The sequence below is a fragment of the Brevibacterium sp. HMSC24B04 genome (genome assembly GCF_001806835.1).
In the GTDB taxonomy this organism is placed as follows: domain Bacteria; phylum Actinomycetota; class Actinomycetes; order Actinomycetales; family Brevibacteriaceae; genus Brevibacterium; species Brevibacterium ravenspurgense.
In genome coordinates, this window is the sequence record NZ_KV786083.1 from 47,152 (window position 1) to 100,471 (window position 53,320).

General features: G+C 63.6%; 45 protein-coding genes and 2 tRNA genes. 13 read left to right on the forward strand and 34 right to left on the reverse strand.

From position 1 onward, the window contains the following. Positions 1–148 precede the first annotated feature (148 nt). The 3 genes from HMPREF3092_RS03950 to HMPREF3092_RS03960 are packed head-to-tail and all read left to right on the forward strand — an operon-like array spanning position 149 to position 3,177. A complete protein-coding gene (locus tag HMPREF3092_RS03950; protein WP_070423902.1) occupies positions 149–724 on the forward strand; it encodes a YdhK family protein in 576 nt (191 codons plus the stop codon). A gap of 51 nt (positions 725–775) precedes the next feature. After that, entirely contained in the window at positions 776–2,848 is a 2,073-nt protein-coding gene (locus HMPREF3092_RS03955; RefSeq protein ID WP_070423903.1) for a heavy metal translocating P-type ATPase, read from the forward strand. A gap of 17 nt (positions 2,849–2,865) precedes the next feature. Further along, positions 2,866–3,177 carry a metal-sensitive transcriptional regulator gene (locus HMPREF3092_RS03960; RefSeq protein ID WP_070423904.1) on the forward strand — a complete coding sequence of 104 codons (312 nt, stop codon included), beginning with the start codon at positions 2,866–2,868 and terminating at the stop codon, positions 3,175–3,177. 49 nt (positions 3,178–3,226) lie between these two features. On the opposite strand, the gene mutM is transcribed toward HMPREF3092_RS03960, so the two are convergent. The 4 genes from mutM to HMPREF3092_RS03980 are packed head-to-tail and all read right to left on the reverse strand — an operon-like array spanning position 3,227 to position 5,595. Continuing rightward, positions 3,227–4,159 (reverse strand): bifunctional DNA-formamidopyrimidine glycosylase/DNA-(apurinic or apyrimidinic site) lyase, encoded by a 933-nt coding sequence (gene mutM / locus HMPREF3092_RS03965; RefSeq protein ID WP_070423905.1) that lies wholly within the window; start codon positions 4,157–4,159, stop codon positions 3,227–3,229. Further along, a complete protein-coding gene (gene rnc / locus HMPREF3092_RS03970; RefSeq protein WP_070423906.1) occupies positions 4,159–4,869 on the reverse strand; it encodes a ribonuclease III in 711 nt (236 codons plus the stop codon). The genes mutM and rnc overlap by 1 nt, the downstream gene beginning before the upstream one ends. 4 nt (positions 4,870–4,873) lie before the next feature. After that, the gene (gene rpmF, locus HMPREF3092_RS03975; RefSeq protein ID WP_019174811.1) at positions 4,874–5,077 is read right to left on the reverse strand and encodes a 50S ribosomal protein L32; all 204 of its coding nucleotides are present in this window, start codon (positions 5,075–5,077) and stop codon (positions 4,874–4,876) included. 2 nt (positions 5,078–5,079) lie between these two features. Continuing rightward, positions 5,080–5,595 (reverse strand): YceD family protein, encoded by a 516-nt coding sequence (locus HMPREF3092_RS03980; protein ID WP_061943741.1) that lies wholly within the window; start codon positions 5,593–5,595, stop codon positions 5,080–5,082. A gap of 178 nt (positions 5,596–5,773) precedes the next feature. On the opposite strand from HMPREF3092_RS03980, the gene HMPREF3092_RS03985 reads away from it, so the two are divergent. Beyond that, complete coding sequence (locus HMPREF3092_RS03985) at positions 5,774–6,763, forward strand: DUF808 domain-containing protein (RefSeq protein WP_070423907.1); 990 nt, start codon at positions 5,774–5,776, stop codon at positions 6,761–6,763. Next, positions 6,760–7,575, forward strand: a complete 816-nt coding sequence (locus tag HMPREF3092_RS03990) for an aspartate dehydrogenase domain-containing protein (protein ID WP_083274244.1) — start codon at positions 6,760–6,762, stop codon at positions 7,573–7,575. Before HMPREF3092_RS03985 ends, HMPREF3092_RS03990 begins: the two co-directional genes overlap by 4 nt. An 18-nt stretch (positions 7,576–7,593) precedes the next feature. Here the strand turns inward: HMPREF3092_RS03990 and HMPREF3092_RS03995 are convergent, their stop codons facing one another. The 6 genes from HMPREF3092_RS03995 to thiL are packed head-to-tail and all read right to left on the reverse strand — an operon-like array spanning position 7,594 to position 14,693. Continuing rightward, complete coding sequence (locus HMPREF3092_RS03995; RefSeq protein ID WP_070423908.1) at positions 7,594–8,787, reverse strand: MFS transporter; 1,194 nt, start codon at positions 8,785–8,787, stop codon at positions 7,594–7,596. Continuing rightward, a complete protein-coding gene (coaD, locus tag HMPREF3092_RS04000) occupies positions 8,787–9,272 on the reverse strand; it encodes a pantetheine-phosphate adenylyltransferase (protein WP_070423909.1) in 486 nt (161 codons plus the stop codon). The genes HMPREF3092_RS03995 and coaD overlap by 1 nt, the downstream gene beginning before the upstream one ends. Further along, a complete protein-coding gene (rsmD, locus tag HMPREF3092_RS04005; protein ID WP_070423910.1) occupies positions 9,269–9,838 on the reverse strand; it encodes a 16S rRNA (guanine(966)-N(2))-methyltransferase RsmD in 570 nt (189 codons plus the stop codon). Before rsmD ends, coaD begins: the two co-directional genes overlap by 4 nt. Continuing rightward, the gene (locus tag HMPREF3092_RS04010; RefSeq protein ID WP_070423911.1) at positions 9,835–11,928 is read right to left on the reverse strand and encodes an ATP-dependent DNA helicase RecG; all 2,094 of its coding nucleotides are present in this window, start codon (positions 11,926–11,928) and stop codon (positions 9,835–9,837) included. Before HMPREF3092_RS04010 ends, rsmD begins: the two co-directional genes overlap by 4 nt. Continuing rightward, a complete protein-coding gene (locus tag HMPREF3092_RS04015) occupies positions 11,925–13,580 on the reverse strand; it encodes a DAK2 domain-containing protein (protein ID WP_070423912.1) in 1,656 nt (551 codons plus the stop codon). Before HMPREF3092_RS04015 ends, HMPREF3092_RS04010 begins: the two co-directional genes overlap by 4 nt. 39 nt (positions 13,581–13,619) lie before the next feature. Beyond that, the gene (thiL, locus tag HMPREF3092_RS04020; protein WP_256174375.1) at positions 13,620–14,693 is read right to left on the reverse strand and encodes a thiamine-phosphate kinase; all 1,074 of its coding nucleotides are present in this window, start codon (positions 14,691–14,693) and stop codon (positions 13,620–13,622) included. A 44-nt stretch (positions 14,694–14,737) separates the two neighbouring features. Between thiL and HMPREF3092_RS04025 the strand changes: the two genes are divergently transcribed. Beyond that, positions 14,738–15,229 (forward strand): DUF3515 domain-containing protein, encoded by a 492-nt coding sequence (locus HMPREF3092_RS04025; RefSeq protein ID WP_070423914.1) that lies wholly within the window; start codon positions 14,738–14,740, stop codon positions 15,227–15,229. Positions 15,230–15,754: 525 nt separating this feature from the next. Here the strand turns inward: HMPREF3092_RS04025 and HMPREF3092_RS04030 are convergent. The 7 genes from HMPREF3092_RS04030 to leuC form a co-directional block, all read right to left on the reverse strand. Beyond that, on the reverse strand, positions 15,755–16,861 hold the full coding sequence (locus tag HMPREF3092_RS04030) for a D-alanine--D-alanine ligase family protein (RefSeq protein WP_070423915.1): 1,107 nt from the start codon (positions 16,859–16,861) through the stop codon (positions 15,755–15,757). A gap of 8 nt (positions 16,862–16,869) precedes the next feature. Next, on the reverse strand, positions 16,870–17,397 hold the full coding sequence (locus HMPREF3092_RS04035; protein WP_061943695.1) for a YbhB/YbcL family Raf kinase inhibitor-like protein: 528 nt from the start codon (positions 17,395–17,397) through the stop codon (positions 16,870–16,872). Between the two features lie 76 nt (positions 17,398–17,473). After that, on the reverse strand, positions 17,474–18,478 hold the full coding sequence (locus HMPREF3092_RS04040; RefSeq protein WP_083274245.1) for an NAD(P)H-dependent glycerol-3-phosphate dehydrogenase: 1,005 nt from the start codon (positions 18,476–18,478) through the stop codon (positions 17,474–17,476). Beyond that, entirely contained in the window at positions 18,475–19,326 is an 852-nt protein-coding gene (locus HMPREF3092_RS04045; protein ID WP_083274246.1) for a lysophospholipid acyltransferase family protein, read from the reverse strand. Before HMPREF3092_RS04045 ends, HMPREF3092_RS04040 begins: the two co-directional genes overlap by 4 nt. Next, positions 19,323–20,642, reverse strand: coding sequence for a UDP-N-acetylglucosamine 1-carboxyvinyltransferase (gene murA, locus HMPREF3092_RS04050; RefSeq protein ID WP_070423917.1), 1,320 nt, complete (start codon positions 20,640–20,642; stop codon positions 19,323–19,325). Before murA ends, HMPREF3092_RS04045 begins: the two co-directional genes overlap by 4 nt. Positions 20,643–20,809: 167 nt before the next feature. Further along, entirely contained in the window at positions 20,810–21,415 is a 606-nt protein-coding gene (leuD, locus tag HMPREF3092_RS04055; RefSeq protein WP_070423918.1) for a 3-isopropylmalate dehydratase small subunit, read from the reverse strand. Between the two features lie 12 nt (positions 21,416–21,427). After that, positions 21,428–22,831 (reverse strand): 3-isopropylmalate dehydratase large subunit, encoded by a 1,404-nt coding sequence (gene leuC / locus HMPREF3092_RS04060; protein ID WP_070423919.1) that lies wholly within the window; start codon positions 22,829–22,831, stop codon positions 21,428–21,430. A 107-nt stretch (positions 22,832–22,938) separates the two neighbouring features. Between leuC and HMPREF3092_RS04065 the strand changes: the two genes are divergently transcribed. Next, positions 22,939–23,658, forward strand: coding sequence for an IclR family transcriptional regulator (locus HMPREF3092_RS04065; RefSeq protein WP_019174793.1), 720 nt, complete (start codon positions 22,939–22,941; stop codon positions 23,656–23,658). A gap of 345 nt (positions 23,659–24,003) precedes the next feature. On the opposite strand, the gene HMPREF3092_RS04070 is transcribed toward HMPREF3092_RS04065, so the two are convergent. The 5 genes from HMPREF3092_RS04070 to HMPREF3092_RS04090 form a co-directional block, all read right to left on the reverse strand. Further along, positions 24,004–24,076 (reverse strand) — tRNA-Glu (locus HMPREF3092_RS04070). A 24-nt stretch (positions 24,077–24,100) separates the two neighbouring features. Continuing rightward, positions 24,101–24,175, reverse strand: a tRNA-Gln gene (locus HMPREF3092_RS04075). An 88-nt stretch (positions 24,176–24,263) separates the two neighbouring features. Further along, complete coding sequence (locus tag HMPREF3092_RS04080; protein ID WP_070423920.1) at positions 24,264–25,517, reverse strand: alpha/beta fold hydrolase; 1,254 nt, start codon at positions 25,515–25,517, stop codon at positions 24,264–24,266. A 6-nt stretch (positions 25,518–25,523) separates the two neighbouring features. Further along, complete coding sequence (gene gltX, locus HMPREF3092_RS04085) at positions 25,524–26,996, reverse strand: glutamate--tRNA ligase (RefSeq protein WP_070423921.1); 1,473 nt, start codon at positions 26,994–26,996, stop codon at positions 25,524–25,526. Between the two features lie 18 nt (positions 26,997–27,014). Continuing rightward, entirely contained in the window at positions 27,015–27,824 is an 810-nt protein-coding gene (locus tag HMPREF3092_RS04090) for a fumarylacetoacetate hydrolase family protein (RefSeq protein WP_070423922.1), read from the reverse strand. Positions 27,825–27,842: 18 nt separating this feature from the next. Between HMPREF3092_RS04090 and hrpB the strand changes: the two genes are divergently transcribed. From hrpB to glsA, 3 genes are read left to right on the forward strand one after another with little or no spacing between them, the layout of a single operon-like run. Beyond that, positions 27,843–30,284: an ATP-dependent helicase HrpB gene (gene hrpB / locus HMPREF3092_RS04095; RefSeq protein ID WP_070423923.1), complete on the forward strand. Its 2,442-nt coding sequence runs from the start codon at positions 27,843–27,845 to the stop codon at positions 30,282–30,284. Then, positions 30,281–31,165 carry a 3-methyladenine DNA glycosylase gene (locus HMPREF3092_RS04100; RefSeq protein WP_070423924.1) on the forward strand — a complete coding sequence of 295 codons (885 nt, stop codon included), beginning with the start codon at positions 30,281–30,283 and terminating at the stop codon, positions 31,163–31,165. The genes hrpB and HMPREF3092_RS04100 overlap by 4 nt, the downstream gene beginning before the upstream one ends. 31 nt (positions 31,166–31,196) lie before the next feature. Then, positions 31,197–32,471 carry a glutaminase A gene (glsA, locus tag HMPREF3092_RS04105; protein ID WP_070423925.1) on the forward strand — a complete coding sequence of 425 codons (1,275 nt, stop codon included), beginning with the start codon at positions 31,197–31,199 and terminating at the stop codon, positions 32,469–32,471. Between the two features lie 170 nt (positions 32,472–32,641). Here glsA and HMPREF3092_RS11300 read toward each other — a convergent pair whose 3' ends face one another. The 9 genes from HMPREF3092_RS11300 to HMPREF3092_RS04145 form a co-directional block, all read right to left on the reverse strand. Further along, positions 32,642–32,788, reverse strand: a complete 147-nt coding sequence (locus HMPREF3092_RS11300) for a GPGG-motif small membrane protein (protein WP_176745689.1) — start codon at positions 32,786–32,788, stop codon at positions 32,642–32,644. A gap of 199 nt (positions 32,789–32,987) precedes the next feature. Continuing rightward, positions 32,988–33,716: a glucosamine-6-phosphate deaminase gene (locus HMPREF3092_RS04110; protein ID WP_019174780.1), complete on the reverse strand. Its 729-nt coding sequence runs from the start codon at positions 33,714–33,716 to the stop codon at positions 32,988–32,990. Between the two features lie 51 nt (positions 33,717–33,767). Next, on the reverse strand, positions 33,768–34,451 hold the full coding sequence (locus HMPREF3092_RS04115) for a maltokinase N-terminal cap-like domain-containing protein (RefSeq protein WP_070423926.1): 684 nt from the start codon (positions 34,449–34,451) through the stop codon (positions 33,768–33,770). A gap of 31 nt (positions 34,452–34,482) precedes the next feature. After that, positions 34,483–35,268 (reverse strand): FAD-dependent thymidylate synthase, encoded by a 786-nt coding sequence (gene thyX, locus HMPREF3092_RS04120; protein ID WP_070423927.1) that lies wholly within the window; start codon positions 35,266–35,268, stop codon positions 34,483–34,485. A gap of 152 nt (positions 35,269–35,420) precedes the next feature. Beyond that, on the reverse strand, positions 35,421–35,900 hold the full coding sequence (locus HMPREF3092_RS04125) for a hypothetical protein (RefSeq protein WP_070423928.1): 480 nt from the start codon (positions 35,898–35,900) through the stop codon (positions 35,421–35,423). 56 nt (positions 35,901–35,956) lie between these two features. After that, a complete protein-coding gene (locus HMPREF3092_RS04130) occupies positions 35,957–37,087 on the reverse strand; it encodes a lipoate--protein ligase family protein (RefSeq protein ID WP_070423929.1) in 1,131 nt (376 codons plus the stop codon). After that, positions 37,080–39,227 carry a prolyl oligopeptidase family serine peptidase gene (locus HMPREF3092_RS04135; protein ID WP_070423930.1) on the reverse strand — a complete coding sequence of 716 codons (2,148 nt, stop codon included), beginning with the start codon at positions 39,225–39,227 and terminating at the stop codon, positions 37,080–37,082. The genes HMPREF3092_RS04130 and HMPREF3092_RS04135 overlap by 8 nt, the downstream gene beginning before the upstream one ends. A gap of 84 nt (positions 39,228–39,311) precedes the next feature. Next, positions 39,312–40,694, reverse strand: a complete 1,383-nt coding sequence (locus HMPREF3092_RS04140; protein ID WP_070423931.1) for an MFS transporter — start codon at positions 40,692–40,694, stop codon at positions 39,312–39,314. 78 nt (positions 40,695–40,772) lie between these two features. Then, positions 40,773–41,870, reverse strand: a complete 1,098-nt coding sequence (locus HMPREF3092_RS04145) for a branched-chain amino acid aminotransferase (RefSeq protein WP_026022730.1) — start codon at positions 41,868–41,870, stop codon at positions 40,773–40,775. Between the two features lie 387 nt (positions 41,871–42,257). Between HMPREF3092_RS04145 and HMPREF3092_RS04150 the strand changes: the two genes are divergently transcribed. Then, a complete protein-coding gene (locus HMPREF3092_RS04150; RefSeq protein ID WP_218079002.1) occupies positions 42,258–47,033 on the forward strand; it encodes a G5 domain-containing protein in 4,776 nt (1,591 codons plus the stop codon). A gap of 323 nt (positions 47,034–47,356) precedes the next feature. After that, on the forward strand, positions 47,357–47,920 hold the full coding sequence (locus HMPREF3092_RS04155; protein WP_070423933.1) for a hypothetical protein: 564 nt from the start codon (positions 47,357–47,359) through the stop codon (positions 47,918–47,920). Between the two features lie 153 nt (positions 47,921–48,073). On the opposite strand, the gene HMPREF3092_RS04160 is transcribed toward HMPREF3092_RS04155, so the two are convergent. Beyond that, entirely contained in the window at positions 48,074–49,111 is a 1,038-nt protein-coding gene (locus HMPREF3092_RS04160; RefSeq protein WP_070423934.1) for a 3-isopropylmalate dehydrogenase, read from the reverse strand. 107 nt (positions 49,112–49,218) lie between these two features. On the opposite strand from HMPREF3092_RS04160, the gene HMPREF3092_RS04165 reads away from it, so the two are divergent. Continuing rightward, on the forward strand, positions 49,219–50,070 hold the full coding sequence (locus tag HMPREF3092_RS04165) for an HpcH/HpaI aldolase/citrate lyase family protein (protein ID WP_070423935.1): 852 nt from the start codon (positions 49,219–49,221) through the stop codon (positions 50,068–50,070). 1 nt (position 50,071) lies between these two features. Here the strand turns inward: HMPREF3092_RS04165 and serA are convergent, their stop codons facing one another. Continuing rightward, positions 50,072–51,661 carry a phosphoglycerate dehydrogenase gene (gene serA, locus HMPREF3092_RS04170; protein WP_141737949.1) on the reverse strand — a complete coding sequence of 530 codons (1,590 nt, stop codon included), beginning with the start codon at positions 51,659–51,661 and terminating at the stop codon, positions 50,072–50,074. A gap of 156 nt (positions 51,662–51,817) precedes the next feature. Beyond that, the gene (locus HMPREF3092_RS04175) at positions 51,818–53,116 is read right to left on the reverse strand and encodes a GNAT family N-acetyltransferase (protein WP_070423937.1); all 1,299 of its coding nucleotides are present in this window, start codon (positions 53,114–53,116) and stop codon (positions 51,818–51,820) included. Positions 53,117–53,320: the final 204 nt, after the last annotated feature.

Below are 53,320 nucleotides of genomic sequence, written 5' to 3' on the forward strand. Positions count from 1 at the left end.
GGCGACGTCGGTGCCGGCGCCGATCGCGATGCCGCTGAGGCGGCCGGCCGCGGCGTCCGCAGCCTGCCCGGGAAGAGCCACCCCACCCCTTGACAGATACCCCCTAGGGGTATAGCGTCGAAGACGCAGACTGAAGGAAAGGAGACCCATGAAGCAGCGCCTCACAACAGCAGTCACCGCGGGAATCCTCGGAGGAGCCCTCGCCCTGTCCGGCTGTGGCGCCGGAGCAGACGATTCCGCAGAGAACAGCAGCCCGACGAACACCGCCGCGGGCAGCCACAGCGCAGGCGACCACTCGGACCACCCGGCCGACGGCGGTCCCGCACCGAAGGGCATCGACAAGGCCGAGTCCCCGAAGTATCCGGTCGGGACCGACGTGACGCTCACCGCTGACCACATGGAGGGCATGGACGGCGCGAAGGCCACCATCGTCGGCGCATTCGACACCTACATCTACGCGGTGGACTACACCCCGACGACCGGCGGCGATCCGGTCAAGAACCACAAGTGGGTCGTCCAACAGGAGATCGAGGACGCCGGCGACAAACGCCTCGAGGACGGAGCCGACGTCACCCTCGAAGCCGAGCACATGGAGGGCATGAAGGGCGCGACGGCCACGATCGCATCCTCGACTGACGAAACCGTCTACATGGTCGACTACGAAGCCGACGGCATGAAGATGAAGAACCACAAGTGGGTTGTCGAAAGCGAAATCAAGCCGTAGTCCTGAGACCGCTGAGGGCAGAGCAGACAGATTGAGGGGAAGCAGAGAGCGATGACGGATCACAGCGCACACCACCATGGCGGCTCCGCACACGAAGCCGAGCACAGCCACCACACCGGGCACGGCGACCACGGAGGACACGGCGGGCACGGCGACCACGTCGCCCAGTTCCGCCGGCTGTTCTGGACCAACCTGGTCATCGCGATCCCGGTGGTAGCGCTGTCACCGATGTTCGCCGCGCTCATCGGCTACTCGGTGCCCGACTGGGCCGTCTGGGCCGCCGCGGTGCTCGGCACCGTCATGTACTTCTGGGGCGGCATCCCGTTCCTCACCGGCGCCTGGGACGAGCTCAAGAGCCGCAGCCCGGGGATGATGATGCTCATCGCCCTCGGCATCACGGTGGCGTTCCTCGCCTCGTGGGCCTCCACCCTCGGCCTCGTCGACCGAGAGCTGGAGTTCTGGTGGGAGCTGGCGATGCTCATCGTCATCATGTTGCTCGGACACTGGATCGAGATGCGCTCGCTGGCGCAGACGACGTCCGCCCTGGACTCCCTGGCCGCTCTCCTGCCCGATGAAGCCGAGCGCGTCGAAGGCGACGATGTCGTGACCGTCGACCCGGCCGAGCTCAGGGTCGGCGACGTCGTCATCGTCCGACCGGGCGGCAGCGTTCCCGCCGACGGCACCGTCGTCGACGGCCGCGCCGACATGGACGAATCGATGATCACGGGCGAATCGCGTCCCGTCTCCCGCGGCGAGGGCGATGCGGTCACCGCCGGCACCGTCGCCTCGGACTCGGGCCTGCGCGTGGAGATCACCGCCACCGGCGACGATACGGCCCTGGCCGGCATCAACCGGCTCGTCGCCGAAGCCCAGGGGTCCTCGTCGCGAGCCCAGCGGATCGCCGACCGCGCCGCGGCCCTCCTGTTCTGGTTCGCCCTCGGGGCCGCTCTCATCACGGCAGTGGTCTGGGCAATCGCCGGCGGTCCGGACGACGCCGTCACCCGCACGATCACAGTGCTCGTCATCGCCTGCCCGCACGCTCTGGGCCTGGCCATCCCGCTGGTCGTCTCGATCGCCACCGAGCGCGCGGCTCGGGGCGGAGTGCTCGTCAAGGACCGCCTGGCCATGGAGTCCATGCGCCGGGTCGATGCGGTCCTCTTCGACAAGACCGGCACGCTCACCAAGGGCGAACCGGTCGTCACCGGCGTCGAGCCTGTCGGCGATCTCGACGCCGACGAGGTGCTCTCCCTTGCAGCCTCCGCTGAAGCCGACAGCGAGCATCCCCTTGCCCGGGCCATCGTCGCAGCCGCCGAGGAGCGCGGACTGTCCTTTGAGACCGGCACCGGCTTCAGCTCATCGCCCGCTGTCGGCGTCACCGCCGATGTCGCCGGCCGCGAGGTCCGCGTGGGCGGACCGCGGCTGCTCGAGGAGACCGGCCAGGATGAGGTCGAGACCGCTGAGGACTGGCGGGACGAAGGCGCCATCATCCTCCACGTCCTCCGGGACGGGCAGGTGGCCGGCGGGCTCAAGCTCGCCGACGAGGTTCGACCGGAGTCCCGCGATGCCGTCGACGCGCTGCACAGGCTGGGCATCGAGGTCGTCATGATCACCGGCGACGCCGAGGCGGTCGCCGTCGAGGTCGGCAGCGAGCTCGGCATCGACCGGGTCTTCGCCGGAGTGCGTCCCGAAGACAAGTCGGCTCGGGTCGCCCGCCTGCAGGAGGAGGGCAAGAATGTCGCCATGGTCGGAGACGGCGTCAACGATGCTCCGGCGCTGGCGCAGGCCGATGTCGGCATCGCGATCGGCGCCGGCACCGACGTCGCCATCGCCTCCGCCGGGATCATCCTCGCCAGCTCCGATCCGCGCAGCGTTCTGTCGGTCGTCGAGCTGTCGAACGCCGCCTACCGCAAGATGAAGCAGAACCTGTGGTGGGCGGCCGGCTACAACCTCATCTCCGTGCCCCTGGCAGCGGGCGTCCTCGCACCGATCGGCTTCGTCATGCCGATGTGGGTCGGCGCGGTTCTCATGTCGCTGTCGACCGTCGTCGTAGCGCTCAATGCCCAGCTGCTGCGGCGCATCGACCTCTCCCCCGAATCAAGCACCCGCTCCGTCCTGGAGCGCTAGAGGCATAGGACACGGCTATGACGACGGACACGGCATCTGAGAACCACCAGCACGGCTACATCAGCGACAAGGGCCGCTACCTCGCCCGCATGAGGCGCATCGAGGGCCAGGCTCGCGGAATCGCGAAGATGATCGACGAGGAAAAGTACTGCATCGATATCCTCACGCAGGTCAGCGCACTCACCCGGGCTCTGCAGGGCGTTGCCACCGGACTGCTCGACGACCACCTCGCGCACTGCGTGCTCGATGCCGCCAAACAGGGTGAGGACGAAGCGCTGGAGAAGCTGCAGGAGGCAAGCGAGGCCATCAGGCGGTTGGTCCGCTCCTGACTGCCGCGGTGCTCGGCGGCCGGCCGTGCACGCAGCCGGGATCGGCCGCTCAGTACCGCCTCTGGGGTTTCTGGCAGGAGGGGCACCAGTGGGATGTGCGTCCGGCGATCGTGCTGCTGCGCACGGTTTCACCGCACCGGGTACACGCGCTGCCGGCTTTCCCATAGACGCCCAGGCTGCGGTCGAAGTATCCGGATTCGCCGTTGACGTTGACGTACAGTTCGTCAAAGCTCGTTCCGCCGGCCTCAATGGCCCGTGCCATGACTGCCCGGGCAGCGTGCAGGATTTTTTTGATCCGGCTGATGCGCAGGCGGTCGGTCCGGGCGGCAGGGTGGACGCCCGCGGCGAAAAGCGCCTCATCGGCGTAGATATTGCCGATTCCGGACACCACGCCCTGATCCAGCAGAGCGGCCTTGATTGCTGTGCGGCGGCCCTTGAGAGTCCGCGCTAAGCCTTCCGCATCGAATCCGTCCTCGAAGGGGTCCGGTGCAATCCGGGCGGCGGATGCCGCAACCAGACGCGGCGAGCCAAGCCCCGTCACGAGAGGCTCCAGGCCGATGTGGCCGAAGATCCGCTGATCGACAAACCGCATCTGCCACGGGGTCCCGTCGGCTGAGCGCATGTTGAACACGGCTCTGGTGTGCCTGTGCATGGCATCTGCGGCGGTGTGGATCCTCACCTGCCCTGACATGCCGAGGTGGAGGGCCACTGCCCAGCCGGCCGGCACCTCGGGAGCGGAGTCGGGAAAGACGGAGCCTGTGGCCAGGGGCAGCCACATGAACTTGCCGCGGCGGCACGCCCCTTCAACGAGGCTGCCGGGAACTGAGGCGGTCAGACGGTCAACAGCGGTCGGATCGACCGTCCGCTTAGAGGTGGTGCCCAGAATGCGCGGGTCGAGCACCCGCAGGGATTCGATTCGCGAGCCGACCGCCCACGGTTCAAGCCCGCGGCGAACGTGCTCAACTTCCGGCAGTTCCGGCATCAGGCGCGGGACCAGTCGGGGTGTTTCTCCCGGATGGCCTTGACGGCTGCTTCGGCGGCGACGAGTTCGGCGTTCTTCTTCGACGTTCCCTCACCGCTGCCCCACGTGGTGTCGCCCAGCTGGGCCTGTGCCGTGAAGACGCGCGCGTGGTCGGGTCCTTCCGAGGTGATGTCGTAGGTGACGACTCCCAGGCTGAGGTCCGCGGCGGCTTCCTGCAGGGTGGTTTTGTAGTCCATGCCGGCACCGAGGTTGACGGCGTCATCGAGCATGGGGTCAACGAACCTGTGCACGAGGTCTTCCGCCACCTGCCGGCCCTGGCTGATGTAGCAGGCGCCGATGATCGCTTCGACCGTGTCGGCCAGGATCGAGTCTTTGTTGCGCCCGCCGGTGAGCTCTTCGCCCTTGCCCAGCAGAAGGTAGTCGCCGATGCCGTACTGGCGGGCCACAGCGGCCAGGGCACGGGTGTTGACGACGGCGGAGCGCATTTTCGCCAAACGCCCTTCGGCCATTGCCGGGTTGTTGTGGAACAGCCATTCGGTGGCAACCAGCTGCAGCACGGAGTCGCCTAAGAACTCCAGGCGCTCATTGGTGGGGATGCCGCCGTTTTCAAAGGCGTAGGAACGGTGTGTGAGTGAAAGACGAAGCGTCTCGGGATCAATGTCGATCCCGAGACGCTCGTTGAGTTCACGCAGATTCTGCGCTTCAGTCATAGTGTCAGGCGTCAGCGACCTTACGTCCCTTGTATTCAAGGAACAGGGGGTTGCCGTTGGAGTCTTCCACCAGCTTTGCGTGGTGGGGGCGCGAGTACACAACGCGACCGTTCTCCACAGTCTTGACCAGGCCGGGGACCTGAGCCTTCCACTGCGAACGACGGTGGCGGGTGTTGCTGCGCGACATCTTACGCTTCGGAACAGCCACGTCTAGCTCTCTTTCTTCTCTAACTGATGTTTCAGTGCCGCGAGGCGATCGTTGATCGATCCCGCTTCTTCGTCTTCGGGGAATTCGCCGACGGTGTACGAAAATTCGCCATCGTCGTCCGATTCCACCGGGTTGAGCGGAAGCGCCATCACGACTGCATCGCGGATGAGCGGTTCGAGGTTGATCTTATCGCGTTCAACGGCATAGGAGTCTTCGTCTTCTCCGCGTTCGTAGACGAAGAGCTCCTGGACGTCGACTGACAGGGGCAGTTCGAGGTCCTCGAGCGTCCGCGCATCCTGACCTTTGGCCAGGGCTTCGAAGGTTCCCGAGGCGTAGATGCCGTCGACAACGCTTTCCAGCCGCAGACGAACCGTGAGCGGATCCCCTTCCGGGACGCCGATCATTTCGTTCCGCAAGTCCTCAGGGGCGGCAACGGTCACGTCGACATCGGTCCACGCGCCGGGCTTGTCGGCTACGCCGAGCTTGCGCAGGTCGAGCTGCAGATCTTTGCGTTCCACGGCTCTCCCCTTTCGCGTTTCCCAGTGTTCGATGGCCGTCGAAATATGTGTGCCCCTGATGACACACAGCGCTCCATTCTAGTCCAGGCCGCCGTGGCCGGGCAAATTGCTGTGCTCCCCGTGCAGATAGTGCCCGTAGAATCTGTCTGACCCGCATTCCAACAGTGAGGATCCTCCTATGGCCGGTGGTCTTGCCGCCCTTCTTGACGACGTTGTCGCACTGTCGCGCGCTGCTGCAGCATCCGTCGACGATATCAGCGCGGCCGCAGGACGGGCCTCGGCCAAAGCCGCCGGTGTTGTTGTTGACGATGCCGCAGTCACCCCGCGCTATGTCGACGGCTTTTCGCCGGCTCGCGAACTCCCCGTTGTGTGGAAGATCGCCCGCGGGTCGATCATCAACAAACTGGTGTTCATCCTGCCGGCGATCATGCTGCTCAGCCAATTCCTCCCGTGGGCACTTACTCCCCTGCTCATGATCGGCGGGCTGTATTTGAGCTACGAAGGTGCCGAAAAGCTGTGGGAGCTGGCTCTCGGTCGTTCCCAGGCGAAAGAGGCTCCGGCGGTCGAACGCGGTCCCGAACAGGAAAAGCAGATCGTCCGCGGGGCTGTGCGCACCGACTTCATCCTGTCGGCCGAAATCATGGTCATCGCCCTGTCCACGGTCGACCACTTGGGCTTTTGGACCAGGCTCATTTCACTCATCGTGGTTGCCTTGTTCATCACAGCCCTGGTCTACGGGGTCGTGGCAGTCATTGTGAAGATGGACGATGTCGGACTGCACCTGGCGAAGAAGCCCTCAACCGAAAAGCTGGGGCTCGGCATTGTGAAGGCCATGCCGATTGTCATGAAGACACTTTCAATTGTCGGCGTCATCGCGATGTTGTGGGTCGGCGGTCACATTCTGCTGGTCGGCATGCACGATCTGGGCTTCAGCCCGATCTACGACTTCGTCCACGCCTGTGAAACCGCGGTTGCCGCAGCCACGGGAGCGTTCGGTGCGGCTTTGGGGTGGCTGGTCAACACGTTCTTTTCGGCAGTTTTGGGACTCGTGGCCGGAACGATCGCGTTCTGGGTGCTCTACCCCTTGCTGCACAGGAAGAGCGCTGAGAACCTTGACGAAAGCACCGCTTCGGCGGCCGCAAACGGTTCGTCAGGGAGGACACAGTGAAAGCACTGCTTATCGGCATGGGCACGATTGCCAACGACATTCAGAGTCTGCTGGAGGGCCGCCCCGTCGAAGTGTGCGGGGCTGTTGTCCACCGCGACACTGATCGTGAGTCCGACATCCCGATCTTTGGGCAGGACCGTCTGGAAGAGGCGGCTGAGGGCGCCGACGTCATTGTTGAGTGTGCAGGTGGTGCCGCAGTGCGCGCCTACGCCCCGCGAATTGCCGCGATCGGCAAGCCGTTCGTGCTGACCAGTGTGGGAGCGCTGGCTGATCAGGCCACGGCCGAGGTGCTGCTGGGCATGCCGAATCTGGTCGTCACCAACGGTGCGATCGGCGGTTTCGACGTGCTGCGCTCAGCCGCCCTCCTTGGCTTTGACCGCGTGTCCATCACGACGACGAAGAAGGCGTCCACCCTCGTCCAGGACTGGATGGACGATGACGAGCGCACCCGCCTGGAACAGCTGCCCGCCGGGCAGACCGCGCAGGTGTTCGACGGTGATCCGGCGGAGGCAATTGAGAAGTTCCCCTCGAACCTCAACGTGGCAACAGCTCTGGCCTGGGCAACCGCCGAGCGGGAACTTCCCGACGGTCGGGTTTCGCCCGAGTCCCTGCGGGCCTCACTGGCCCGAGTGCGCGTTGAGCTGATTGGGAACGGATCGGATGACCCCACGTTCCACGACATCGAAGCCTCCGGCGCGGCGGGCGACTTCACGTTCCGCATCTCCAGTGCGCCCTCACCGCACAATCCGTCGACGAGTGCGCTCACGGCAATTTCAATCGTCGGCGACCTGCTGGAACTGGCCGGCAGCTGAAACCAGCCGACCGGCACCTCACCGGTCCGGCGCCTCGGCGGTTTTTGGGCGAGGTGCCCGCAGAGTGAGGCCTGCCGCCAACATCAGCACGGCACCGGACAGGAAGAAGATCGAGCCGACCCCGGCGACGGACGCTACGGCCGAGGCCGCAATCGGCATGACCACCTGTGACAGGCGGTTGCCAGCCAGGCGGATCGACATGACTGCGGCCCGGTTGCCCGGTGTTGCCAGCATCGACACCCACGTCATCGTCAACGGCTGAGTCAGCCCGAAGCCAAAACCGGACACCACCATGATGACCGCGAGGAACGGCACCCACACCCACAGGGGAATCGCGAAAACCGTGAGGCCGGCGGCCAGGGAGGACAACCACAGCAGAAGCATCGGATCAAACCGGGCCGTGAGCGCACCCATGAACGCACGCGACACGATCGTCGCAACTGTTCGCACCGTGATGAGCGCGGTGACGACGACAACCGACAGGCCGTGCTTTTCGCCGATGACCGGCAGATAGGCGCTCATCAGATCAATTGCCGCCAAGGTGGCCATCGAAGCGAAGATCGCCGGCTTCATGCCCGGCGTGCCGAGCAGCGCCCGCGGCGAAACAGCGGCAGCCTTCGCCTGCGCCCGCCCGACCCGCTTGGCGGCGGGGCGGCGCATGATGACAAGAACACAGGGGAAAGCGAGAGCCGCGAGCGCGCACATGGCCCACAGCCCCGCCTCGGCATTGGGACCGGTTCCGTCACTCGCCCATGCGGCAACAGCACCCGCCAGGGGCATGCCGAGCGTCTGCCCAATCGACACGCCCAGGGTCAGAGTGCCGAAGCGCGCGTTGAGTTCGTGCAGTGCGAAGGACGCCGGAATGAAGGCCTGCGATGACACCGTCATAAGCAGCTGACCCAGCCCCAAAAGCATGGAGAACAGCACGAGCGTTGGAATCCCCGAACTGAGCGCGGCACCCGCCAAAGCGGCGGTGCAGGCGGCAGTTCCCACCCACAGGATCGGCACGTACAGGCCGCGGTCCACGAGCCTGCCCACGGTAAGTGCAGCAAACAGCGGAACGAGCGAATAGGCCGTCACCATCATGCCGACGGCAAAAGCGTCACCGCCCTCAGCCAGCGTCTTATACGACACCATGACCTTCGCAGCATTAAACGTGCCGTGCAGAAGGACGGTGTGGAGGACGAGCCCGAAAAACCAGCCGGGGCGCACTACGTGTTCTTCAGAGAGTCAAGCGCTGTGAGAACGGGGCCGGGAACCATGGACGAAACATCGCCGCCCAGGGCGTGCACTTCGCGGATGAGCGATGACGACACGTGTTCCAAGTGGGGCGAACCGGGCAGGAAGATGGTTTCGATGTCGCCGATCTCGCTGTTCATCCGCGCCATCGGAAGTTCATAGGCGTAGTCGGTTCCGCCTCGGATGCCCTTGACCACACCGACCGCTCCCACGTCCCGGCAGTAGTCGACCAGCAGACCGCCCGGCACATCGTCGATCGTGAGATTGTCGGGGGCACCGGATTCGGCGAGGGATTCGCGGATCAGCCGAACCCGTTCGTCGACCGGAAAACTGCCGGATTTATTGGGGTTGTGCACAACGGCGAGCACAACCTCGTCGAAAAGCTTGGCCGCGCGCAGCGCCACGTCGATGTGGCCCAGGGTGATCGGGTCGTAGGAGCCCGGGCAGACGACCTTCATTCTCCGCTCCTCTCAACAAGCCACAGCGCTGTTTCGCCGTGAAGCGACTTCGCGTACACGCTAAGACTATGCGGCAGCTGCGGCTGGGGCGAGCGTGAGCTTCGCTCTATGACAAGAAGCGACGCGTCGTCTTTCAGAAGCCCCGCGGCTGTTTCGAGCAGCTGAGCAAGTTCTGCTTCCCCCAGCGGGTAGGGCGGGTCGGCGAAGATGACATCAAAGCGCTCAGCTGAACCCGCGAGGGCTTCGACGGCCGGTTGTGCGGCGCGCACCTGCACCGAGCAGCTGTCTGCGAGATCGAGGGTGCGGATGTTCTTCTTCACGACCTGAGCCGCTTTGCCGGCGCGCTCGACGAACACGGCCCGGGTGGCACCCCGGGAGATCGCTTCCAGGCCCAGGGCGCCGGAACCGGCGAACAGGTCGAGGACGCTGGAGTCGGCGAGCATGCCCAGGGAATCCAGGCGGGCGAAAAGGGATTCGCGCACTCTGTCCGAGGTGGGGCGAGTGTCAGAGCCGGACGGGGTTTCGATCCTGCGACCGCCAAGGCTGCCGGCGATGATGCGGGTCATGAAACCTCCATGAGGTCATCGCCTGCGAGGTCATCAACATAGGCCCGCAGTTCCGGTGTGCCGTCCGGGTGGGTGTCCATATAGGCATGTGCGGCAGTGCGGGCGGCGGCGACAATGCCTTCGTCGCGCAGCACCCGCAGGTAGCGCAGCGAACTGCGCGAACCCCACTGGCCGCGGCCCAGAACATCGCCTTCGCGGCGGTTGTCGACATCGTGTTCGGCAATCCGGAAGCCGTCCAAAGTCCCGGCGACCGTGGTCAGCCGTCCCACCGCCTCGTCCTCCGTGGTGCGGGAGGTGACGAGGAAGCAGATCGCCTGCTCGCCGTCGCGGCCGATCCTTCCGCGCAGCTGGTGGAGGGTGGCCAAGCCGAAGCAGTCGGCGTCGAGGATGACCATGGCGCGGGCCCGGTGGACGTCGACGCCGACTTCGATCACGGTTGTGGAGACGAGAACGTCGATGTCGCCTGCCGTGAACTCCGCCATGACGGCTTCCTTGTCTTCCTGCGACATCTGTCCGTGCAGTGCGTCAACCCGGCGGCCGGCCAGCCGGGGAACGGAGCTGATTGCGGCGAGCGCGGAGTCGATGCCGAACAGCTCTGGGTCGTCCTCAATCCGGCTGACTACAACATAGGCCTGCAGCCCCGCCTCGACGTGTTCGGCTACGACCTCCCACACGCGGTCCATCCAGTGCGGGTGGGTGCCAAGAGCGACAACGTGGGTGGCGATCTTCTTCGGCCCGCCCGGCATATCGGTCAGGGTGGACACGTCGAGATCGCCGAAGACGGTCATGGCGACTGTCCGCGGGATGGGGGTTGCCGTCATGACGAGGGCGTGTGGGATGACTCCCCCGGCTTTTGTGCGCAGAGCTTCGCGCTGGTTGACGCCGAAGCGGTGCTGTTCGTCGATGACGACCAAGCCGAGGGCTGCGAAGATCGTGGTGTCCGACAGCAGCGCGTGGGTGCCGACGATGATGTCGATCTGCCCGCTGGCCAGATCCAGCAGAATCTTGCGCCTCTGGGCCTGTGGGGTTGAGCCGGTCAGCAGCGCGATCCGCACACCTTCGGCCTTGGAGAACAGGGTGTCGTCGGTGCGCAGCTGACCGAGCATGCGGGAGAAGCTCTCATAGTGCTGGGCGGCGAGGACTTCCGTGGGCGCCATGATGGCCGCCTGGCGGCCGGAGTCGACAGCCTGAAGCATGGCTCGCATGGCCACGAGAGTCTTACCTGAGCCGACGTCACCGTGCAGCAGCCGGTTCATGGGCGAATCCGAGTCGAGGTCCTGCGAGATTTCGGTGCCCGCCCGCCTCTGCGATTTGGTCAGCGGCCACGGCAGGGCCTCATCGAAGGCTGTGAGCAGGCCGTCGACTTTGCCGGGCAGGCGGACGGACTGTTCTGCTTTGGCTCGCTGCCGGCGGCCGTAGAGTTCAGCCTGCAGGGCGAAGGCCTCTTCGAAGCGGAAGCGCTCCATAGCCTCTTTGATATCGGTCTCGTCTTTCGGCCGGTGGATCATGGTCAGGGCTTTTCGCAGGTCAGGCAGGCCGTGGTCGGCGAGCACCTCTGCGGGAATGGGATCGGTGAAGTCTTCTGGGCCGAGGACGTCGAGGACGGTGCGGATCGTCTTAGCCAGCCGGTCAGATGCGAACTGTTTGCTGGACCGGTAGATGGGGATGGGGTTTTCGATATCCCCGCGGTCGATGTAGTCCTCGTGTCCCAGCCAGCGGGGGTTCTGGATCTGCAGGGAGTTGCGATAGACCTTGATGTCACCGGTCAGCACCATGCGGGTGCCGGCTTTGAGCTGTTCTGCGAGGTACTTCTGGTTGAAGAACGTCGCAGTGATTTCGGCGTGTTCGTCGGCCAGTGTCACTTCGGTGATGGTGCCCCGGCGATTGCGCATGGGCCTGGTGTTCACTGATTCGATGGTGGCGTAGACGATTGCGGTCTGCCCGGCCTCCAGGCGGCTGATTTCGGTGACGGTGCCCGGGTGGATGTAGGTGCGCGGGAAGTACCGCAGCAGTTCGCCGACTGAGCTGACGCCCAGCTTGGCGAGTGCTTTTTCATCGCGGCTGCTGACGAAGTCTGTCAGCGGTTTCATTCGACACCCACATCGGCGCAGACCCCGCTGAGGTCTGCATCGAAGATCTCGGCTTCGGCTTCCGGATAAGCGCGGCGCACAGCGGCTTCCATTGCATCGCGCATTTTCGGCGTTGCCTGTTGGCCGTAGCTGATGGTGATGAGTTCGGGGTCACCGTCGGCGGCCAGACGCGAGATGGCCTCGACGATGGCAGCTTCCGGCGTGTGTTCGATGAAGAGGATGCGGCCCTCAGATAGAACCAGCACGTCAGTTTTGGTGTACACCAGCGGGCCGGCCGCGGACTGTCCGGCGAAGCACAGCCGGCGGATGTCGAGAGAAGCAGCATCGCCCATGTCCTCTGCGACGTCGTCGGCGTCTGCGTGGGGGTCGAAGACCGCCAGTGCGCTGACCATTGAAATGGGGCTGCCGGTGGGGATCGCGTACACACCGTCGGCGGCTGCGGCGTTGATGGCGGCTTGCCCTTCGGGGCTGTCGGCAACGAGCACCGTTGTGGTGCCGTCAGACAGGACGTCGTGCAGGCTTCCGGCTTGTTCGCCGCGGTCCAGTCGGATGGCTATCGCACCTGTCAGCGCGGCCCGCAGCATGAGCGGCGCTGTGGAAGCCGCGGCCGCTGCGCGCAGCGGCCCGTGGTTCGCGCCGTTGACGAGGTCCTCTGTCCGCAGCTTCGCCAGCCCGTACTGTTCGACGTCGCGCAGCACGCGAAGCGCGTGGTCTTCGCTCGTGACGTGCACGTGCACCATGGGCCACGAAATGACGACCGACCGGGCGTCGGCTTTCGCGAGGATGCGCTTGAGCGGCCGCGTTCGGTCTTTGCTGTCGCTGAGCGTGAACACGAGCTCCAGCGTGTCGGCACCTTCCTCGGCACCAGCACCCGCCGCGGCACCAGCGCCAGCCGCACCGACACCTCCTGCCCCGGCACCTCCTGCGCCACCGCACGTAACCCCATCACCCGTCAGCTTCGGCCGGACAGCCGTCAGCCCCGCAATGGGGCTGGGGGTTTCGCCAACCGCTCCCCCGGTGACGGTGAGGTACAGCAAGTCGAAGATCTCGACGATGCCGCTGGCGCCGGCGTCGACGACCTGTGCCTGGCCGAGCACATCCAGTTGGCCGGTGGTGTCGCGCAGCGCTTCAATCGAGCAGGCGCGCACGGCTTCAATCTGCTGCACGAGTCCCGCGCCTTCATCAGCCTGAGTGCGCGCAGTTTCGGCCATAGCGTGGAGCACCGTGAGCATGGTGCCGTGGGTGGGTTCGGCAATTGCGGTCTGTGCCCGGTAGGTAGCCAGTTCAATAGCCGAGGCGAAACGGTCGGGAGTCAGGTCGCCTTCGGCGAGTGCCGCCTCGCCGAGTTCGTCTGCAACTCCCCGCAGGGCAACGGCCAAGATGAGACCCGAATTGCCGCGAGCGCCCCGCAGCGCACCGGCTGCCATCGCCTCGACGACCCGCGGCAGAGTTGCCGGCCCGTCAATAGCCTCTACAGCTCGGTAGGCGGATTTCACGGTGGCGTACATGTTTGAACCCGTGTCGCCGTCGGCTACGGGGAACACGTTGATGGAGTCGATGCTGCCGCGCTGGCGGCGCAGTCGCTCCACTGCCTGCTGCGCCCAGCGGGCAGCCAGCCGCCCGCCCAAGCGCATGCTGTTGTCGTTCACCATGTCCGTTTCCGCTAAGCCGTCCGTTTCCGCTAAGCCGTGTCAGAAGTGTTTATAGGCGCTGTCAGCTGCCGAGTGGTCGCCCACCAGAACATCCGGCTGGCCCTCTTCGCACGCGCCTATCCGCGTCCACCCTACCGGAGCGCTGCCCGCGGGAGCGCACGCGAGGAAGCCGTGGTCTTCCCCACCGCCGAGCACCCATTCGCGGGCAGCTTCCGGTGTTCCCAGGTGTTCGGCCGCTGGCAGCAGCGGTTCTGCCAGGCGGTCGATTGCGGTTTCGTCCAGGCGGATGCGCACGCCGGAGGCCCGTGCCACGCGCCCGAGGTCGCCGGCCAAACCATCCGAGGCGTCAATCCCAGCTGCCGCCCAGGTCGCCAGGTTCTGTACTGACTCATAATCAGGACGAGGTGCCAGCTGCACCTCGATAAACGGGGCGAGGTGAGGGTCGTCTCCCAAGCGCACGCCGGCGAACAGCAGGGCCAGTCCCGCTGCCGCCCAGCCGACAGTTCCTGCGAGGAAAACATCGTGGCCCGGCTTGGCAGCGGACCGGGTGATCGGGGTCCGGCCCCGGTCGATGAAGCCCAGTGCCGTCACGGTCGAGGTGAGGCACTGAGAAGACGACAGGTCTCCCCCGATGACTGTGGCTCCACCTCGTGCGGCTTCGTCAGAAAGCCCCTGTGCCAGCAGTCGAACCGTGCTGACCGGGGTGTCGTCCGGAGCGGCCAAGGCGAACAGCAGGCCGTGAGGTGTCGCACCCATGGAGCAGATGTCGGCGAGGTTCTGCGCGGCAGCCTTTACGCCCAGGCGGTAGGGGTCGAACCATTCGGGTAGGAAGTCAGCGCCCTCTGTGAGGATGTCGACGCTGGAGACCAGATTGCCGGGTGTGTGTGAGACTGCGGCGTCATCACCCGGGCCAACGATGAGGTCACTCGGGCCGGCAACCGGGCTCGAGGCGGGGGCTGGTTGTGCCGTTTGCGCCTGCAGGACCGAGAAGATCTGTTCGAGCACGCCGTCTTCGCCGACGTCTTTGAGTGTCAGCTCCGTGTTGTCGCTGGGCGCAACGTCGTTGTTGGGCTGCGGCGCGGTGGGTTCCGGCTGGTTCGGCGTGCTGGGCATGGGCATCAGCCTAGTGCGAATGGGCGGACGATACCCTTAGGGACATGGTCTTGAGGAAGCTCTCCGCTGCAGCTGTCGGCTTTTCTGCGCTTGTAGGGCTGTCGGCGTGTGCGCCGGTTGTTGTCGTTGAACCGCAGCCTCACGCAACTGATCCCGCTTGTGCGGATGTCATGTTGCGTCTGCCGGAGGTCATCGGCGATCACGAGAAGCGCAAAGCATCTTCCCAGGCCACAGCCGCATGGGGTGATCCGAGCGCTGTTGTTCTGCGCTGTGGCGGCGAAATGCCCGGACCGTCGACCGACCACTGTGTACGTGCCGACGACGTCGACTGGGTTTCCCGCGAAGGTGAAGGCGACACGTGGATTTTTGAAACCTACGGGCGCAGCCCCTCGGTGGAGCTCACCCTCGACACCACAAAGATCGCCGGTGCTGAGGCGCTGTCGGCTCTGTCTGCTGCTGTTCAGCAGATCGAAGCGCAGCGTGAATGCGTCGGCGCCGAAGACGTAAACGGCGAGGCGCCTGAAGGTGAAGGCTGAGCCGCACACCGGGCAGCAACGAAAACTCCCGTTAGCCGCAAAAGCACCCCTAAGCCGGAATCCACCCTTTAGCCACACAAAAACTCCCGTTAGCCGGATTTTGTTGGCTTAGCAGTTACTGCTAAGCCGCAGATTCCGTCTAACGGGAGTCCGCAGGTTTATGAACGAGTTGCCGAAAGGGCACACCGAGGTGCTCTCCGGAACGTACCGGAGCCCAGCCCCGTCGCGGGGCACGTGTGATGACAGGACGTGCGAGGTGGAACTCCACTCCCAGCCCAGGTGCGGTTCCGGTGCCGGCGAAAGCGGCACCTCGTACCTTGCCTGCAGAACCAGTACAGCCGCACACCGGACAGCAGCAAAAGCACCCCTAAGCCGGAATCCACCCTTTAGCCGCACAAAAACTCCCCTTAGCCGGATTTTGTTGGCCTAGCAGTTACTGCTAAGGCGCAGATTCCGGCTAAAGGGAGTCCGCAGGTTTCGGACCGGGTGCCCCGGCGAGCGCGGGTCCCGTCCCCCGCCGCAGCTTCACCTGCGGTTGACGTCGACCAGTGCGATGTCGATGAGGCGTGAAATGAGTTCGGGGTAGTCGATGCCGCTCTTCCCCATCATGTACGGGTATCCCGATGTTGGGGTGAATCCCGGCGAGGTGTTGATTTCGTTGACAAGTACCGTGCCATCAGCCTGAACGAAGGTGTCGACTCTGGTCAGCCCGGAGCATTCGAAGGCGCGGAAAGTGTCAGCGGCGATGGCCTGTACTGTGCGGGCTACGTCGTCTGGGATGTCCGCGGGGGCCTCCAGGTGGACGTCGTCCGCGGAAAGGTATTTGGCCTCGAAGTCGTAGAATTCGTGGTCGCCGGAGATGACGATCTCACCCGGCACGGATGCAGTGAGTTCGTCGTCCCAGTGGGAGCCCAGGACCGCGCATTCGATTTCGCGTCCGTCAATGCCGGGTTCGACTATGACCTTGTGGTCATGTTCGAAGCCTTCGTTCAGCGCGGCGTCGAGGTCTTCAACCGCTGCAACCTTGCTGATGCCCACGGATGATCCAGCCCGTGCGGGTTTCACGAATACCGGCAGCCCCAGCGCGGCAAGGCGCTCACGCACACCGGCTGGATCGTCAGCCCATTGCTTCGCGGTGACGGTCTGCCAGTCGGCGGTGGGAATCCCGGCTGCGCGCAGAACCGTCTTCATGAAGTGCTTGTCCATGCCGACGGCAGAGGTCAGCACACCGGGCCCAACAAACGGAACACCCTTGAGTTCCAGCAGGCCCTGCAGTGTGCCGTCTTCCCCGAACTGACCGTGCAGAACGGGGAAGAACACGTCGATGTCGCCAAGGTCGCGCACCGATCCGTCGGCGGCACGTTCAAGCAGCGAAACACCCTGCGTCGACGGCGACACGAAAACCGCCGAACCGCTCTCTTCGACTTCCGGCATTGCGCCGTCGGCAAAGCTGAACGAGGTCGGGTCTTCTACCGTGACCCACGTGCCGTTCTTCGTAATGCCGATCGGCAGGGGACGGTACCTGGCCAGGTCAAGAGCGTCGACGACGCCGGCTGCGCTGACGCAGCTGACCGAATGTTCACTGGAACGGCCGCCGAAGAGAACGGCGACGGTGGTGCGCTGAGTGCTCATAGGGTTTCTCAGAGTTCGTAGTTCGTTTCGATCCAGGCGCGCCCGATCGACTTGAAGAAGATGTTGAAGCCGACGAATGCCGGCGTTGCGTTTTCGTCAACGCCCAGCGGCTCCGACAGAGCGTGCACGATGAAGAAGTAGCGGTGAGGTCCGTGGCCCTCCGGCGGTGCGGCACCGACGAACCGGCGGTCACCGGCGTCGTTGCGAACCGTGACGGCGCCTTCGGGCAGGAGCCCCGCCTCGGGATTTCCGGCATCAGCCGGCAGCGAGGTGACGGTGCCGGGAATGTCGGTGACAGTCCAGTGCCAGAAGCCGGAGCCGGTGGGTGCGTCCGGGTCGTAGCAGGTCACGGCAAAGGCCTTGGTTTCTTCCGGGAAGCCGCTCCAGGAAAGCTGCGGCGAAATGTCTTCGCCGCCGTCAACGCCCATGAGACCGGAGGCCTGAGCCTGCGGAAGGCGCTGACCTTCAGCAACATCTGTGCTGGTCAGTTCGAAGCGCGGTACGTCGTTGAGCCTGGCAAAAGGTGAGTTCGACACTGTTCCTCCTCTGTTGGGCTTGCGTGATCCAGCCTACCCGCCTGGATGACTGCTCGCCTGGCAACCCGCCAGCCCCTCAGCTGCTCTGCGATTCGTCCTTGCGCTTGCGGGCCAAGAGCAGCCCGGCAACGTCGTCAACGTGCAGGCGTCCGTCGATGACGGCGGATACGGCCTGAGTGATGGGCAGGTCGACATCGTGTGCTGCGCCGAGACCCAGTACGGCCGGTGCCGATTTCACGCCCTCGGCGGTCTGCTTGGTCTTTGCGGCGGCTTCGTCAACGTTTAGGCCTTCGCCCATCAGGCGGCCGAAGGAGCGGTTGCGCGACAGGGGTGAGGCGCAGGTGGCCACGAGGTCGCCCATGCCGGCAAGGCCGGCCATCGTATGCGCCTGGGCGCCCATGACGAGTGCCAGGCGGGTGATCTCGGCCAGACCGCGGGTGATGATCGAAGCCTTTGAATTGTCACCGAGCCCCTGACCGTCGGCGATGCCGACGGCAAGCGCGATGACGTTCTTCACAGCACCGCCGAGTTCAACGCCCACAACATCGGAGTTCGTGTACGGGCGGAAGTAGGAATTGGCGCTGCGGCGGGCGATCTCTTCGGCGTTTTCCGGGCACGTGCACGCAACAACCGTTGCGGTCGGCTGGTGTTCAGCGATTTCACGTGCCAGGTTGGGACCGGACACAACGGCGATCTGCTTGTCGTCGAAGCCGGTGACTTCGGCAATGACTTCACTCATGCGCAGGCCCGTGTCCAGTTCGATGCCCTTCATGAGGCTGACGATGATCGCGTCGGGACGAATGCAGTCCTTCCACTGCTGGAGGTTTTCCCGCAGCGACTGCGCGGGCACGGCGAGCACAACGACTTCTGCGTCACCCAGAGCTTCAATGGGGTCGCTGGTTGCCGTGACCCGATCGTTGAAGCGGATGCCGGGCAGGTACTTGGAGTTCGTGTGTTCTTCCCGCAGTTCGCGCGCGGCTTCTTCCGAACGCGCCCAGACGGTCACGGGGAATCCTGCATCGGCGATCACGCCGGCATAGGTTGTTCCCCACGATCCAGCGCCCATGACGGCTGTCGTCACGCTTTCCTCCATTCAAGTGCTTTGTGGAACCGATCGGGCAACGGTACACCGCGCAGGTCTGCAAGCTGGGAGGCGATTCGAGCAGTGATGTGCTCCGTCAGCGAGGCGACGTTTTCCTTGGTTTCGGGCACGCCTTCGGTGACGATCGGCTCGGAGAAGTCTACGGTCATCACTCGCCTGGGGCCAAGACGCGGGCGCAGTGATTTGCCCGGCAGCGCGTCCTGCACACCCCAGTGGGCCACAGTGATGATCGGCGCTCCCGTTTGCAGCGCAAGCCTGGCAGTGCCGGACTTTGCCTTTCCCGGCCACATGTCGGGGTCCTTCGTGTGGGTGCCTTCGGGGTAGATCGTGACTGTCTGCCCTGCGGCGAGAGCAGCTTTCGCGTATACCAGGGAGTCCCCAGCCTCGCGCGAACCGCGAACCACCGGGATCTGACCCAGCGGGCGGGTCACCAGCCCAACCGGGAACGTGAACAGGGTGTGCTTGGCCATAAACCGCGGCAGCCGCCCCTGGTTGTAGATCGATATTCCCACGATCAGCGGGTCGAGGTTCGACTGGTGGTAGGAGGCCACGATCAGCGGGCCGTCCTGCGGGATGTTCTCGGCACCTCGGACCGCGATCTTCCCCAGCGGCCGCAGGCCGCCGCGCACAAACGGGGCGAGGAATGACGCACGGCGGTGCTGCTGGCGGGGCGACTTCGGGGCGTAGGCAACCTCGAAGCCGAGGTGCCTGCTCTTCCCGGCTGCGCCGTTCGCCTTCGTCTCGCGGCTCGCCTGGCTGCCGCTCATTTCACGGCGCTCCACGCCGTTCACCTCTTGGCCGGCTCCCCTGTTCTTGTCTGTGCTCATGTCAGGCTCACCTGTGCGCCGAGGCCGTCGAGTTTGGCGATGAAGTCTTCATAGCCGCGGTTGATGATTTCGATGCCGGACACCTCGGAACGGCCTTCGGCGGCCAGGGCTGCGATGACGTGCGAGAACCCGCCGCGCAGGTCGGGCACAACGATGTTGGCGCTTTTCAGCGGTGTCGGCCCGGAGATCACAGCGGAGTGGCGGAAGTTGCGCTGCCCGAACCGGCAGGGCGTGCCGCCCAGGCATTCGCGGTACAGCTGGATCTGCGCACCCATTTTGACGAGTGCGTTCGTAAAGCCCAGGCGGTTTTCGTACACGGTTTCGTGCAGGATCGACAGTCCGGTTGCCTGCGTCAGCGCCACGACGAACGGCTGCTGCCAGTCGGTCATGAAACCGGGGTGGACGGCGGTTTCCAGGGCCAACGACTGCAGGCGGCCGCCGGGGTGGGTGAACCGGATGCCGTTTTCCTTCACGGTGAACTGGCCGCCGGCTTTGCGGAACGTGTTGAGGAAGGTGAGCATGCTGGGCTGGTCGGCACCTTCGACGAAGATGTCGCCGCCGGTTGCAAGTGCCGCCGATGCCCACGAGGCCGCTTCGATCCTGTCCGGCAGCGCCCGGTGGGTGTAACCATTCAGCGAGTCGACTCCCTCAATCCGGATGACCCGATCGGTGTCAACCGAGATGATGGCGCCCATTTTCTGCAGGATCGCCACGAGGTCGAGGATTTCGGGTTCGACAGCGGCGTTCTTGAGCTCGGTCAGGCCCTGGGCGCGCACAGCGGTGAGCAACACCTGCTCGGTTGCACCGACCGACGGGAAGGGCAGTTCTACTTTGGTTCCCGTCAGCCGCGTGGGGGCGGTGAGGCTGATGCCGCCGGCCGTTTTTTCAATCTGCGCACCAAAGGAGCGCAGGACGTCGAGGTGGAAGTCGATGGGCCGGTCCCCAATTCGGCACCCGCCGAGGTCGGGAATGAAGGCTCTACCCAAGCGGTGCAGCAGTGGACCGCAGAAGAGGATCGGGATGCGCGATGAGCCGGCGTGGGCGTCGATGTCTGCGATTGCGCCCTGTTCCACGCGAGAGGGGTCCATGTGCAGTTCACCGTCGGGGCGGTCCCCGTCGGGGTGTTGGGTGACGCTGACCCCGTGGAGTTCGAGGAGTCCGGTGACAATGTCAACGTCGCTGATGCGAGGAACCCCGCGCAGCTTCGATGGCGTTTCTGCCAGAAGGCTGGCGACCATCGCCTTGGGCACCAGGTTCTTTGCGCCTCGGACGCGAACGGTGCCTGTGAGCGGATTGCCTCCGTTGACCTCGAGCATGTTCCTCCTGTGCCTGAAGCGTATAAGCCGGCTTCTATGCTAGCCCGAACGGCTGAGGCCCAGGACTTGCGTGTGTGCTGGTCCCGGGCCTCGCGCTCTGCTGCGACCATTACCCGGCTGAGTGCCACCGGGCTGCCGCTCAGCCTTCTTTCCGGCCTCCGCCTCGTTCAGTCCTCCGTTCGGGCCGGCAGGGTGAGCGGTTTGTAGCTGGGCCGCTTCGCTTCGAAAGCGTCGATTGCGTCGGCGTCGCGCAGGGTGAGGCTGATGTCGTCGAGGCCTTCCATCAGCCGCCAGCGAGTGAAGTCGTCAATCTGGAACGGCACCGTGACGGTGTCGGCAGACACGGTCCGCGTTTCGAGGTCGACTGTGACTTCCGTGTTGGGGTTGTTGTCGATGACCTTCCACAGCAGTTCGATATCGGACTGTTCGAGCTGCGCGGCAACGAGGCCGTTCTTACCCGCGTTGGACCGGAAGATGTCGGCAAAGCGGCTGGAGAGAACGGCTTTGAAGCCGTAGTCCTTGAGCGCCCACGCTGCGTGTTCGCGGCTCGACCCCGTACCGAAGTCCGGGCCGGCAATGAGCACGGAGCCTGCCGAGAAAGGCTCGCGGTTGAGGATGAAGTCGGGGTCTTTGCGCCAGTGGGCGAAAAGCGCGTCGTCGAAGCCGGTCTTGGTCACCCTCTTGAGGTAGACCGCCGGAATGATCTGGTCGGTGTCGACGTTCGAGCGGCGCAGCGGTACGCCGATCCCGGTGTGCTTGGTGATCTTCTCCACAGCTTTCCTCCCTCAGTCCAGATCCGCCGGGCTTGACAGTGTTCCGCGCACGGCCGTTGCGGCAGCCACGAGCGGGCTCACCAGGTGGGTGCGGCCGCCCTTGCCCTGACGTCCTTCGAAGTTGCGGTTCGAGGTCGATGCGCAGCGTTCGCCCTCGGCCAGCTGGTCGGGGTTCATGCCCAGGCACATGGAGCAGCCGGCAAAGCGCCATTCAGCACCGAAGTCGGTGAACACCTTGTCCAGTCCCTCCTGTTCTGCCTGCAGGCGGACCCGAGCGGAACCGGGCACCACGAGCATTCTGACGTTCGGGTCTTTGGTGCGGCCCCGGATGATGTCGGCGGCACCTCGTAGGTCTTCGATCCGGGAGTTCGTGCACGAACCGAGGAACACCGTGTCCACCCGGATGTCGCGCAGCGGCGTGCCGGGAGTCAGGCCCATGTATTCGATGGCGCTTTCAGCGGCGAAGCGTTCGGTTTCGTCGGCGATGTCGGCCGGGTTCGGGACGTTTGCCGACAGCGGCAGGCCCTGGCCGGGGTTCGTGCCCCACGTGACGAACGGTTCGATGTCTTCGGCTTCGAGGACGACTTCGGCGTCAAAAACGGCGTCATCGTCGGTGCGCAGGGTCTTCCAGTATTCGACGGCGTCGTCCCAGTCTTTGCCCTGCGGGGCATGCGGGCGGCCCTTGATGTAATCGAAAGTCGTCTGGTCTGGCGCGACCATACCGGCGCGCGCACCAGCTTCAATCGACATGTTGCAGATGGTCATACGGGCTTCCATCGACAGCTTTTCGATGGCTTCGCCGCGATACTCGAGGATGTAGCCCTGTCCCCCGCCGGTGCCGATCTTCGCGATGATCGCCAGGATGATGTCCTTCGCGCTGGAGCCTTCCGGCAGTTCGCCGTTGACGGTGATCGACATTGTCTTGAACGGCTTGAGCGGGAGCGTCTGGGTGGCCAGGACGTGCTCCACTTCCGAGGTGCCGATCCCCATTGCGATCGACCCGAAGGCTCCGTGGGTCGAGGTGTGCGAGTCACCACAGACAACCGTCATGCCCGGCTGGGTCAGCCCCAGCTGCGGGCCGACAACGTGGACGATGCCCTGTTCTGCATCGCCGAGCGAGTGCAGGCGGATGCCGAACTCCTCAGCGTTCTTGCGCAGCGTTTCGATCTGCGTGCGGCTGGTGGGGTCGGCGATCGGCTTGAAGATGTCGAGCGTTGGAGTGTTGTGGTCCTCCGTCGCGATTGTGAGGTCAGGACGGCGCACGGGGCGGCCAGCAAGACGAAGACCCTCAAAAGCCTGCGGCGACGTCACCTCGTGAACAAGGTGGAGGTCGATATAGATCAGATCGGGGTCCCCACCTTCTCCGGCCTTGACCGTATGGTCATCCCATACCTTTTCTGCAAGCGTCCTGCCCACAGTGCACGTCCTTTCGCATCGGCTTCACCTGATGTGAGTTTCACTGTACGAACTATTGTCCAAAGGTCGGACTTGCATCTTGAATCTTGAGACGGTTCAATAGTGGCATGAGCAGTCAAACCGGAAGCGGCGTCGGTGTCATCGACAAGGCATCGGCTGTTCTTGCCGCACTCGAAGCCGGGCCCGCCTCACTTGCAGAACTTGTTGCACTGACTGGCCTGGCCCGCCCCACCGCGCACCGTCTGGCGGTCGCCCTCGAATACCACCGTTTTGTGGGCCGCGACCTGCAGGGACGCTTCATTTTGGGCCCTCGCCTGTCTGAGCTTTCTTCCGCTGCCGGCGAAGACCGCCTGCTGGCCGCAGCCGGACCGATCCTCGCCCAACTGCGCGACCGCACGGGTGAATCGGCTCAGCTTTTCCGCCGCCAGGGTGATCTGCGACTGTGCGTTGCAGCTGTTGAACGCCCTGTTGGTCTGCGCGACTCGGTTCCGGTTGGCGCAACCCTGTCGATGCGTGCCGGCTCTGCCGCTCAGGTGCTGCTTGCGTGGGAAGAGCCGGACCGCCTGCACACGGGTCTGCGCGGGGCCCGCTTTTCGGCCACGATGCTTTCCGGTGTCCGCCGCCGCGGCTGGGCACAGTCGATTGCCGAACGCGAACGAGGTGTCGCCTCCGTTTCCGCGCCCGTCCGCGGGCCGTCGAACCGGGTCGTTGCCGCGGTGTCGATTTCCGGTCCAGTTGACCGTCTGACCCGCCAGCCCGGCCGCCTGCACGCGCAGTCGGTTGTTGAGGCTGGACGCGCTCTGACAGAAGCCCTCACCCGGGCCTGAGCTTCGCGGGCGCGAGGTGGCGCTGCCGCCCATCCCTGCCCCCCTCACCTCGACAGGGTGCTGGCTTCCACCTCGCCCGTCCCAGCAGCAGAACCATCCCACAACCTGCACACTCCCGTTAGCCGGAATCTGCGCCTTAGCAACAACTGCTAAGCCAACAAAACCCGGCCAACGGGAGTTTTTGTGCGGCTAAGGGGTGGATTCCGGCTAAGGGGGCGGAACCCGGCAAACGGGTGTTTTAGCGGCTAAAGCGTGAATCCCGGCTAACGGGAGTTTTTGTGCGGCTAAGGCCCGCACACAGAAACGCGAAAGCCCCAGCCGATTGGCTGAGGCTTTCGCGTTTTGCACCCCCGAGCAGGTTCGAACTGCCGTTTCCGCCTTGAGAGGGCGGTGTCCTGGACCACTAGACGACGGGGGCAAGACTATTGAGTTCGTAAGAATTTGGCTGGGGTACCAGGACTCGAACCTAGACTAAGTGAACCAGAATCACTCGTGCTGCCAATTACACCATACCCCAATGAGCTGGCGGGATTTCCCGCTCGGCAACAGAAGTAGACTCTACATCATCACCGAGCGGGAATGCAAAACTGCGCTCAAACAGCCACTCAGCCCGCCGCGTTCATGCCTTCAAGAAGCCCGTTCAGCCGGCGCAGAACCTCGCCGTCAGAGGCTGCAAGACCGTTGTGTTGGTAGGCGTCGGTCTCCCACACTTCGCACTTGGGAAGCAGCCCGGCTGTTTCACGAGACATTTCGCGGGGAACAAACGCATCGTGCGTGTAGACGGCAGCCGCCGTGGGAACATCAGCCCTGCGCAGCTTCTCGACATCCCACATGACAGGCCAGTCCCGCTCAGCGAGCACCTGTGCGACGTCGTCCCACACGGCCAGCGGGCCCGTGCGGAAAAGCTCGGGGTCAACGTGTTCACCCGAAAGCCACAGCGGATCATCGGCAGCTTCAGCCGGGCGTGCGCGCAGCGCCGCCCAATCGGTCTTAGCACTCGAGGCCCAGCAGGTTTCGTGGAATGCCGCGTACAGCGGATTGCGCGCGCTGAACGGCAGCGAGGCCTGCAGGTCATGCCGCAGGGCGGCTGAATCGACGTCGTGTTCCAGCAGGAAGCTCAGCTTCTGGTCGCCTCCGCTGGCTCCCAGCAGGAGGCCGAGTGAACGCACGTGTGCCTCTGCGGCAACCGTGCCATCGGGCAGGGCGATGCCATCGGTGACTGCACGAGCGTGCAGTTTCTTCATGGCCTCGGCCGCGCCGGGGTACTGCGAAAAGAATTTCTGTGATTTCTCTCGCATGATCTGCCACGTGCGAGCGTACGCAATTGCCGGATCAGGATCAGCACCGGGCTGCGGCACACGTGCCAGTCCCCCGGTGATCCGCGCACTCAGCAGAGATTCGGGATGCTCAGCCAGGTAGCGCAGCGACGTGAAGCCGCCGAACGACTGCCCAAGGATCGCCCACCTCTCAACCCCGAGCGCCCGGCGGACAGCCTCAGCGTCCTCAACGATCGCATCAGCCCGGTAGAAGCTCATGCGCTCAGCAACCGCCTCGGGGTCCTGTGCTCCCCCGGTGCCGACAAAACGCCCGTCCACCCAGCCGATCGGCGAAGACAGACCGGTGCCGCGCTGGTCGAGCATGACAACACGGTGGGTTTTCAGCGCCTCCGGCAGCCACGTGGGGCTGTTCTCTGTCGGACGGAAGGCCTCAACACCGGGACCGCCCTGCAGGTAAAGCAGGTACGGCTTGTTGCCGCTGTCAGCATTGCCCACAATCCGCGCGTAGACCTCGATCGTCCCGGGAGTGTCCCCGAAGTGGTCGAGGGGAACCTCAACGCGCAGGTCTTCGCATGTCAGCACCGTGAATCAGCCTTCCAGGTGGTCGAGCAGACCGCGCAGGCGGCCCAGCGTGACGTCCTTGCCGAGGATTTCCATGGATTCAAACAGCGGCGGGGAAATGCGACGGCCTGACAGTGCGGTGCGCAGCGGGCCGAACGCAAAGCGCGGTTTGATTTCCATTTCCTCAACGAGCTTGGTCTTCAGCACGTCCTGCAGCGTGTCCGTGGTGAAGTCCTCCAGCGGTTCCAGCACTTCGATCGAGGCGCGCAGAACCTCCGGCGCGGTTTCGCGCAGCGTCTTCAGCCCGTCTTCGTGAAGTTCGAACTTATCTTCATCAACAAAGAGGAAGCTCATGAGGTCCGGAGCTTCACTGAGCAGGTTCATGCGGGTCTGCACGAGCGGCACGGCCTGACGCAGCACCTCGAGCTGACGTTCAGTCGGCTCTGCGTCGATCAATCCGGCGTTCTGCAGGAACGGCAGGAGCCTGCGGCCGAACTCGTCTTCGTCAAGCATGCGGATGTGGTCGGCGTTGATGGCCGTGGCCTTCTTGACGTCGAAGCGCGCCGGGTTGGGCAGAACGTCGTGGATGTCGAAGGCTTCGAGCATTTCCTCGACCGTGAAGACGTCGCGGTCTGCGGCAATCGACCAGCCCAGCAGCGCCAGGTAGTTGATGAACCCTTCGGGGATGAACCCGTTGTCGCGGTGGTGGAACAGGTTCGATTCGGGGTCGCGCTTCGACAGCTTCTTGTTGCCGTCGCCCATGACGTAGGGAAGGTGGCCGAACTCGGGGGTGAATTCAGCCACACCGATGTCCTTGAGTGCTTCGTACAGCACAATCTGGCGGGGAGTCGAGGACAGCAGGTCTTCTCCGCGCAGCACGTGGGTGATGCCCATGAGCGCGTCATCAACGGGGTTGACGAGCGTGTACAGCGGCTGGCCGTTGGCGCGCACCACCACGAAATCCGGAACGGAGCCGGCTTTGAAGGTGATTTCTCCGCGCACCACGTCGGTGAACGTGATGTCCTCATCCGGCATGCGCACACGCAGAACGGGTTCGCGGCCCTCAGCGCGGTAGGCCGCCTTCTGCTCTTCTGTCAGGTCGCGGTCATAGCCGTCGTAGCCCAATTTGGGGTCGCGGCCGGCTGCGCGGTGGCGAGCTTCGGTTTCCTCCGGTGTGGAGAACGATTCGTACAGGTGGCCGGCTTCTTTGAGCTTCTGGATGACGTCCTGGTAGATCTCGCCGCGCTGGGACTGGCGGTAGGGGCCGTGGGGGCCGCCCACGTCGATGCCCTCATCCCAGTCCAGGCCCAGCCAGTTCATGGCTTCGATGATCTGCTGGTAGGACTCTTCTGAGTCGCGGGCGGCGTCGGTATCTTCGATGCGGAAGACGAATGTGCCGCCGGTGTGGCGTGCGTAGGCCCAGTTGAACAGGGCTGTGCGCACCATCCCGACGTGCGGGGTTCCGGTAGGCGAAGGGCAGAAGCGAACTCGTACGCTCACGTTTTTCCTTTTCTTGTTTTAGGCGTCCATGGCTGGGTTGGACAGCAGTCCCAGCCCTTCGACTGCAATGTTCATGCGCTGGCCGGCTTCGACTTTGCCGACACCGGCGGGGGTGCCGGTGAGGATGATGTCGCCGGGCAGCAGGGTGATGGTCTCTGAGATGGCTTCGATAAGTGCGGGGATGTCGAACACCATGTCTGCCGTGGTGCCGTCTTGGCGCAACTCGCCATCGACCCACGAGCGCACTCGCAGGTCTTCCGTGTCGAGTTCGGTTTCGATCCACGGGCCGACCGGGGTCGAGGTGTCGAACCCTTTCGCTCGGGCCCACTGCAGATCAGTTTTCTGCAGGTCGCGCAGGGTGACGTCGTTGGCGACGGTGTAGCCGAGCACGTGCTTCAGGGCGTCTTCACGTGAAACCTGTTTGGCCACGCGCGAAATGATGACGGCCAGTTCGGCTTCGTAGGACACTTCTTCGGAAACCGCGGGCAGGCGGACGGGCTCATTCGGTCCGACGATCGCGGTGTTGGGGATGAAGAAGAACTGCGGGCTGGCGGGAACTTCGTTGCCGAGTTCCCGTGCGTGGTCGGCGTAGTTGCGGCCGACGGCGATGATTTTGGAGCGCGGGATGATGGGTGCGATCAGGCGCACGTCCGCGTAGGGCAGGCGTTCGCCGGTGGATCCGGCTGGGCTGAAGAAGGGGTCTCCTGACAGGACCGCGATTTCCAGGCCCGATGTGTCGAAGGTGCCGTCGTCGGCGGGTTCGGGAACCTCGCCTTCGAGCACCCCGTAGGTGGGTTCGTCGTTGTGGACAAATCTGACAATGCGCATGCCCCTTAGTCTACTGGGGTGAGTGTTTTCGACCTCGAGGCCATTGGCCGTGGACTTCCGGCGGCTTCTCTTGTCCCCCGCTTGGCTGAAAGCTGTGCTTCTGGGCCGCTGCGCGCGGTTGTCGAGGCGCCTCCCGGCACGGGCAAGACGACGGTTGTGCCGCCGGCGGTGGCGAACCTGGTGTCCGGCAGGGTTGTGGTGACGCAGCCCAGGCGCGTGGCGGCTCGCGCTGCGGCAGACCGCTTGGCAGACCTTTCGGGTGAGCGCGTGGGTCTTGCGGTGCGCGGTGAGCACCGCCGGGGTGATCGGGTTGAGTTCGCAACGACGGGTGTTCTTCTGCGCCGTCTGCTCAGTGACCCCGAACTGTCTGGCATTGACGCCGTTGTCATGGACGAGGTTCATGAACGCGCTCTCGAATCTGACCTTGTCTTCGCCATGCTGCGCCAGTTGGCTGATCTGCGCGATGACCTGAGCCTCGTGGTCATGTCGGCGACGGTGGACGCGCAGATGTGGGCTGGTCTTCTGGGTGAACCGGACGCTCCCGCACCTGTTCTGAGCGCCTCGGCTCAGCTGTTTGACCTTAAGCAGCGCTGGGCTCCCGGGCCGCAGGCCCTGGGGGTGCGCGGGGTCGAGTGGGACTTCCTTGATCACGTTGCCCGTGTTGCTGCTGATGAGGCTCACGAGGTGGAGCACGACATCCTCGTTTTCCTCCCCGGTAGGCGCGAGATCACCCGAGTGGCATCGGCTTTGGCTTCGCTGACGGACGCGGAGATCCTCACCCTGACGGGCAGCACCCCGGCACGTGAACAGCGCAGGATCACCTCCGGCGGCGGTGACCGGCAGCGGATTGTTGTTGCCACGAATGTCGCGGAGTCTTCTCTGACGGTGCCCGGTGTGCGCACTGTGATCGACGCGGGGCTCGACCGGCAGGTCCGCCTGGATTCTGTGCGCGGAATGTCCGGCCTGGTGACGGTCGGCGCGGCCAAGGACTCGATGGTGCAGCGTGCTGGCCGTGCCGCCCGCCAGGGCCCGGGAACCGTTGTCCGCTGTATGACAGAAGCGGATTTCGCAGCGAGGCCCGCACACGCTCCAGCCGAAATCACCACGGCGGACCTCACGCAGGCGGCCCTCGATCTGGCCTGCTGGGGTGCTCCCCGAGGTGAGGGTCTCGCGCTGCCGACTCCGCCTCCTGAGCCGGCTCTCGACCAGGCCGAGGCGGTGCTGACCAGACTGGGTGCTCTCGAGGCTGGCCAGCCCACGGAGTTGGGCCGACGGTTGGCCGCGGTCCCGGCTGATCCGCGGTTGGCGCGAGCTCTGTTTGACGGTGCGGATTTCATCGGTGGGACGGCTGCCGCGCAGGCGGTTGCGGTTCTGGCCTCGGATGTCCGCTCCCCCGGCGGCGCCTTGTGGAAGGGGTACCAATCGGTTCGTGGGGATGCCGCTTTCCGCCGGGAGGTTGACCGTTTCGCGAGCCTTGCCGAGGCGCAGGCCGGGCCGAATCTTGATGAGGCGGGTTTGGCTTTTGTCACCGCGCTGGCTTTCCCGGAAAGGATTGCTCGTGCGGTAGACGAAACGACGTACAAACTGGCCAGCGGAACCGCGGGCGAACTTCGGCGTGACAGCGCTCTGCGCGGCCACGAATGGCTGGCGATTGCGGACATCAGCCGTGCCGGCAGCCGCGCTGTCATCGGTGCCGCGGTGCCGATTGACTTTGAACAGGCCCAGTTGGCCGCAGATTCTCTTCTGAGTGAAGACGACATTGCCCTGTTTGACGGCACAACCGTGCGGGCGCGCAGGGTGCGTCGCTTCGGGGCGATTGAGCTGTCCTCCACCCCTGTCCAGGCGAGTGCCGAGGCCACGCGCCGCGCGCTTGAGGAAGCTGTCGAGGTTCGAGGTCTCGCCGAGGTGTTCCCGCTGTCTGAACAGGCGGAGTCGCTTCGCAGGCGCATGGCTCTTCTGCACCGCGAACTGGGCGAGCCCTGGCCGGATGTCAGCTTCGAAGCGCTGGCGGAGGACCTTGACTGGCTTGCCGCTGAGATCCCCGCGGTGGCGGCCGGACGGAAACCGGATATGGAACGGGCACTCACCGGCCTGCTGCCGTGGCCAGAAGCGGCTCGTCTGGATGAGCTGGCTCCCGAAAGGATCCAGGTGCCCAGCGGTTCGCGTCACCGCGTGCAGTACCCCGACGGAGACGAACCTCCCGTGCTGGCGGTGAAGCTTCAAGAGTGCTTTGGGTGGAAGACAAGTCCGCGAATCGTCGATGGCCGCGTACCCGTTCTGCTGCACCTGCTGTCACCTGCCGCACGGCCGCTGGCGATCACTGCCGACCTCGAATCATTTTGGAACGGCGCCTATTCTGATGTGCGTGCCGAAAACCGCGGCAAGTACAGAAAACACCCGTGGCCGGAAGACCCGTGGAACCACGTGGCAACCGCGAAGACCACAAGGAGACTGGAGTGAACCGGGAAACGGTCCTGGCGCCTCGTGAGTGGAGGGCGCTCAGAGACGCCCACGCGCAGGAGGTCAGCAGCCGAACCGCTGACCACCTGGCCCGGCGTTCCCGGGGTGAGAAGCACCCCGTGCAGGATTTCCTGTTCACCTACTACCCGTTCAAACCGGCCAAAATCGCGCAGTGGAACCCGGCCCCGGGAACCGCGCTGGCCCTTGAGACCGAGAACGACCGGCAGTACTTTTCGCGCCGCTGGTACACCGTGACCGATCACGCCCGGGTGGATGCCGCGCAGTGGTGGGAGGACCGGGGCCGCGGGGCAGTTTTCATCCGTGATCTGCTGCGCAGCACCTTAGGCCGCGAGGCGGCTCTGGGCTGTTTCGGTCTGCACGAATGGGCCATGGTGTACAAACTCAAGCCCGGTCAGCAGCGCCACGAAGACGTGCCCCTGCGGCTGAGCCAAGAGGAAACGGATAGGGTTGTCGAGAACCACCGGATTCGGTGCACCCACTTCGATGCGTTTCGGTTCTTCACGCCCGATGCGCGCGGTCTCAACACCCTTCAGCCCACGCGGGAAGGGATGAGGGCCAACGAACAGCCCGGCTGCCTACACGCCGGAATGGACCTGTACAAGTGGGCGATGAAGCTGCAGCCGATGGTTGAAAGCAGCATTGTGCTTGAGGCTTTTGACCTGGCGACCCAGCTGCGCACACTCGACATGGAGGCCTCCCCCTACGACGTTAGGCCGTGGGGCTATGGTGTTGTGGCCATTGAAACTGCGGCGGGCAAAGCCGAATACATGAAGCGCCAGCAGAACCTGTCTGAGAAGGCCAATAAACTCAGACACGCGATCATCGAATCCATCGACCGGGCAGAAGAGCTCGCCCAGTAACTCACCCTCAACCAGCTGAACTGAGACCACTATGAAAAGTCCTGTCAATTCCTTCCTCGAACGCATCTACGCAAGCTGTAAGAACGAAGACTCGGGGAACCTGGCGGACTATATTCCGGAACTCGCCTCGGTTGACCCGCACCGCTTCGCCATTTCGCTGTGCACTCCCGACGGCACCGTGTACTCCGCCGGTGACAGTGATGAGCTGTTCTCCATCCAGTCGATCTCAAAGCCCTTCGCCTACGCGTTGGCGCTTCGCGAGTGCGGCTACGACGCGGTCATGGCGGCTGTTGGCGTTGAACCGTCCGGTGACCCCTACAACGAAGCGTCCCTGCAGGAGGGCACGGGCAGGCCGGACAACCCCATGATCAACATCGGCGCAATTGCCACCCACGGGGTGCTGCGCGAAACCGTCGGCTGGGACGGCATCTATTCAGGACTGTGCGAATTCGCCGGACGCGAACTTGACATCGACGAAGCTGTCTATGAATCCGAAGTCAGTACGGGATGGCGAAATCTGGCTCTGGCGTCCCTGGTGCGGGCAAACGGCATTTTCGATATCGACCCCCACCAGGTTTTTGCCGGCTACATCCGCCAATGCGCTGCGAAGGTCACGGTGAATGACCTGTCCGTCATGGCGATGACACTGGCTTCCGGCGGCATCAACCCTGTGACGGAGGAGCGCGTCATTCCCGAATGGGTGTCGCGTCAGGTGCTGTCGGTCATGACGACGTGCGGTATGTACGACGCTGCCGGTGACTGGCTGACCGGCATCGGCATTCCTGCGAAGTCCGGTGTGGGCGGTGGGCTTGTCGGTGCGCTTCCCGGCCAGGTGGGCATCAGCGCTTTTTCGCCCAGGCTCGACTCCTACGGACATTCGGTGCGCGGGGTGAAGGCGTTCCAGCAGATGAGCGAGCAGCTGGACCTGCACATCATGGCCACGCCGGCTTCGACGGTCGAAGCTGTTTCGCAGCGCTCCACCACGGTTGAAGGCGATACCCTGATTGAGATTCAGGGCGTCTTGGACTTCTCGACCACAGAAATGGTGCTTCGTCACTTGGAGCAGATCGAACAGGACGACAGCGACATTGTGTTCGATGTCAGCTTTGTGTCCGCCATCCCCACGGTCGGCGGGGAGCTCATGGCCGAAGCGCTGCGCAGGCTCGCCGCCGAAGGACACGACATCACGATCGTCGACCCGCACGGTCGTCTGCCCCACAAGATCACTGCACGCTTCGACCTGCTCGAAGAACGCCCCGAGGGCTACGTCGACGGCTTGGAAATCCAGGAGTGGGAAGAAGCGTAGGTCTCTCCCCTCCCCGTCAGCCCCCGCTCGCCAGGTGACGAAAACCGGTCCTCCGCCTCGTTTTTCTCCCAGACCAGCAGAATTGCGCAGGCAATAGAAAAGGCGCACAGCTTGAAACTGTGCGCCTTTCGCGGTCTCGGCTAGCCCTCGGCTATACCGACCGCCGTAAGTCAATTGAAAATGCTGACACCACCGGGGCCGACCAGCAGGCCGACAACGATCAGCACAATGCCCCACAGCATCTGGCCGCGAAAGAGCGAGAACACGCCAGATACGACGAGGATCGCTGCGAGGATCCAAAGAATGATTGCGAGCATTGTTTCTCCTTATCGATGCTTGCGTATTTGTTTCAGCCTAGCCGGGTTCTCACTTAGAAGCCACATTCGCAGCGGCTTGCGTGAAATTACTCACTGGTTTCACTCACAGAATGAGGACACTCTGAGGCACGCTTTCGACACCAGCGACGACCGTGCATGGAACGCCGCACGGACCCAGCGCGGTCGCTCTCGGCTTCCCTCACAGAAGGCTTGCGGCGGCCTCGTCAAGGGCGAACACGACGTTCGGGTGGTTCTGCAGAACCGATGCGGGAACGTCCTCGGTGACAGGACCGCGAACCGAGTCGCGAACCGCTTCGGCTTTGTTTTCACCAAACGCCAGAAGGATGATCCGGCGGGCATTCATGATGGTTCCAATGCCCTGGGTGACAGACAGGATGGGAACTTCGGCGGTGTAGTCGAAGAAGCGCCTGTTGTCTGCTCGCGTCGACTGGGTGAGAGGCTCGACGTGGGTCACGGAGTCAAAAGGTGTTCCTGGCTCGTTGAAGGCGATGTGCCCGTTGGACCCGATGCCGAGAATCTGCAGGTCAATGCCGCCGGCGTCAGCGATTTCGGCGTCGTAGTCGTCAATGACGTCGCCCGTCGAGTGGCCCTCTGCAAACGGCACTCGCACGTTCTGGGGAGCGAGCCCAATCTGCTTGGTGACGTGTTCGTCGATGAAGTAGTGGTAGCTCTGCGGGTGCGTGGTGTCCAGGCCCAGGTATTCGTCAAGCGCGAAAGCACGCAGACGAGTGACGTCAATGCTGTCTGCCTGAACCCGCCGGGCGATTTCGGCGTAGACATCAGCGGGGCTCGATCCTGTTGCAACTCCCAGATTGGCCGTCGGGTTGTCGCGAATCATGTCGCAGATCTGGCTGGCTGCCCACACACTGGCTGCGCCTTTGTTTGCGAACACTTTGCAGTCGATCACGCTGAAATCCTTTCCTGCCGGTGTCGTGATTCTAACGGCAGGGCGAACAGCTTACTTCAGCAGGCGCGCAGAGACGTATTCATCTGCGCCGACTTTGACTTGCAGCTGCCCCGTGGGAGCCCCGAGAGCATCGACTGCGACAGGCGACAGAACCCGGAGGAAGCCGAGCTTCACCTCGCCGAAAACTGCCAACGTGAGATCGCCGACGGTGTCGATCTTGACCTGCACCCGGTCCGCTTCCTCGCCTTCTGGGAGGTCGGCGATTGTCAGGTTGGGTTCCGAGGTGCCCCACGCCTCTGCCACGTCCGTGTTCTGCTCAAGACCGCTGTCGGTCTGGAAGAACTCGTCGACAGAGCGCCCGCCGGTGACGATCGCACGCAAGGTTTCGAGAACACATACTGGGTCGGCTGCACCGTCATAGACCCAGCGGTGGCCAAGCACGGGGTGGTCCATTTCGGTGATGAGGTCGTCTTCTGCCCCTGCCAGCGGCGCACCGCGGTAGGTCACCGGCACCTGATAAATGGTGCCGGCGCCTTCGGTGGCCCCGTCATCATCGGCGACTTTGACCAGGTGGAACTCGACCCCCACTTCGCCCGCGGGGTCGTCAAAACGGAAGGAAGACACACGGCTCAGCTTGGTGCCGGGCTCAACGTTCGCCCACGGCTGCTTCGGCAACCACTCTTCGACCAGTTCGATCTTGCCGGGTGACAGTTCAACGTTGTAGAGAATCGCCATGGGAGCCTCCTTGCTCAGGCTTTTTACTGACTCAGGCTTTGCGTGTGCCGGGAATCCATTCGCCGTCTTCGACGGTGTAGTCAGCGAAAATCGCGGGTGCTTCTTCGCGCATGATCTGTCCGACCTTGTCGAAGATCAAGCGGATTTCTTCTTCCGCGCCCTTCGCGGTGCGCATTTCGATGACGTGGCGCAGTGTGCGCAGATTGGCGGTGAACACGATCCCGGTGGCCAGACCTTCGGGAGCGAAGCGGCGCATGAAGCTGGTCATGTGCTTCTTGTGGGTGAAGTTCTGGCCTTCTTCGTCGAGTTCAAAGTGTTCGGCCATCCACCGCTGGTGCTCTTCCAGCTGGTCGAGCAGTGCGAGGCTGCGCTCCATGAGTTCAGCGTCTTCGCGTGCCCAGTCGGGGAACCAGAAGGGAATGTCTTCCAGGCGCACGTACCGCAGGGATTCCTGCGAGTATGCAGCACCGGCACGGTGGCGGATGAGTTCGTGAGTGAAGACGCGCGACACGTTGTGGAAGATGAACGTGTAGTTGGCGTGCTCGAGAACCGAGCCGTGCTGGGATCCGATGACGTTGCCCAGGTACTGTGCGGAATCGGTGCGTACACGCGAAACGTTCGGGTTGAGGCCCGGCTCCCAGGATCGATAGCACATGCGGCCGGCGAACTCGAGCAGGTCTTCGCCGTCAGGTGATTCCTGCGTGTGGACGCGGTCCGACCATGCGGTTCCGCCGACCTCTTCGAGGTAGCCGGTCATGGCTTCCCAGTCGATGTTCGGGCGCGCAATGAGCTCTACGCGGGGTTCGACCTGGCGCACGGGCACTCCTCTGTCTGCGTCTGCTGTCTGACGTCGATTGTCTGTTCAGATCCTAGGCGAGGCCACTATCTGCGACAACAGGAGGTAAGTGCACTCGCTGCGCACAGCTCTCGCGGCGCACTGCCGAGTGTGCCTCTGCCCAGCTGAGCAGTTCAGTGCGACTGGATGTTGACGAGCGTCAGTTTGGGGTTGATGACCCACACCATCGCCGGAGCTCCCTGCACGGGACGCTGACCGTCGGCTGCAACGGAGCACACGCGCATGAGCGTGCCGCCGCAGTCGAGGATCACTTCGAGCTGCCCGCGCACCACCTGGCTGCTGGCCACGCGTGCCGGCTGGCCGGCTTCAGCTGCTGCGAAGTCTGCAAATGCGCGCTTCTGGCGTTCAATCAAACGGGCGCGTACAGGCAGTTTGCTGAAGGCGCGGGCACCAATGCTGCGGTCGGACCGGCCTGCAATGCGGTAGTCCTCGGCGCTCTCCAGGAGCACGCCAGCGTCATCGACGACAGCGGCGAAGGCGAACGGGTTGGTCCATGCGGCATCGGTCAGAAGTTCTGGCGGGTACATGGCACCCGCGCCGCGCTGGCGAGCGCTGGGGTTGTGAAGATCGCAGTCGAGGGTGTGTGCAGACATGCCTGCACCATGGCCCACGCGTGTAAAGCGTGAGTCACCCCAATGTGACGGCAAGGTTACGGAACCCTGTGAGTCCATTCTTCAGTCCCGAATTTCTCGGCGACCAAAGTGCGGGCGCGCTCCACCTCGTCAGGGGTGACTTCGCCCAGTTCCGCACCGGTGGTCTTTCGGAACGTGTCGACCATCGTGTCAATGACCTCTTCGCGCGGCATACCGGTCTGGCTGCGCAGCGGGTCGACCCGCTTCTTGGCAGAGCGGATGCCCTTGTCGGAGATTTTGGCTTTCCCCACGCGCAGCACTTCGAGCATTTTGTCTGCGTCGATGTCGTAGCTCATGGTGTCGTGGTGGAGGATGACTCCCCCGCCGGCGGCCAGGCGCTTCTGGGCGGCTCCGCCGATTTTGCCCTTGTCGGACGTGATGTCGTTGATGGGTTCGTAGAACGCGTTGACGCCCATGGTGGACAGTGCCTTGAGAACCCACTGGTCGAGGAACCTATACGACTCTTCGTAGTCGAGCCCTGCGACCAGCGACAGGGGTGCGTACAGCGAGAACGTGACACAGTTCCCGCCTTCCATGAACATGGCGCCGCCGCCGGATATCCTGCGCACCACCTCGACCCCGTGACGTTTGGCGCCCGTGGCGTCGATTTCGTTTTGGTACGACTGGAACGATCCGATGACGGCGGCTTTGTCTTCCCATTCCCAGAAGCGCACGGTTGGTCCGCGGCGGCCGGCGGCGACTTCGCGCAGCAGAACCTCGTCAAGTGCCACGTTTTCGCGGGTGGGGCGGACCTTGTCGTGGATGACTTCCCATTCGTGGTCGTAGAACTCGGTGGCTCCGGCCATGCCGCGTTTGAGTGCCCACGCGATGTCGTAGGTGGTCACTCCCTGCAGGTCGGGTCGCAGGGGGTCTTCGCCGGCTTCAACCAATTCGCGGTACACGGTGTCGAAGGCTGCGTCGAGTCGGGCGGCGATGTCGGCTTTGGAGTCGCGCAGGCCGACGCCTTCTAGCGCTGGCCCCAGGGCGGCGAAGGCTTCTTCGGGTTCGAGAAAGAAGTCACCTGAGATGACAACATCGCGGGCCAGGCCGTCGTCAACCGTACCGTCGACGATGACGAGTTTGCCGCCGGGAACTTTGCGCTGCGCCTGGAATGTGCGTGCCTTTGTTGTCGAATCTGCCTCAGTCATTGCGGTCCTCTCCTGTCAGTGCCCGCCACATGAAACGGTAGGTCAGTGCGCGAACAGCTGCGATCTGTTTGTTGTCTGATGCTGCCGAGTGTCCGCCCTGCGTGTCTTCGAAGAACCACACGTCGGGAATTTCTTTGGCCTGCATTTTTGCGGCCATTTTGCGAGCCTGCACTGGCCCGACGCGGTCGTCCGAGGTGGCTGTCCAGAACAGCACCGGCGGGTATTCGTCCCGCGGTGCCGCATCCAGCAGGTGGTAGGGGCTGAAGTGCTGGATGAAGTCCCAGTCGTCAGTTGCGGGGTCACCGTATTCAGCTGCCCAGGAAGCCCCGGCGGACAGTTCGGTGTAGCGCAGCATGTCCAAAAGCGGCACTCCGCAGCTGATCGCGCCGAAGAGCTCCGCGTACTGGGTGAGCATGTTGCCCACCAGCAGGCCCCCGTTGGAACCTCCCGAGGCGCCGATTGTGTCAGCACTGCCCACTCCCCTTTCGCTGAGGTCGCGGGCGACTGCTGCGAAGTCTTCGTAGGAGCGCTGTTTGTTTTCGCGCCGAGCGGCTTCGTGCCAGGCCGGCCCGTATTCGCCGCCGCCGCGGATGTTGGCAAGAACGTACACACCGCTGCGGCCAGCCGGAAGCCCGCCGGTGCCGTCGGTTGTCTGGTTGAGCCACGCGATGCCGCTGATAACGGCGTAAGCGGGAGTGCGGGAGACCTCGAACCCGCCGTAGCCGTCGAGGAAGACGGGGTTCTGCCCGTCGAGCACGAGGTCGCGCGGAGCCACTTGGAAGTACGGGATGCGGGTGCCGTCGTCGGATGTTGCGAAGTGCTGGGTGACTTCGAGGTTCTCAGCGTTGAACCGTGCCGGTGAGGTGCGCACAACCTGAGGTTCGGCAGTTGAGCCGAGTTCACCTCGTGCCAGTGTTGTGGGTGTTGTGAAGCCGCTGATGGTCAGCCACACGTCGTTGCCGATGGCCGGGTCGTCAGCGTCGACCGCGCCGATGCCGATGACGTGGTTGGCCGGCGCTGCAGGTGCGGGGACCTCGCTGAAGTCGTCCAGACGGAGCACGCGCAGCGTGGACTGCACGTGCTCCATGAGTGATAGCACCAGGTAGTCCTGTGTGACAGCCCACCCCTGAAGGGAGGTTGACGCGCTCGGTTCGAAGATCACCCGCGGGGCAGCTCCGACCAGGAAGTCGTCAAGTTTGGCTGCGGCGAGCGCTCCGGCTGGCACGTGGAATTCGGTGCCGTCTGCGGTGGTGCCCGCCCAGTCGGTGCGGGGGCGCAGCAGAAGGAGGTCTCGGTCGATGTCGACGACAACGTCATCGGGCACGTCGATCAGCTGCCATCCGGTGGTGTAGTCGCTGCCGGCATCGAGCGGGCGCACCCACAGGCGGGAACGGTAGAAGTCAATCGCGTCGACGAACACCATGCGCTCCCAGCCGGGTGTGTGGTCAACACCAACGCCGGCGAGGATGTGACTGCGGTCGACTTCGCCGATCTGCTGGGCCTCGCTCAGATTTTCGCCGCGCTTGAGGATGCGGGCGGTGGCCGGATAGGACGATTCGGTCATGGAGCCTTCACCGAAGTCCGTGGTGAGCGCCAGTGTGTCGTCGTCAACCCAGCTTGCGGAGCCCTTTGCTGCCGGGATGATGAAGCCGTCCACAACAAAGGACTTGCTGGGCAGATCGAATTCGCGGTGGGCAACAGCGTCGCCGCCGTCGGGACTCAGGGCAATGAGTGCGCGGTCATAGTCGCTGCGGCGCAGGCGCGAGCCGCGGAAAACCCATTCGATGCCCTCTTCTGCTGCGAGCGCATCGATGTCCAGCAGGATGTCCCATTCGGTTGCCGAGGCGTCGTCCCGGCCTGCCTGATAAGACTCCCACGTGGTACGCCGCCACAGACCGCGGGGGTGGTCAGCGTCCTGCCAGAAGTTGTACAGCCAGTCGCCGGCTTTGCTCACAAAGGGAATGCGGTCATCGTCATCAAGCGCTTCGCGCAGCTGTTCGGCGAGTGCCCGCGTGTGTGCGTCTGTGAATTCGGCTTGTGTGAGTTCGTTCTGCTTTTCCACCCAGTCGAGCGCTTTTTCGCCGTGGATGTCTTCAAGCCAGAGCCAGTCGTCGTGTGGGTTGTCCGGTGTGAGGCGCATGGTTCCACACTAGTCCTTGCGGGTGGGCTCTGTCTGGGGCCAGTCGGTGCTTGTTCAGTCGACGCTGGCCTAGCCGGTGCCTGCTCAGTCAGTGCGGACGAGCCCGCGGTCTTCCCGCCCCCACACCAGCATGAGAACCAGCCCGATGACGGTCAGGGCGCCGGTTGCTGCGAAGGTGCCGGTCAACCCGATGCTCGGCAGCAGCCACGCCCCGTAGACCAAGGGCGCGACGCCGGTGGCGATCCTGGACACGCTCGAGGCCCACCCGAAGCCGGAGGCACGCAGGTGGGTGGGATACGCCTCGGACCCGTAGGTGTAGAGGGCCGGCACTGCGGTTTGGATGGTGAAGCCGAAGCTCACGATGATCAGCTTGGCTGCTGTTGTCAGCTCGCCTGGGTGGGATGTCAGCTCTATTGCGAAAAGTGTGAGCAGCGCTGCGGAGCTCAGACCTGACAGTGTCAGCAGCAGTCGGCGGCCCACATAGTCGATCACGAGTGCGGCTGTGATGACACCCAGCAGCCCGGCGCCGGTCATCGCGCCGGTGACGAGGAACGCGGCCTGGTCGGTCTGGCCCTGTTCGCGCAGGACTTTCGGCAGCCAGGTCAGTGCCGCGTAGTACAGCAGGAGGATGCCGACGAACACTGCCCACGTTGATGCTGTGAGTGTGGCTGAGTGTTTCCACAGCAGGCTCAGCTGGCCGAAGGCCGAACTGATGCGGCTGCGCAGTGTGCGCCGCGCGGCGGCTTCGTGTGGATTGGGTTCCGGATGCTGCCAGGTGTCTATCTGTGCTCCGGTGCGCTTGATGAGTCTGCGCAGGACCGCATCAGCCTGTGCGTGTTTGCCGGAGGCCGCCAGGTGGAGAGGTGATTCGGGCACGAACAGGCGCACGAAGAACAGCAGGATGACGGGTGCTGCCATGAGAAGCATCATGGTGCGCCAGCTGCCGAACGACAGGATCCAGGCGCTTGTGACAGCCGCTCCGGTGGCGCCGATGGGCCACCAGCCGTCCATGGCCGTAAGGACTCTTCCACGATGCCTGGCGGGTGTGAACTCCGTGACGAGTGCGTAGTCGACGGGGATTGCTCCGCCCAACCCAATACCGGCGATGAACCGCAGAACAAAGAAGGTTTCAATGTTGGGGCTGAAGGCTCCGGCAGCGGTGAAGATCGAGAAGATCAGCAGGGTGATGGAAAACGCGGTGCGGCGGCCCAGGCGGTCAGCGACACCGCCCCACAGGACCGCGCCGACTGCCATGCCGATGAGGTTGGCTGTCGCTGCGAATGCTGCTGTGCCCAATGGGACGTCCCATTCGGCGGCCAGCAGCGGGATGAGCAGACCGCCGAGTGCTACATCCCAGGCGTCGAACATGAAGCCCAGGCCGCCGATGATGAACACGGCCCCCTGGGTGTTCCATTTCCACGGCAGGGAGTCGATGACGTGGGCGGGGGTGGGCTGCTGATTCGTCACGTTTGTGTCCGTTCACGTTTTCGGGCCGCCTCCGCTGTCACGGAGACGGCCCGAAGATTGTTGTGTTTTGAGCCTTGGTCAGCTGTCGGCGAGCTTGACCATCCAGCCTTCGGGGCCTTCTGTGCGGCCGTACTGGATGTCCAGCAGGGTGCTGCGCAGCTGCATGGTGGCCTCACCGGGTTCCTCGCCCATGTCGATGGTGAAGTCGTTGGACTTCAGCTTGCCGATCGGCGTGATGACCGCAGCGGTGCCGCAGGCAAAGGCTTCGACGATTTCGCCGGCTGCTGCGCGGTCGCGCCATTCGGCAACCTCGATGGGTCGTTCAACCGGGGTCAGGCCGATCTGCGGGGCCAGTTCGAGCAGCGAGCGGCGAGTGACACCGTCGAGGATGGCTTCGGAGACCGGCGGGGTGAGCAGTTCTCCGTCCTTCGTGACGAGCATGAGGTTCATGCCGCCGAGCTCTTCAAGGTGAGTCGAGGTTGCGGCGTCTGTGAACATGACCTGCTGGCAGTCGTTGGCGGCAGCTTCGGCGGATGCTGCGAGTGAGGCTGCGTAGTTGCCGCCGCACTTGGCGAAGCCGGTGCCGCCTTGTCCGGAGCGCTTGACCTTTTCGGTCAGCCAGATGCTGACCGGCTTGATGCCGCCGCTGAAGTAGGCGCCGGCGGGTGAGGCGATGACGTAGTAGTCGACTTCGTGGCTGGCGCGCACGCCGAGGAAGGATTCCGAGGCGATCATGAAGGGGCGCAGGTAGAGCGAAACCTCGTCAGCTGGATTCGCCGGGGTGGGCACCCAGTCGCGGTCGAGGCTCACAAGTGCGCGGATGGATTCGAGGAAGTCGGCTTCGTCCAGCTGTGGCAGGGCCAGGCGTTCGGCGGAACGGTTGATGCGCGCGGCGTTGCGCTCAGGACGGAAGGTCCAGATGGAGCCGTCGGCGTGGCGGTATGCCTTGAGGCCTTCGAAAACTTCTTGTGCGTAGTGCAGGACCGCGGCAGCGGGGTCCAGGGTCAGCGGGCCGTAGGGAATGACTTCGTGCGCGTGCCACCCCTGGTCTTGCGTGTAGCGGACGTGCGACATGTGGTCCGTGAAGTATTCGCCGAATCCGGGCTTGTCCAGAACGGCCTGACGAAGAGCCGGCGCGGTGGGGTCTTGGCGCTTGCGCAGCTGGAATTCAGTCATGGTCACTCGTTTCCTCAAGAGTTCGTTTGGGGTCTGTATGTGATCCTATTCTCATTGTCAAAACGCTCGCCGGTGCGTTCCCCTACGCCCTGCTGTTCGCGTCTAGGCCGCCGCGGATATGCGAAATCCACGCAGTGCCGAAAGAAAAAAAGAAAAAAAGGAGTGCGGTATCCTTAATATAAAACTTTTACCAACCTGCCGACACCGCTCCTGCGACGCTAGCGGCGGGAAATAGTCTTGTGTGCCAACCTGCCCTGCGGCTGCCGCATAAGCCATATGAAAACCTGGAAGGACTGAGGGATGGATTCCTCGAAAGCTTCGACACTGCGGAGGCGCTTTTTGCACGCCCCAATCGCCGCACTGTCGGCCCTCGCATTAACAGCGGGCATGTCTGCCGTACCCAGCCTCACGACGGCCTCACCGGCGTCCGCCGCAGAACTCTCCGGCGGCATCCGCGACAAGTCCGGCGCGGTGGAGAAGGACGCCCAGCAGGCGTCCGACCTGCCGGCCGGGTCGTGTGTTGTTATGGAGAGTTCTCCGAGCGGCAGCCAGGCGGGTTTCAGCTGGAACACCCTGGAGCCGAGCGCGACCAGCCCCGACAAGACCTTGTGGGGTCTGAGCGTCTCCTTTGATAACTCGAAGGACCGCTCATTCGCCGATTGGTCCTTCACCAATGCGGGGAACTTTGGCTCACTCTTGGATCCCGGCAAGGTGCCTTCCATGGAGGCCGGCCAGACCTTCGTTGATGATAAAAGCGTCACGCACAAGGCTGACGAAAGCATTGACATTACTGCTTCTCGCACACAACGTAACCTAAATCTCAACGCAGAGGTGACCGACGCGGAGGTCAAGCAGTTCGCTTCGGCCACTGCCGACAATCCCGTGCGCTATGCCTGGCAGGGCAATTACACGAAGGGCCATACTGGCAACCTCTATGCCACGCGAGGTCCCAGCGCGGAATTCAGCGCTACTGTAAACCCGTGGCCGAGCGAAAACATCGAATGTAACCCGATCACGGTGTCGTGGGAGAACTGGGAGAAGCACGTGATCGTGCCCGGTGACGAAACCAAGGTCGGTACGATCAACGTTCCTCCCGTGGAGGGTGATGGCGGTGGCAAGGACGATTCCATGTCCCGCATGATCGTGGAAGCCTATGACGGCAACGGTAAGTTCATCGGCACCACGGACCCGGAAGCCTCCGGTGGTACGCAGAACCTGCGTATCGACGAAAAGACCGGTGAAATCTTCTTTAGCTGGCCGGAGTACCGCGGTACTGACCTGGCTACCGATAAGAACGTCAACTTCTCCGTTCTGGCGAAGCCGCGTACCGTTGACGAACTCCAGGCCGCTGCTGAGCACAACAACTTCGGCGAAGGCAGTGCGTTCGACAGCTCCAACTCGCTGGATCGCTACAGCAAGGCGAACGTCATCGACTCCAAGGCGTTCTCGCTGGATGACACTGAGTACCACGCCCCGAAGTACGACAAGACGGACGCGTCGATCATCTCCGGCGTCGATAGTGCTACGGGTCCGATTGCTACCGAGCCTCAGAAGGTCACCTTCACCCAGATCCCTGACCTGATCAAGGAACTGGCGAAGAAGAAGGGCGACGGCGGTTTCGAAGCTAAGGCCACCCTGAACGAGAAGTACGTCTACGAGGGCTGGACCGTCGAGATGGACGAGGACTACAACGTCACCGTCACCGCTCCGGAGAACCCACGCCCGGGCACCTTTGCGCGCCCTGTGGTGACGGTCGAGTACTCGAACGGCTCCACGGACGTGCTGGAACTCCTCGTGGTTGTCGACCCGAACAACACCCAGGTCACCGACCTGGTGCGCCCGAGCCTGACGAAGGGCACCATCGGTGACGATCTCACCGCACAGGTGGGCACCAAGTCCATCATGAAGGGCTACAAGCCGGTCCACCCTGCCAAGTTCGAGGTCGACCCATCCACCGTTCCTGCTGGCTGGACTGTGACGGTCGATGAGACCGGCAAGGTCACCGCGAAGGCGGACGACACCGTGGCACCGGGCACGATCATCACCCCGAAGATCAAGGCGACCTACCCGGACCAGACCACGGACGAGATCGAGGCCCAGTTCCAGGCGATCGTCGATATCAAGATCCCCGACTACGACACGGTGACGAACAAGCCGGGTACCAACGTCAGCTTGACGCCCAAGATCCCCGAGCGCGGTCTGAGCGGCAACACGACCGACGAGGCTCCGAAGCGCTACACCTTCAAGGACGGCTCGACCGAGATGACCGTCACGGATGACAGCGGCACGTGGACCGTCAAGATCGACGAGAACACTGGTGAAATCACCACGACCATTCCGCGGACCGCGCCTGAAGGTTACATCCTGAACGTCCCGGTCCTCGCCTACTACGACAACGCTGACAAGCCGCAGGAAGTCAAGGGCTCCGTCGTCGTTCTCAAGAGCGATCACGCCCCTACCTACTCCGTGGAGTCGACTGGCCCGAACCAGACCGTGAACCACCAGGTACAGGACGCACCTAAGGGTTCCAAGTTCTCCTTCGGTAACGATGAGAACGGTGCCCCGATCACTGAGCAGGAAGTTGACGGCTGGAAGTACACGATTGACCCGAACACCGGTGTCGTATCTTCCACCCCGCCAGCAGATTCCAAGCCAGGCGACAAGAAGACGATCAACGTCACTGTGACCACTCCGGACGGCTCTACCCCGCTGGTGCCAGTCACCACCGTGGTGAAGCTGACCAACAGCTGGGAGTCTGAGCCGTCCTACCCGGTACAGACCGTGTACCCGGGCGAAACCGCAACGCTGCCAGTTGCTCTGAAGAAGCCGGACAACGTCAACGTCGCGAAGGAAAACCCATACAAGCTGGGTGATGTTCCTGCCGGTTGGGACGTCAGCATTGACGACAACGGCCAGGTCACCGCAACCGCACCCGGGGATGCGGAGCCAGGTGACCAGGTCAAGATTCCGGTTACCGTGACTTACGAGGACGGCTCTACGGATACCGCTTACGCTGTTGTGAACGTTATTGACGTTCCGACGCGCGAGGTTCCCTTCAAGGTCGAGTACAAGTACGACGACTCCATCCCTGCCGGCGAGTACAAGGTTGAAACCAAGGGCGAGCCTGGCAAGGAGAAGCAGAAGAAGGACGGTACCTGGGAGCAGACCAAGGCTCCCGTCAACGAAGTTGTCGTTGTCGGCACTAAGCCTGCCAAGAGCGCCAAGGAAGTCACGTGGACGGTTCCGATCCCGTACCCGACCGAGGTTCGCGAGAACCCTGACCTGAAGCCTGGTGAAACCCGGGTTGTTCAGGAAGGTGAGAACGGCGAGAAGACCTACACCGCTAAGTTCACTGCTGAAGGTTATAAGGCTGAAGTAGTCCAGGAAGAGACCACCAAGGAGCCTGTCAAGCGGATCGTCGAGTACGGCCCGGGCGCTGCTCCGAGCGAGCTCGTGACCAAGACTGAGAAGCCGATTCCGTTCGACACCAAGGTTGTCTTCGACGACACCCTCGAGGCCGGCAAGCAGGTCGTTGACCAGAAGGGTGAACTTGGTACCGAGGTTGAGACCTCGACTCAGAAGCTCGTGGACGGTAAGCCTTCGGGCGACCCAGTCGTAACCTCTGAGCGCACCAAGGAACCGACCGAGCAGATCATCCGTGTGGGCACCAAGACCACCGGCACCACCACTGAGACGGTGACGTCTGAGGTTCCGTTCGGTGTGAAGATCGAATTCGATCCGAACATGGCGGCCGGTACGTCCGAGGTTGTGACCGAAGGTGTTCCTGGTGAGAAGACGGTGACGATCAAGCGCGATATCACCAACTCGCAGCCTGGCGACCCTCAGATCACCGAGGAGATCACCAAGCAGCCAGTTGACCAGGTCATCAAGGTCGGCACCAAGCCGTCCGAGGCATCTTCGACGGTCACTTGGACTGCCCAGGTACCGTTCGAGGTTATTACCCGCCCGAACCCGGAACTGAAGCCGGGCGAGATCAAGGTCGTCCAGAAGGGCGTCCCTGGCGAGAAGACCTACACCGCTGACTTCACTGCCAAGGGCGACCAGGCAACGGTCACCCCTGAAGAGAAGCAGACCAAGGACCCGGTCGACGAAATCATCGAGTACGGCCCAGCAGCTAAGGACACCGAAGTGGTGACCAAGGTTGAGAAGCCTGTTCCGTTCGAGACTGAAATCGTCTTCGACAACACCCTGGAAAAGGGTAAGCAGGTTGTTGACCAGGAAGGTGAGCTTGGTACCGAGGTTGTGACCTCGACCCAGAAGATCAAGGGGGGCAAGCTGGACGGCGACCCAGAGGTGACGACTGAACGCACCAAGGAACCGACCAAGCGGATTATCCGCGTGGGCACCTACGATCCGGCACCGTCTGTGGAGCCGAAGCAGGTTGAGCTGCCATACACCACGAAGATCGTCTACGACAAGAACCTTGAGCCCGGCCAGGAGGTCGTGGATCAGGAAGGCGAAAACGGCATCATTGAGGTAACCGTCAAGGACGGTCAGCCAGAAGTGAAGACCGTCAAGGAGCCCGTCGAGAAGATCGTCCGCGTTGGCACCAAGCCAGCCGAGGGCGTCGAGTGGACCGAAGAGATTGCGTTCGAGGTCAAGGTCGTAGAAGACCCCGAACTTGAAGCAGGCAAGGTCGAGACGGTTCAGCAGGGCAAGCCTGGCGAACGTGTTCATAAGACCGACGGCACGGAGGAAGTTCGCGTCAAGCCGGTTGACCACATCATCAAGGTCGGCACCAAGTGCAACTGCGAAACTCCGACTGAGGAGCCAACGGACGATCCCTCCGAGGAACCGAGCCAGGACCCCTCTGAAGAGCCCTCGCAGGACCCCACCGAGGAACCGAGCCAGGACCCGTCCGAGGAACCGTCCAAGGATCCGAGCGACAAGCCGAACGAGCCCGGTAAGCCCGGTGACAAGCCGAACGAACCCGGTAAGCCCGGTGATAAGCCGAGTGAGGGAGCTCAGGCTCCTGGCACCTCGGGTGGGGACGGCAACAAGCCGGCTGACTCGAGTGGCACTGGCAGCTCGCCTCTGCCGCGCACCGGTGTCAGCGTTGCAGCTACGCTCGCTGCAGCAGCTGTGCTGATCGCCGGCGGCGTGGGACTGCTCGCAGTGCGCAGGCGCCCCTCGAAGCGCTGAGCTGTAGAACAGCCACCGCGCTGAGTCGCTGACTCACACAAAAGCGGCGGGGCCACGGGAGAAATCCTGTGGTCCCGCCGCTTTTTGTATGCAGGTTTGTGTGCCGCGTTCCAAGCCGCGGCCTGGGCACCGTCGTTGAAAAGTCGAACGGTAAAGCTGCGGTCAGGTGTTACTCGTCGCGCACTTAAGATAGATCCGCAAGGCTGAAAAGACGATGAAAAAGCAGCTCATCTGCCACCCGATCCATTCCCGTGCCGATCAAACGCACCTAGCGTGAAACACGCCTGGAGGTCTTCCAGGACGTCTAGATTATGGAGAGTGACATGCTCAAGAAAGATCTAACACGTACCCTCACCCACGGCGCACTCGCCGCAGCAATCGGCGCAGGCAGCCTCCTTGCCGCAGCAGGAGCCGCTCAGGCGGCCCCAGCAGAAAATCCCGGCGCAGCACAGGCTCAGGCAGCACCCGCTCAGGCTGACGGCCAGGGCATCACCCGTGACGAAATCATCAAGCGCGCAGAAGACCGCATGGCCAAAGCCCCCTACTACTCGCAGGGCGAGGACTACTTTGACGACTACCGCAGAGACTGCTCCGGATTCGTGTCCTACGCATGGAACTCCGGCGGCCCCGGTGAAGCATCCTTCACCTTTGTGCCCAACGGTGTTGCCCACAACATCGCGTGGGAAGAAATCCAGCCCGGTGACGCAATCACCGGCCCCGACCACATCGTGCTGGTCAAGGCAGTGAACCCAGACGGATCGTTCGAACTGCTGGAACACGGCGGCGGACAGACCGGCAAGGAAGCCCCCAACACACGCCACGCCACCAAGGACGAACTCATCAGTCAGAACGTCGGCGAACCCATCCGCTACAACGGAGTTGCCTGACACTCCTGACACACGAATAACTGGGGCCCGGCCCTTGCGGCTGGGCCTCAGTTATGTCACGGCTTGCCTCCAGCAAGCTTCAGCACCGCCTTTTCACCACAGAAGAGGGGCCCGGCCACAATGACCGGGCCCCTCGTGGGATTCAGCAGCGAATCAGCTCAGACGATCGCGGATAGCCGCACCGACTTCCTCGGTCGAACGCTGCGCATCCCCGCGCTGGGCAAGATCAGCTTCGACAGCCGAGCGAATCGCCTCAGCTGCCTTGCCCAGCCCGTTGTTCTCAGCCAGAAGCGCTGCCGAAAGAATCGCCGCCGTCGGGTCAGCAATACCCTTGCCCGCGATGTCCGGTGCCGAACCGTGGATCGGCTCAAACAGCGACGGTCCCGTACCCGCAAGGTTGAGGTTTCCAGAGGCTGCCAGCCCAATACCACCGGTAACAGCAGCAGCCAGGTCAGACAGAATGTCGCCGAACAGATTGTCTGTGACGATGACGTCGTAGCGGCCGGGATCGTTGACCATGTACATGGTGCTGGCGTCAGCATGTTCGTAGTTCACCGCGACATCCGGGAACTCCGGCGCGACAACGTCAATCACGCGTCCCCACAGGTGACCGGCGTGCACCATCACGTTGTTCTTGTGCACCCACGTCAGCTTCTTCGAGCGCTTCTGCGCAAGCTCAAAGGCGTACCGAACCGTGCGCTCGACACCGAACCAGGTGTTGACCGACACCTCGTTCGACACCTCGTGAGGTGTGCCCAGCCGCAGCGAACCGCCCTGCCCCGTATAGGAGCCCTCCGTGCCTTCACGCACAACCACGAAGTCAATATCACCCGGGTTCGCCAAGGGGGACGAGGTGCCGGGAAAGAACCGCGAGGGCCTGAGGTTGACCGCGTGGTCCAGGCCGAAGCGCATCTTGATGATGATGCCCCGCTCGAGCACACCCGAGGGCACCGACGGGTCACCGCAGGCGCCGAAGTAGATCGCGTCGAAGCCGCGCAGCTCTTCGAGCTCGTCATCCGTAAGCGTTTCACCGGTCTTATGCCAGCGCTCTGCGGAGGCTTCGAACTGCTTTGTCGTGATGTTGACGTCTTCACCTGCGACTTCTACGGCGCGGTTCAAAACATCGAGTCCGACGGGAACAATCTCTTTGCCGATGCCGTCACCCGGCATGACTGCAATCTTCAAATCCATGTGATCCACAGTACGCGCAGGTCTCGACATTCGGCCGTCCGTCTTGATCTGTGGACATGTTGAGTGAGGCCTCCCCTTAGGCCCCACATGTTCATAGACTGGGTGGCATGTCCGATCAGCTGCGCAACAAGCGCGCCCTCGCTCTGCCCGCCCGACTGTCACGCTCATGGCTTTTCGTCAACGCGTCCAAGCCCGAACTGTTTGCATCCGGACAGACAAGCGATGCCGATTCGATCATCTTCGACCTCGAAGCCGCAGTGCCGGACGACCAAAAGGACACCGCCCGAGCCAACGTTGTCAGCGCTTTGGAAGACGGCATGGTCGGCTGGGTGCGCGTCAACAACACGTGGACCCACCACTGGGAAGAAGACCTCGACGCACTGTCAGGACTGCCCGGGCTGCGCGGCATCATGCTGCCGAACACAGAGGAACCCGAACAGGTCACCCTGACCTCAATCCGCGCGGGTGTGGGCATGCCGATCCTGGCTCTCATCGAAACGGCCCTCGGCATAGAGAATGCCACCCGCATCGCATCGGCCGCCGGCACCTTCCGCCTGGCTTTCGGCGTCAACGACTTCCGCAAAGACACCGGCATCGGCTCCGACCCGGTCGCCCTGGCCTACGCGCGCTCACGCCTTGTCATCGCATCGCGCGTCGGAGGTCTGGCCGGCGCTATTGACGGGCCGTCCTCCCCCGGTGCGGGCAAGTCCGCCGTCAGCTCGGACTGCGCGTGGACCATGAAAATGGGCATGACCGGCAAACTGGTGCTCAGCGAAGCCCAGGTCCCGTACGTCAACGAAGGCCTAGCACCGTCCGAAGAAGACCGCGCGTGGGCCCGCGAAATGCTGGAGGAGGCCGAACACGCCGATGGGATCACCGACGGTTCGTACCTCCCCCGCATGGCCCGCGCTAAGAAAATCGCGAGCCTGGCCGATTCCTACGGCCTCTGGAAAAGCTGAGTCACTCCCCCAGGTTGACCGTTGCAAAAGCAGAAGCGTCAACGGCACCCGCGACCGCCTCGGCGATTTCTTCGCTCACCGGCGAATCGACGTCAAGCACAGCCACCGCTTCCGAACCGGCGTCGGTGCGCGCCACCTGCATGCCTGCAATGTTGATGTTCGAACGGCCCAGTGCCTGACCCAGCTGGCCGATGACACCAGGACGGTCTTCGTAGCGGAAGATCACGAGGTTGTCTGACAGCTGGATCTCGATGTCGTAGCCGCCGATCTCCGTGAGCTTCTGCATGAGCTTCGGGCCGGTGACAGTACCGGAAACACTCATCTGCTTGCCCGAGGCGGTGGTCGCGATAATCGAGGTGATGTTGCGGTAGCGCTCGCAGTCGGTGGACGTGACGAGCTCGGTTGTCACACCGCGCTCTTCCGCCAGGACGGGAGCGTTGACGTAGGTGACCGGGGTCGACACGATGTCGGTGAAAACGCCCTTCAGCGCTGAAAGCTTGAGGACCGAAACATCGAGCTCGCCGATCTCACCGTGGACTTCCACCCGCAGGTGCGCCAACGGTTCGTCGACGAGAGCCGTGAGCGTACGGCCCAGGCGCTCAGCCAGGATGATGCCGGGACGAACATCTTCGTGGATCGCACCACCGGCGACGTTGACCGCATCCGGCACAAGCTCGCCCGCCATGGCGCGGCGCACCGAACGGGCGACGGCGATGCCGGCCTTTTCCTGCGCCTCGGCAGTTGATGCACCCAGGTGCGGGGTTGCGTTGACCTGAGGAAGTTCCAGCAGCGGGTTGTCGACCGGGGGCTCTTCTGTCCACACGTCGAGCCCTGCAGCAGCAACCTTGCCGGTGCGGATCGCGTCCGCCAGAGCTTCTTCGTCGATGATGCCACCGCGAGCCACGTTGACCACGCGCACGCCCGGCTTGGTCTTGGTGAAGGCCTCCGCACCGATCATGCCGGTGGTTTCCTCAGTCTTGGGCATGTGAACCGTAATGAAGTCCGAACGCTCAAGAAGTTCGTCGAGGCTGACAACCTCAACGCCCATCTGGCCGGCGCGAGCCTGCGTGATGTAGGGGTCGTAGCCGATGAGCTTCATGCCGAAAGCACGCGCGCGCTCAGCCACGAGACCGCCGATGCGGCCCAGACCCACAATGCCGAGGGTCTTCTCGAACAGTTCAGCACCGGTCAGGGCGCTGCGCTTCCATTCGCCGGCTTTGAGTGAACAGTTGCCCTCACCGTAGTTGCGGGCGGCACCCAGAATGTGGGCCATAGTCAGCTCAGCTGCCGAGGTGATGTTCGACGTCGGCGCGTTGACCACCATGACACCGGCCTTGGTTGCGGCCGGGATGTCAACGTTGTCAAGGCCCACACCAGCACGCGCAATAACGCGCAGATCAGTGGCTGCGGCAATTGCCTCTTCGTCCATCTGAGTGGCCGAGCGGATCAGCACCGCCGAAGCACCCGGCAGAGCACTCAGCAGTTCGGTGCGGTCAGCTCCGTTGCAGTAGCGGACCTCAAAATCAGGGCCGAGTTCGCTCACGGTCGCATCCGAGAGCTTTTCGGCAATAAGGACAACAGGTTTCGTCACGATTCCCCCTACAAGTGTGTGCGTGACAACAGTTTAGGGATCACTGTGAAGCGGCTGACATCCCACCCTGGCTCAGGGCACCGCCACCCAGCCGACCACCCCGAAAAGCACACGAGGCGCCGTGGTGAGCGGCACCTCGTGAGTGTGATTATCGGGTCAGAATTCGTACGGGGTGTACGGGGCCCGAGCCATCGAGAACATGAGCCGGGCGCGCACAGCCGCACCCGGGGTGCGCTCGGTGATGCGACCGGCGCGGGTCAGCAGCGACGGGTCGGCACCGCCCAGGTAGATGGAGCCGAGCTCAGCGACATCGAGTTCGAGGTCAGGCTGCGCGTCCGGGACCTGTTCGACGGTGGCGTCGGCACCATCGGAGTCGATGCGCCACGTGCCCTCCGCATAGCCCAGGGAGTCCGTGACCTTGAGCGTCAGGGTTCCCGGCACCAGCCACTGGCGGGCCTCAAGGGCCTTCTTGACGTCGAGGATGCGCAGCCACAGGAGGTCCCAGTGGGACTTCTGCTGCACGCGGCGGGGGTTCTCCAGCAGCCACGGCAGAGGTGAGGGCTGGGCGCCGTCGTACTTGACGCGATCGACCAGGTCAATGGAGCCCAGGAACGACCAGAGCGACGAGTAGGCGGCATCGGATACCGCAATGAGGTCGAGAACCTGGACGGTTGGGGTTGGTTTGTCCCAGCCGGTGAACTTATAGGTGACGTAGCCGTCGGGTTCGCCGTCTTCGTCGTAGTGCAGGGCGGCACGGGCGGCCGGGTCGGGGCCGCCGGACTCGAAGTCGTACTTGCCCGCGGCGACATCCCAGTAGCGCTGCTGGCGGCCGCCCGCACCCGGGGTTGTGCGCATGAAGCGCTCGTAGATTGTGGGGGCGAGGTCTTTGAGGACGGCGGCTTCGCACATTTCGACGCGTGAATCGGCTTCCGCAGCCAGGCGGAAACCGGGGTTCGTGTCGACTTCGAACGAACCCATCCAGGATGCCGTGCCGAAACCGTAGCGGCGGTAGATTCCACCCTCTGTGGCCGTCAGAGCGGCAAACGGGAAGCCAGCCTCAGCGGCGTTCTTGAGGTTGTTCGTCATCATGGTGCGCAGCAGACCGCGGCGGCGATGGGTGGGGCGCACCGTCACCCACGTAATCATGTGCGCGTTCTGCAGGCGGTTCTCACCGACGTTGATAGGAGCCTCGAAGTGGACGAAGGTTGCGACGGGCACGTCGGTGCTGAGTGCGTGCTTCTGAGTTTCAGGGGCGTAGACACCGGTGAAAATACGACCGTCGGCGTGGCTGCGCTCGTAGCGCTGCAGCATCTTTTCGTCGTCTTCGCGCTTGTCGTGGAAACCCGCGTTCACGGCCTCAAAGAAAGCGGCAGTGCGCGCATCCACCTTCTCCTTGCCGGTTTCAGGGTCAGTTTCGACACCGGGACGGAATGTTTCAAAACGATAGTTCAGCACTCAGACAAATTTACAGTATTGCGGGTTGGCGGCGGTAGTGGTTTTCGGCGTGGGTTTGGCGGCTTGGCGGGGTGGGTTCGGCCCTGCGGACGGCCGGCGCCTCGGCCCCTCAGCCAGCCGGCACCTCGTCCTGTCAGCCACTCGGCACCTCGTCCTCATTTCTGCTCCCGCCCACGCTTTAGCAACAAAAACTCCCGTTAGCAG

Bases quoted from the DNA above. Each gene is read 5' to 3' on its own strand.
- HMPREF3092_RS03955 (WP_070423903.1), top strand. From the start codon at position 776: ATGACGGATCACAGCGCACACCACCATGGCGGCTCCGCACACGAAGCC.
- HMPREF3092_RS04030 (WP_070423915.1), bottom strand. From the start codon at position 16,861: ATGAGCACTCAGCGCACCACCGTCGCCGTTCTCTTCGGCGGCCGTTCC.
- coaD (WP_070423909.1), bottom strand. From the start codon at position 9,272: ATGAAGGTCGTCTGCCCGGGCTCCTACGACCCGATCACCCTGGGCCAC.
- HMPREF3092_RS03950 (WP_070423902.1), top strand. From the start codon at position 149: ATGAAGCAGCGCCTCACAACAGCAGTCACCGCGGGAATCCTCGGAGGA.
- rnc (WP_070423906.1), bottom strand. From the start codon at position 4,869: ATGACTGAAGCGCAGAATCTGCGTGAACTCAACGAGCGTCTCGGGATC.
- HMPREF3092_RS04150 (WP_218079002.1), top strand. From the start codon at position 42,258: ATGTCTGCCGTACCCAGCCTCACGACGGCCTCACCGGCGTCCGCCGCA.
- HMPREF3092_RS04010 (WP_070423911.1), bottom strand. From the start codon at position 11,928: ATGAAACCGCTGACAGACTTCGTCAGCAGCCGCGATGAAAAAGCACTC.
- HMPREF3092_RS03985 (WP_070423907.1), top strand. From the start codon at position 5,774: ATGGCCGGTGGTCTTGCCGCCCTTCTTGACGACGTTGTCGCACTGTCG.
- HMPREF3092_RS03960 (WP_070423904.1), top strand. From the start codon at position 2,866: ATGACGACGGACACGGCATCTGAGAACCACCAGCACGGCTACATCAGC.
- HMPREF3092_RS04025 (WP_070423914.1), top strand. From the start codon at position 14,738: ATGGTCTTGAGGAAGCTCTCCGCTGCAGCTGTCGGCTTTTCTGCGCTT.
- HMPREF3092_RS11300 (WP_176745689.1), bottom strand. From the start codon at position 32,788: ATGCTCGCAATCATTCTTTGGATCCTCGCAGCGATCCTCGTCGTATCT.
- HMPREF3092_RS04115 (WP_070423926.1), bottom strand. From the start codon at position 34,451: ATGGCGATTCTCTACAACGTTGAACTGTCACCCGGCAAGATCGAACTG.
- HMPREF3092_RS04065 (WP_019174793.1), top strand. From the start codon at position 22,939: ATGAGCAGTCAAACCGGAAGCGGCGTCGGTGTCATCGACAAGGCATCG.
- HMPREF3092_RS04125 (WP_070423928.1), bottom strand. From the start codon at position 35,900: ATGTCTGCACACACCCTCGACTGCGATCTTCACAACCCCAGCGCTCGC.
- thiL (WP_256174375.1), bottom strand. From the start codon at position 14,693: ATGCCCAGCACGCCGAACCAGCCGGAACCCACCGCGCCGCAGCCCAAC.
- HMPREF3092_RS04165 (WP_070423935.1), top strand. From the start codon at position 49,219: ATGTCCGATCAGCTGCGCAACAAGCGCGCCCTCGCTCTGCCCGCCCGA.
- glsA (WP_070423925.1), top strand. From the start codon at position 31,197: ATGAAAAGTCCTGTCAATTCCTTCCTCGAACGCATCTACGCAAGCTGT.
- HMPREF3092_RS04015 (WP_070423912.1), bottom strand. From the start codon at position 13,580: ATGGTGAACGACAACAGCATGCGCTTGGGCGGGCGGCTGGCTGCCCGC.
- murA (WP_070423917.1), bottom strand. From the start codon at position 20,642: ATGCTCGAGGTCAACGGAGGCAATCCGCTCACAGGCACCGTTCGCGTC.
- HMPREF3092_RS04130 (WP_070423929.1), bottom strand. From the start codon at position 37,087: ATGACTGAGGCAGATTCGACAACAAAGGCACGCACATTCCAGGCGCAG.
- HMPREF3092_RS04155 (WP_070423933.1), top strand. From the start codon at position 47,357: ATGCTCAAGAAAGATCTAACACGTACCCTCACCCACGGCGCACTCGCC.
- mutM (WP_070423905.1), bottom strand. From the start codon at position 4,159: ATGCCGGAACTGCCGGAAGTTGAGCACGTTCGCCGCGGGCTTGAACCG.
- rsmD (WP_070423910.1), bottom strand. From the start codon at position 9,838: ATGACCCGCATCATCGCCGGCAGCCTTGGCGGTCGCAGGATCGAAACC.
- HMPREF3092_RS04145 (WP_026022730.1), bottom strand. From the start codon at position 41,870: ATGACTGAATTCCAGCTGCGCAAGCGCCAAGACCCCACCGCGCCGGCT.
- HMPREF3092_RS04135 (WP_070423930.1), bottom strand. From the start codon at position 39,227: ATGCGCCTCACACCGGACAACCCACACGACGACTGGCTCTGGCTTGAA.
- HMPREF3092_RS04090 (WP_070423922.1), bottom strand. From the start codon at position 27,824: ATGCGCATTGTCAGATTTGTCCACAACGACGAACCCACCTACGGGGTG.
- HMPREF3092_RS04045 (WP_083274246.1), bottom strand. From the start codon at position 19,326: ATGAGCACAGACAAGAACAGGGGAGCCGGCCAAGAGGTGAACGGCGTG.
- HMPREF3092_RS04160 (WP_070423934.1), bottom strand. From the start codon at position 49,111: ATGGATTTGAAGATTGCAGTCATGCCGGGTGACGGCATCGGCAAAGAG.